The sequence below is a fragment of the Erwinia aeris genome, from assembly GCF_041224955.1.
GTDB classification, from domain to species: domain Bacteria; phylum Pseudomonadota; class Gammaproteobacteria; order Enterobacterales; family Enterobacteriaceae; genus Erwinia; species Erwinia aeris.
The window spans coordinates 168,932-213,706 of record NZ_JBGFFX010000009.1 but is presented as its reverse complement, the minus strand read 5'-3'; the positions used below and the strand labels follow the sequence as shown (position 1 = coordinate 213,706).

General features: G+C 54.7%; 48 protein-coding genes and 2 pseudogenes (1 of these 50 running past the window's edge). 30 read left to right on the top strand and 20 right to left on the bottom strand.

Annotation, left to right across the window (positions count from 1 at the left end; all coding sequences use genetic code 11):
- The 8 genes and pseudogenes from AB6T85_RS15930 to AB6T85_RS15895 form a co-directional block, all read left to right on the top strand.
- A partial coding sequence (locus AB6T85_RS15930) for a DNA/RNA non-specific endonuclease (RefSeq protein ID WP_369896103.1) occupies positions 1–1,315 on the top strand: 1,315 nt, incomplete at its 5' end.
- The gene (locus AB6T85_RS15925) at positions 1,312–1,644 is read left to right on the top strand and encodes a hypothetical protein (RefSeq protein WP_369896101.1); all 333 of its coding nucleotides are present in this window, start codon (positions 1,312–1,314) and stop codon (positions 1,642–1,644) included. The genes AB6T85_RS15930 and AB6T85_RS15925, both read left to right, overlap by 4 nt.
- Before the next feature lie 178 nt (positions 1,645–1,822).
- Positions 1,823–2,920: pseudogene (locus tag AB6T85_RS15920) on the top strand (VENN motif pre-toxin domain-containing protein); the annotation flags it as partial.
- Positions 2,907–3,164: a hypothetical protein gene (locus AB6T85_RS15915; RefSeq protein WP_369896098.1), complete on the top strand. Its 258-nt coding sequence runs from the start codon at positions 2,907–2,909 to the stop codon at positions 3,162–3,164. The pseudogene AB6T85_RS15920 and the gene AB6T85_RS15915, both read left to right, overlap by 14 nt.
- Before the next feature lie 430 nt (positions 3,165–3,594).
- Positions 3,595–3,996 (top strand): annotated as a pseudogene (locus tag AB6T85_RS15910) (hypothetical protein); the annotation flags it as partial.
- Between the two features lie 5 nt (positions 3,997–4,001).
- Complete coding sequence (locus AB6T85_RS15905; protein WP_369896097.1) at positions 4,002–4,379, top strand: CDI toxin immunity protein; 378 nt, start codon at positions 4,002–4,004, stop codon at positions 4,377–4,379.
- Between the two features lie 144 nt (positions 4,380–4,523).
- Positions 4,524–5,087 (top strand): Ail/Lom family outer membrane beta-barrel protein, encoded by a 564-nt coding sequence (locus AB6T85_RS15900; RefSeq protein WP_369896096.1) that lies wholly within the window; start codon positions 4,524–4,526, stop codon positions 5,085–5,087.
- Positions 5,088–5,181: 94 nt separating this feature from the next.
- The gene (locus AB6T85_RS15895; protein ID WP_369896095.1) at positions 5,182–5,742 is read left to right on the top strand and encodes an immunity 42 family protein; all 561 of its coding nucleotides are present in this window, start codon (positions 5,182–5,184) and stop codon (positions 5,740–5,742) included.
- Positions 5,743–5,767: 25 nt separating this feature from the next.
- Here AB6T85_RS15895 and AB6T85_RS15890 read toward each other — a convergent pair whose 3' ends face one another.
- Positions 5,768–6,115, bottom strand: a complete 348-nt coding sequence (locus AB6T85_RS15890; RefSeq protein ID WP_301251724.1) for a SymE family type I addiction module toxin — start codon at positions 6,113–6,115, stop codon at positions 5,768–5,770.
- Between the two features lie 431 nt (positions 6,116–6,546).
- Between AB6T85_RS15890 and gvpU the strand changes: the two genes are divergently transcribed.
- Positions 6,547–6,975: a gas vesicle accessory protein GvpU gene (gvpU, locus tag AB6T85_RS15885; RefSeq protein ID WP_369896093.1), complete on the top strand. Its 429-nt coding sequence runs from the start codon at positions 6,547–6,549 to the stop codon at positions 6,973–6,975.
- A gap of 127 nt (positions 6,976–7,102) precedes the next feature.
- On the opposite strand, the gene mfd is transcribed toward gvpU, so the two are convergent.
- The gene (gene mfd / locus AB6T85_RS15880) at positions 7,103–10,546 is read right to left on the bottom strand and encodes a transcription-repair coupling factor (protein WP_253454560.1); all 3,444 of its coding nucleotides are present in this window, start codon (positions 10,544–10,546) and stop codon (positions 7,103–7,105) included.
- A 77-nt stretch (positions 10,547–10,623) separates the two neighbouring features.
- Positions 10,624–10,833 carry a hypothetical protein gene (locus AB6T85_RS15875; protein WP_125289634.1) on the bottom strand — a complete coding sequence of 70 codons (210 nt, stop codon included), beginning with the start codon at positions 10,831–10,833 and terminating at the stop codon, positions 10,624–10,626.
- Positions 10,834–11,080: 247 nt separating this feature from the next.
- On the opposite strand from AB6T85_RS15875, the gene lolC reads away from it, so the two are divergent.
- From lolC to cobB, 5 genes are read left to right on the top strand one after another with little or no spacing between them, the layout of a single operon-like run.
- Positions 11,081–12,280, top strand: a complete 1,200-nt coding sequence (gene lolC / locus AB6T85_RS15870) for a lipoprotein-releasing ABC transporter permease subunit LolC (protein WP_253454559.1) — start codon at positions 11,081–11,083, stop codon at positions 12,278–12,280.
- Positions 12,273–12,977, top strand: a complete 705-nt coding sequence (gene lolD / locus AB6T85_RS15865; protein ID WP_125289636.1) for a lipoprotein-releasing ABC transporter ATP-binding protein LolD — start codon at positions 12,273–12,275, stop codon at positions 12,975–12,977. The genes lolC and lolD overlap by 8 nt, the downstream gene beginning before the upstream one ends.
- The gene (lolE, locus tag AB6T85_RS15860) at positions 12,977–14,221 is read left to right on the top strand and encodes a lipoprotein-releasing ABC transporter permease subunit LolE (protein WP_253454558.1); all 1,245 of its coding nucleotides are present in this window, start codon (positions 12,977–12,979) and stop codon (positions 14,219–14,221) included. Before lolD ends, lolE begins: the two co-directional genes overlap by 1 nt.
- Position 14,222: 1 nt before the next feature.
- Positions 14,223–15,134 carry an N-acetylglucosamine kinase gene (gene nagK / locus AB6T85_RS15855; RefSeq protein WP_369896092.1) on the top strand — a complete coding sequence of 304 codons (912 nt, stop codon included), beginning with the start codon at positions 14,223–14,225 and terminating at the stop codon, positions 15,132–15,134.
- Between the two features lie 10 nt (positions 15,135–15,144).
- Positions 15,145–15,975 (top strand): Sir2 family NAD+-dependent deacetylase, encoded by an 831-nt coding sequence (cobB, locus tag AB6T85_RS15850; RefSeq protein ID WP_369896090.1) that lies wholly within the window; start codon positions 15,145–15,147, stop codon positions 15,973–15,975.
- Between the two features lie 134 nt (positions 15,976–16,109).
- Here the strand turns inward: cobB and AB6T85_RS15845 are convergent, their stop codons facing one another.
- A complete protein-coding gene (locus tag AB6T85_RS15845) occupies positions 16,110–16,418 on the bottom strand; it encodes an EthD family reductase (RefSeq protein ID WP_253454555.1) in 309 nt (102 codons plus the stop codon).
- Positions 16,419–16,629: 211 nt separating this feature from the next.
- Complete coding sequence (locus AB6T85_RS15840; protein WP_369896089.1) at positions 16,630–17,805, bottom strand: benzoate/H(+) symporter BenE family transporter; 1,176 nt, start codon at positions 17,803–17,805, stop codon at positions 16,630–16,632.
- A 94-nt stretch (positions 17,806–17,899) separates the two neighbouring features.
- Between AB6T85_RS15840 and AB6T85_RS15835 the strand changes: the two genes are divergently transcribed.
- On the top strand, positions 17,900–18,505 hold the full coding sequence (locus AB6T85_RS15835) for a helix-turn-helix domain-containing protein (RefSeq protein ID WP_301251731.1): 606 nt from the start codon (positions 17,900–17,902) through the stop codon (positions 18,503–18,505).
- A gap of 68 nt (positions 18,506–18,573) precedes the next feature.
- Positions 18,574–19,809, top strand: coding sequence for a peptidase T (gene pepT, locus AB6T85_RS15830; protein ID WP_253454552.1), 1,236 nt, complete (start codon positions 18,574–18,576; stop codon positions 19,807–19,809).
- A 37-nt stretch (positions 19,810–19,846) separates the two neighbouring features.
- Here the strand turns inward: pepT and AB6T85_RS15825 are convergent, their stop codons facing one another.
- The 8 genes from AB6T85_RS15825 to rluE all read right to left on the bottom strand — a co-directional run bounded on the left by AB6T85_RS15825 (position 19,847) and on the right by rluE (position 27,711).
- Positions 19,847–20,974 carry a ribosomal protein uL16 3-hydroxylase gene (locus tag AB6T85_RS15825; protein ID WP_253454551.1) on the bottom strand — a complete coding sequence of 376 codons (1,128 nt, stop codon included), beginning with the start codon at positions 20,972–20,974 and terminating at the stop codon, positions 19,847–19,849.
- A 96-nt stretch (positions 20,975–21,070) separates the two neighbouring features.
- On the bottom strand, positions 21,071–22,531 hold the full coding sequence (phoQ, locus tag AB6T85_RS15820; RefSeq protein ID WP_369896088.1) for a two-component system sensor histidine kinase PhoQ: 1,461 nt from the start codon (positions 22,529–22,531) through the stop codon (positions 21,071–21,073).
- Complete coding sequence (gene phoP / locus AB6T85_RS15815) at positions 22,531–23,199, bottom strand: two-component system response regulator PhoP (RefSeq protein ID WP_125289645.1); 669 nt, start codon at positions 23,197–23,199, stop codon at positions 22,531–22,533. The genes phoQ and phoP overlap by 1 nt, the downstream gene beginning before the upstream one ends.
- A 148-nt stretch (positions 23,200–23,347) precedes the next feature.
- The gene (gene purB, locus AB6T85_RS15810; protein WP_125289646.1) at positions 23,348–24,718 is read right to left on the bottom strand and encodes an adenylosuccinate lyase; all 1,371 of its coding nucleotides are present in this window, start codon (positions 24,716–24,718) and stop codon (positions 23,348–23,350) included.
- Positions 24,719–24,736: 18 nt separating this feature from the next.
- Entirely contained in the window at positions 24,737–25,378 is a 642-nt protein-coding gene (gene hflD, locus AB6T85_RS15805) for a high frequency lysogenization protein HflD (RefSeq protein WP_125289647.1), read from the bottom strand.
- A gap of 50 nt (positions 25,379–25,428) precedes the next feature.
- Complete coding sequence (mnmA, locus tag AB6T85_RS15800) at positions 25,429–26,526, bottom strand: tRNA 2-thiouridine(34) synthase MnmA (RefSeq protein WP_369896086.1); 1,098 nt, start codon at positions 26,524–26,526, stop codon at positions 25,429–25,431.
- Positions 26,527–26,584: 58 nt separating this feature from the next.
- On the bottom strand, positions 26,585–27,061 hold the full coding sequence (locus AB6T85_RS15795; protein WP_125289649.1) for an NUDIX domain-containing protein: 477 nt from the start codon (positions 27,059–27,061) through the stop codon (positions 26,585–26,587).
- 17 nt (positions 27,062–27,078) lie between these two features.
- The gene (gene rluE, locus AB6T85_RS15790; RefSeq protein WP_301251732.1) at positions 27,079–27,711 is read right to left on the bottom strand and encodes a 23S rRNA pseudouridine(2457) synthase RluE; all 633 of its coding nucleotides are present in this window, start codon (positions 27,709–27,711) and stop codon (positions 27,079–27,081) included.
- A 131-nt stretch (positions 27,712–27,842) separates the two neighbouring features.
- Here rluE and icd point away from each other — a divergent pair, with 131 nt between their 5' ends.
- Positions 27,843–29,093, top strand: a complete 1,251-nt coding sequence (gene icd, locus AB6T85_RS15785; protein ID WP_369896084.1) for an NADP-dependent isocitrate dehydrogenase — start codon at positions 27,843–27,845, stop codon at positions 29,091–29,093.
- Positions 29,094–29,565: 472 nt separating this feature from the next.
- Here the strand turns inward: icd and AB6T85_RS15780 are convergent, their stop codons facing one another.
- On the bottom strand, positions 29,566–30,594 hold the full coding sequence (locus AB6T85_RS15780) for a LacI family DNA-binding transcriptional regulator (protein WP_253454548.1): 1,029 nt from the start codon (positions 30,592–30,594) through the stop codon (positions 29,566–29,568).
- 287 nt (positions 30,595–30,881) lie between these two features.
- Between AB6T85_RS15780 and AB6T85_RS15775 the strand changes: the two genes are divergently transcribed.
- The 8 genes from AB6T85_RS15775 (at position 30,882) to AB6T85_RS15740 (ending at position 38,627) form a co-directional block, all read left to right on the top strand.
- The gene (locus tag AB6T85_RS15775) at positions 30,882–31,202 is read left to right on the top strand and encodes a PTS sugar transporter subunit IIB (RefSeq protein ID WP_369896083.1); all 321 of its coding nucleotides are present in this window, start codon (positions 30,882–30,884) and stop codon (positions 31,200–31,202) included.
- Positions 31,202–32,521: a PTS sugar transporter subunit IIC gene (locus tag AB6T85_RS15770; RefSeq protein ID WP_253454546.1), complete on the top strand. Its 1,320-nt coding sequence runs from the start codon at positions 31,202–31,204 to the stop codon at positions 32,519–32,521. The genes AB6T85_RS15775 and AB6T85_RS15770 overlap by 1 nt, the downstream gene beginning before the upstream one ends.
- Positions 32,521–32,862, top strand: a complete 342-nt coding sequence (locus tag AB6T85_RS15765) for a PTS lactose/cellobiose transporter subunit IIA (protein ID WP_253454545.1) — start codon at positions 32,521–32,523, stop codon at positions 32,860–32,862. Before AB6T85_RS15770 ends, AB6T85_RS15765 begins: the two co-directional genes overlap by 1 nt.
- A gap of 20 nt (positions 32,863–32,882) precedes the next feature.
- Positions 32,883–34,322: a 6-phospho-beta-glucosidase gene (locus AB6T85_RS15760; protein WP_253454544.1), complete on the top strand. Its 1,440-nt coding sequence runs from the start codon at positions 32,883–32,885 to the stop codon at positions 34,320–34,322.
- A 65-nt stretch (positions 34,323–34,387) separates the two neighbouring features.
- A complete protein-coding gene (locus tag AB6T85_RS15755) occupies positions 34,388–35,263 on the top strand; it encodes an ROK family protein (RefSeq protein ID WP_301251808.1) in 876 nt (291 codons plus the stop codon).
- 106 nt (positions 35,264–35,369) lie between these two features.
- Positions 35,370–36,779: a 6-phospho-beta-glucosidase gene (locus tag AB6T85_RS15750; RefSeq protein WP_301729698.1), complete on the top strand. Its 1,410-nt coding sequence runs from the start codon at positions 35,370–35,372 to the stop codon at positions 36,777–36,779.
- An 823-nt stretch (positions 36,780–37,602) separates the two neighbouring features.
- Positions 37,603–38,280, top strand: a complete 678-nt coding sequence (locus AB6T85_RS15745) for an SOS response-associated peptidase family protein (protein ID WP_369896080.1) — start codon at positions 37,603–37,605, stop codon at positions 38,278–38,280.
- Between the two features lie 62 nt (positions 38,281–38,342).
- Positions 38,343–38,627, top strand: coding sequence for a hypothetical protein (locus AB6T85_RS15740; RefSeq protein ID WP_369896079.1), 285 nt, complete (start codon positions 38,343–38,345; stop codon positions 38,625–38,627).
- A gap of 25 nt (positions 38,628–38,652) precedes the next feature.
- Here AB6T85_RS15740 and budC read toward each other — a convergent pair whose 3' ends face one another.
- The 4 genes from budC to AB6T85_RS15720 all read right to left on the bottom strand — a co-directional run bounded on the left by budC (position 38,653) and on the right by AB6T85_RS15720 (position 41,187).
- Entirely contained in the window at positions 38,653–39,417 is a 765-nt protein-coding gene (gene budC, locus AB6T85_RS15735) for a meso-2,3-butanediol dehydrogenase (protein ID WP_253454540.1), read from the bottom strand.
- Between the two features lie 131 nt (positions 39,418–39,548).
- The gene (locus AB6T85_RS15730; protein WP_301251739.1) at positions 39,549–40,034 is read right to left on the bottom strand and encodes a GNAT family N-acetyltransferase; all 486 of its coding nucleotides are present in this window, start codon (positions 40,032–40,034) and stop codon (positions 39,549–39,551) included.
- A gap of 10 nt (positions 40,035–40,044) precedes the next feature.
- Positions 40,045–40,554 (bottom strand): P-loop nucleotide/nucleoside kinase family protein, encoded by a 510-nt coding sequence (locus AB6T85_RS15725; protein ID WP_369896077.1) that lies wholly within the window; start codon positions 40,552–40,554, stop codon positions 40,045–40,047.
- A gap of 186 nt (positions 40,555–40,740) precedes the next feature.
- Positions 40,741–41,187 carry a PACE efflux transporter gene (locus AB6T85_RS15720; protein WP_369896076.1) on the bottom strand — a complete coding sequence of 149 codons (447 nt, stop codon included), beginning with the start codon at positions 41,185–41,187 and terminating at the stop codon, positions 40,741–40,743.
- 524 nt (positions 41,188–41,711) lie between these two features.
- Between AB6T85_RS15720 and AB6T85_RS15715 the strand changes: the two genes are divergently transcribed.
- The 3 genes from AB6T85_RS15715 to AB6T85_RS15705 all read left to right on the top strand — a co-directional run bounded on the left by AB6T85_RS15715 (position 41,712) and on the right by AB6T85_RS15705 (position 43,120).
- Positions 41,712–42,092: a putative holin gene (locus AB6T85_RS15715; RefSeq protein ID WP_125289672.1), complete on the top strand. Its 381-nt coding sequence runs from the start codon at positions 41,712–41,714 to the stop codon at positions 42,090–42,092.
- Positions 42,079–42,366, top strand: a complete 288-nt coding sequence (locus AB6T85_RS15710; protein ID WP_253454536.1) for a phage holin family protein — start codon at positions 42,079–42,081, stop codon at positions 42,364–42,366. The genes AB6T85_RS15715 and AB6T85_RS15710 overlap by 14 nt, the downstream gene beginning before the upstream one ends.
- 544 nt (positions 42,367–42,910) lie before the next feature.
- Positions 42,911–43,120, top strand: coding sequence for a hypothetical protein (locus tag AB6T85_RS15705; RefSeq protein WP_125289674.1), 210 nt, complete (start codon positions 42,911–42,913; stop codon positions 43,118–43,120).
- On the opposite strand, the gene AB6T85_RS15700 is transcribed toward AB6T85_RS15705, so the two are convergent.
- Both AB6T85_RS15700 and AB6T85_RS15695 read right to left on the bottom strand, forming a co-directional pair.
- On the bottom strand, positions 43,121–43,357 hold the full coding sequence (locus AB6T85_RS15700; protein WP_253454535.1) for a hypothetical protein: 237 nt from the start codon (positions 43,355–43,357) through the stop codon (positions 43,121–43,123).
- Between the two features lie 288 nt (positions 43,358–43,645).
- A complete protein-coding gene (locus AB6T85_RS15695; RefSeq protein WP_125289676.1) occupies positions 43,646–43,891 on the bottom strand; it encodes a DinI-like family protein in 246 nt (81 codons plus the stop codon).
- A gap of 193 nt (positions 43,892–44,084) precedes the next feature.
- Between AB6T85_RS15695 and AB6T85_RS15690 the strand changes: the two genes are divergently transcribed.
- Complete coding sequence (locus tag AB6T85_RS15690) at positions 44,085–44,300, top strand: YgdI/YgdR family lipoprotein (RefSeq protein ID WP_253454533.1); 216 nt, start codon at positions 44,085–44,087, stop codon at positions 44,298–44,300.
- A 90-nt stretch (positions 44,301–44,390) separates the two neighbouring features.
- Positions 44,391–44,775, top strand: the 5' portion of a protein-coding gene (locus AB6T85_RS15685; protein ID WP_369896073.1) for a hypothetical protein. The gene runs 20 nt beyond the window's last position; 385 of the gene's 405 nt are visible here — the first part of the coding sequence; it begins with the start codon at positions 44,391–44,393; its stop codon lies beyond the right edge, outside the window.

The window sequence follows — 44,775 nt, the reverse complement described above, 5'->3', positions numbered from 1 at the left end:
CAGCGATATCGTGAGGACGCAGGGCCAGATAGCCGGCGAGAAGGCGAAGCTGGACCCGAAACTGCTGGCGGCAGCCGTTGCGGGCGGTGCGGCGCCGTATCTGGCGGAGCTGATACATAAAGCGACCACCACCACGGATGCAAACGGCAAAGAGGTGGTGAACGTCGAGGCAAACCTGATAGCGCACGCGGTGCTGGGCGCGGCGGGCGAGTATATCGCGCAGCAGCTCTATCCGGGCGTGGACCGTGCAGACCTGAGCGAGGAGGAGCGTCAGACCATCAGCGCGCTGGGGACGCTGGCGGCGGGGCTGGCGGGCGGGCTTGCCGGGGGCAGTGCGGGCGGTGCGGTGACGGGCGCGCAGGCCGGGAAGAATGCGGTTGAGAATAACTGGCTGAGCAGCAAACAGATAGATGCCTGGTCCGCTGAAATGAAGTCCTGTCAGGCTGGAGGCGCTGACTGTGGCGGCATTATCAAAAAATACGAAGAGCTAAGTACCACACAGCAGAAGCAACTAATAAGCGACTGTGCAACCAACCCGACAACCTGTCAGCAGAAATACGGCGACGTGCTGGCCGACAGCATGGCGGTGAAGCATGCAATAGATCGGGCAATGGGCGAAGACATCCCGATCAAGATGGTCTACGATCTGACGGCGACCTGGGCGCACCAGATGGACGCGGACGGGATCGTTGCCAGCAATAAAATGTCTGAGCAGGTCATGGCGAAATATGGCCTCGATCAAGCTCAGGCTGATATTATTGCGGGCGTAGCGTTAAGTGCGCTGGGAGGCGTGAGTAAAGGAAGTAAACTTCCTACAGCTGCCGCAAAAAATATCGTTATTGTTGACCCCGGTAAGAAAGGTGCGTGGAATAAGACACTGAATAAACCAGAACCCAATACGGTCTATCAGGTTGATGGAAATAAAACCTATCATACTGATGATTTGAGCCGCACAACAAAGGTGAATGCCTCACTAAGCCTGTCCAAAAATGACCGAAACACCTATCAGCAATGCAAGGCTGGTAAATGTGGTAATAATGGTGATGAAGGTGGTCATTTAATTGCCAGCATATTCAATGGACCTGGTGAAAAGCTTAATATTTTTCCTATGGATGGAAATCTTAATAAAAGTCAATGGAAAAAAATGGAGAACTCATGGGGTACCGCATTGAAAGAAGGCAAAACGGTTGATGTCAATATTCAACCAATATATTCAGGTAACAATATAAGGCCAGATAGGGTAATTGTTCAGTACTCAGTTGATGGAGGTAGACCTGTTAACGTTGATTTCAAAAATTCCCCAGGAGGCAAATGATGCAGGATAAAAATTTTGAGCAAAAAATAGGTCAAATTTTGTATGAGTGTGGACCTGGAAATGCAAAAAAAATCATAGCAAGAGCTAAAATCTTTAATGAAAATGATGGTGGGGAATATGAATTCGATTATTTAGATGAAAATGGAGAACTGGGCTGGTTTTCCCCTGATGGAAGGGCTGTTGCTGATTTGACAGATGCTTTACTTGCTTATAAGTCTTTCTTTTTAGATAACAATTTGACTAATGGTAAACCTGTTTGGACAGGCTGCGAAATAACGGTCGATATACAAGCCGGAAAAATAAACATAAATCTTCAATATGATGACTAATAAAGATCCCGGCCAGGCCGGGATTTTACCTTATAACCAGTCAGTTACCTCAGACAGGCCGCCACTCAACCATCCCATCCGGGATCTTCCGTGGCCGCTTCTGCGGTGTGGCGATCGAGCTGATACATAAAGCGACCACCACCACGGATGCAAACGGCAAAGAGGTGATTAACGTTGAGGCAACCTGACAGCGCACGCGGTGCTGGGCGCGGCGGTGGCGCAGGCGTCGGGCGGTTCGGCGCTGGCGGGAGCGTCAGGCGGCGTGGCGGGCGAGTATATCGCACAGCAGCTCTATCCGGGCGTTGACTGTGCAGACCTGAGTGAGGAGCAGCGTCAGACCATCAGCGCGCTGGGGACGCTCGCGGCGGGGCTGGCGGGCGGGCTTGCCGGGGACAGTGCCGGCAGTGCGGTAACAGGCGCGCAGGCCGGGAAGAATGCGGTTGAGAATAACTTCCTCAGCGCCACATCCTCAGACAGGCTTGATAAGGCTATTGAGAAAATCAAACAGGGTGATAAATCACTGGCGGCGGCTAATGAGCTGATAAAGCTTGAAAATGCCGACAAACGCAGCGATGCGCTGGTATCCAAATTCACTAAAGACCCTGCCCAGATGAACAGCACAGAGCGGGCTGAGCTGGCAGGTTATCTGCGAGTTTACGCGGCTGAGATGGAGAAGGAATACGGTCCGGCCGTGTCGCAGGAACTGGTTAAAGGACTGCTGTCGGAACAGAACTATGTGAAACGAAATCCTGACTCTGAAGCGATGAGCAAGGCTCAGTCGATAATGAATACCTGGGGTTACCATAAATCGAACGCCAGTATTAGTGATGCGCCACTGATATTTGGTGGAAGCGTGCTGGGAATGACTGTGAAAGGTATGGCAGCAAATGCAGCAATCGGTGTGGGAGTGAATGCTGGCGTTCAGCTTGCCGGAAAAGATCCGTTCAGTTACGTCGATGTCATTATGGCGGGAGTCACAGCAGCCGCGACAACAGGAAAAGGCATCATTGCTTCAGCTCCTATCAATGTGGGCGGTGCAGCGATAGGAAGCGGGATTAAGGGAGAAGAACCGCTTAACTCTATGGCTGGTGCGGCTGCGGGTACTGTCATTGGTGGCGTAGGCGGTAAAATAATAAAAGGGGTCGGCTCAAAGCTTGGAAAAGATGCAGTGTCTGATTTAACAGGTACGGTTCTTGGTGGTTACATAGGTGAGAAAACAGGGAATGCTGTAAAAGATGAACTCGATAAAAAGGATAAAACCGATGCTAAAAAATAATCTATTTAGTTTGGTCAAACTGATATTGTGTTGCCTGACTTTATTTTTCATTGGCGATGTTATAGCTGAACTACTTGCATCTGTAATTTTTTATTTTAAAAAGGGCTTTTTCCCCTTTAGTTGGAGTGATTTTTTTTCATCTTTCTTTGAGTCTGGATATGTCGGTGGCCTCATTTTGGGTTTTGGGATCTGGATAAAAATCTGGTTAAAGGAGAGAAAAAGCCAGAAAGCTCCACCTGAATGAATGCTCGATTCCAATCCCAGTAGCCAGGCTTGTAGTTGAGAATAATGCATTAAACGTTAAGCAGAATCAGTCCCGTGTTCAGGAAATGATACAGTGTCAGGGTGACAAGTCTTGTGAGGGAACCGTCACTGAAAAATATAAGCAGATTTCAGCCGCACAACAGAAGCGAGTTGTTGAGTGTACGGGCGCTAAGGACTGCGTTGATAAGGCAAACGAAGTCAGCAGATTGCAGACCGAATATGCTAACCGCACCAGTGAGCTGCTGGAAAAAGCGCGAGCTAATAGCGGACTGAGCGCGGCAGATCAGAACGAGCTTTCAATCCTTCAGGTGACAACTATCCAGCTTGAAGCAGACAGAAATGCGGCGATTCATAATGCATTGATGTCTGGTGATTCACCTGAAGCGAAGCAGCTTGCGATGAATTCGCTGGCTCAGGCTGTGGGGATGAGTGCTGCAGGGATCGCTGCTGGGCTCGGGAAAATTAATACTGGTACACAACCAGGAAATCGAATAGAACAAACACTTTCCCCTGAGAAAAATTGGGAGAACGCCCGAAATAAAGCATTGGATATTGTCGGTAATCTGGGTGCTGATTCTAAACCTGTGATTGGGCGGTTGGAAGTAAGTGCTGGAAATGGGAAAGTTATTGGGCGGCAATCCAGCGACGGTAAAATTGGTTGGCGTGTTGATTATGATCCAGACAAAGGCACTCATATTAATATATGGAATTATTCTCAAGGTAAGGGGCCAGGAAAAGCGGTTAAGCAGGTCATACCATTTGAGGGTAACGAAAAAGTTTTTGAAACGATATTGAAGCAGCTAAACAGGTAGAGAACATGACGTTATTTGAAGAGTGTCAAAAAGCGCTTAGTGCTGATTTCGAAATTATTGAAGGCCAGAAAAAGAAAGAAGTTGTTGATATCCTTAATAAATATCCTTTTGCAAGTGGATCCATTTCCTGGTCGGAAATTGACCATTCCGATCATGAAAATATTGATGATTTACTGAATAGAAGTCCTATGAGAAATGCTGATGTATTCGTTCTTGTAGATGACGCAAATATTCCTGTTTTCAGGACAAATTTGAGTTTAATTGCTGAAAATATCTACGATGTTACAGCTTTATCACCAAGGTTATTCATTTTCAATGATGAAATAATATTGCAGCCTTTATTTCCAACTGAAATGTTTCGTTTGGGAATAATGCTTAAATAAAAGGCAGTCTGCAGATCATGGCGGGAAATACCCGCCTGGCGAGTAAAAAAAACTATTTTTTTAATGACGTATCGGCAAGAAATTTAGTACAATCCCATCTCAAATACAGGGATTTAATCAACTCAGTAAAAAAGGGAATGAGTAATGAAAGTAAAAATTACCGCATTGGCATTAGTTTGTAGTGGCCTGTTGGTCAGCACCGGCGTATTGGCTGACAGCCATACTTTGTCGGTTGGCTATGCACAGAGCAAGGTCGAAGATTTTAAAAATATTCGCGGCGTCAACGTTCAGTACCGCTATGAATGGGATTCACCCGTCAGCATTATCGGTTCCTTTAGCTATATGAAAGGCGATGACAGCTATTCTGAAAGGGTTGAGGCTTTTGACGATATTAGCGGTTATGATGGCAAAACGGATGTGAAATATTACTCGTTTATGGCTGGCCCGGCCTGGCGTATTAACGACTACGTCAGCCTCTATGCCCTTGCCGGTATGGCGCATACAAAAGTAGAAGACAAAACGACCTATCTTTCTGCGTATTCAGAAGAGGATAATGCAAGCAAAACGTCGTTTGCTTATGGTGCTGGCGTGGCTATTAATCCGACAGACTATCTTTCCGTAAATATCGGTTATGAAGGCACGCGAGTTAAATTCAATGATGACGTAGCGATAAACGGTTTTAATATCGGTCTTGGGTATCGTTTCTGATTTCTCCCTGTATGAACCCCGGCTAAACTGTCGGGGTTTATTACCTCGAATAGCTATTGAAACGAAATGATTCAATTAACAATGAGCGTAGAAAATGTTTTTTGGTGATCCTTATCGTTTTGCCATATTTGCTGAATGTATTCCTGACTGGAATCCTCCTTCAGGCTCTTTCTACAATGGGCTTTTCTACTACAGTATTGACGGCAACTTTTTCCCGCAGGATTTAAGGACGGCAACGCTCTGTGTGGATGTTAATACACTCCTGGATCCCGCTAATGCCCTGTACACGCCGCCGATAAATGCAGAGGTGTTCGCTATGCCCGCGCCTGACGCTTTCAAATATTTATATAGTCTGACCTGGCCAGAAAGCACGGCAGAGGAGGAGTACCCGGAAGGGGATCCTGTTTACCGTGCAGATACAGAAAATATTTCCGAAAGCGGCGCCTCTGTTTTTGCTGTTTCCGATGGCAAGATGGTCAGGATCCTGGCAGCCAGAACGCAGCGCCTTGTGCAAAAAAAGGATAGCGACCGCTATGAATGGGTCGATAAAAAGGCACTGAACATTGCTGAAATCACCCTTGCCAGCAGTGAAATAGCGGCAATTCTGGATAAAATAAAAAATTATTATTCTTCCCTTACGCCATTACCTGAATAAGCTTGTCCTGACAAGCCAGGATGGCTTACACAAAGCCCCCGTTACTCCGCCTGAACACTGGTGCATCGTCGCTATCCTGCAACGCGCCGGGGAAATCCTTTATCCACTGCTTCACCTTTTTATGATTGATATGCGCTACGCTCAATCCCTCAACACAGCCCCACAGCTCGCGGCCGTTTTGCGCCGTGATCACAATACATTCCGGCATCACGCGTACTTTCAGCGGCATCCCTTCGGCAAAGCCTGCCTGCTCTATCCACTCGCCGCGTAAAAATATTGCTCGGTGCGCGGCGCGGCTGTAAAACTCGCAGCGAGTGGTCGGCTGCGGCGCTTCAGTTACGCGCGGTTCTGACTTACAATCCTTCTTAGCCATGATTAACTCCCAAACAGTTATTTGTGGTTAGCGGTGATAGCGGGCTCCACCCCGTTATTACCGCGCTAAAAACATCTCTCTTCTCCTTCTTCCTGTCTTCCCTCATTGCTTAAATATACGCCTTCTCCTGTGCAAACTCGCTGAAAACGCAACGATAAAATGCGAGGCAGTTCCACAAACTGCATTAATGTTTTTCTCTGACGTACCTCGCTTGGTTAATATCTTTTTTTACCATTGCTGAAACCGATTTCTGTGCCGGACGACAGGCTATTCAACGATAAATAACGGCAAGTCGGGGCGGACAGGCAATCCTCGCCAGACGGTCAGCGGCGGAAAATCGGCGATCGGCGTCCGACTGGTCAGCGACCCGTTCTCCACTAAACTCATTAAGGTAGTTGATAGATCCCCTTTATAACGGCAAGGAGAACGGCATGTCTGAACAAAGTGAAATGACTAACGTGTTCGCCAGTAAAATGCGCGACGCCGATCTGAACTTTATCGCTAATATCGCCAGTAAATTGGGCGTCGGCCTGGGCGTTACGCTGTTTGTAAAAGGCGCGCTGGTAACGGGCAACACCATTTCCGGTAAGGAATATTACGAGAAAATCGTCGAGTTTTTTGGCGACGCGCAGGAAGGCACGGTAGAGCAGGCGATAGCGAATTATTTTAAACGCACCGGCGAGGCGTACTACACGCCGGAAGATGACGACGCGTCAGTGCCGCTTAATTTTTTGCATCTGAAAGATGTCGCCTTCCGGTTAGGATCGGAAAAGTTCTCGCATCATAAAAACGGGCTGTTAAGGATTAAAATAGAAGAGATAGATGGCTTTATGTTGGGCATTTCGTCGAACGAAGAATAGCGCGGCGTGCAGAGTTTTAGCGGAGAATAATCGTGTTAGCCTGTTATGCTCAGGCTAACCGTGCACCTGTTCGGTAAAGCACGCCGTTGCAGCCTGCTGAGGGCAGGCGGCAACGGCAGCAGACGCATCAGGCGGCGTTTTCCAGCACCTGCGTCATAAAGTCGCGCACCCATTTCACCCGCAGCTTGCGCTCGGCGAGGTCGCGCACAAACTTCAGCTTCGTTGGGCCGTCAAGCCGCCAGTTCTGCGGCTCTTTTTGCAACAGGCCAATCAGCCAGGACGGGTCGGCTTTGTTTTTCTCCGCAAACTCGATAAAACCGCCTTTCTCGCTCGCTTCAACGCGCCGGATGCCAATTTTCTTCGCCAGCAGGCGCAGCGTGGCGATATCCAGCAGGTTGCGCGCCGGGTCCGGCAGCTGGCCGAAGCGGTCTATAAGCTCCACTTTCAAATCGTCCAGCTCGCCTTCCTGCTGCGCGCTGGCGATGCGCTTATAGAACGACAGGCGGGTATTCACATCCGGAATATAATCGTCCGGCAGCAGCGACGGCATCCGCAGTTCGATATCGGTCTGGCTGTTGGTCAGATCTTCCAGCGACGGCTCACGGCCTTCCTTCAGCGCGTCCACGGCGTTTTCCAGCAGCTCCATATACAGCGAGAAGCCAATCGTCTCCATCTGGCCGCTCTGATCCTCGCCCAGCAGCTCGCCCGCGCCGCGAATTTCCAGATCGTGCGTTGCCAGCGCAAAACCGGCGCCCAGATCCTCCAGCGAGGCGATCGCCTCCAGACGCTTGTGCGCGTCGGTGGTCATCGCTTTTGGATGCGGTGTCAGCAGCCACGCATAGGCCTGATGATGCGAACGGCCCACGCGGCCGCGTAGCTGATGCAGCTGCGCCAGGCCAAAATGGTCGGCGCGCTCGATAATAATGGTATTCGCGGTCGGGATATCGATGCCGGTTTCAATAATCGTGGTGCAGACCAGCACGTTAAAGCGCTGATGATGGAAATCGTTCATCACCCGTTCCAGATCGCGCTCGCGCATCTGGCCATGCCCCACGGCGACGCGCGCTTCCGGCACCAGCTCCGCAATGCGATGGGCGGCTTTTTCGATGTTCTCCACATCGTTGTAAAGGTAATAAACCTGGCCGCCGCGCAGCACTTCACGCAGGATAGCTTCGCGTACCACCAGATTATCGAACTCGCGGACAAAGGTTTTCACCGCCAGACGACGGGCAGGCGGCGTGGCGATAATCGACAGGTCGCGCATGCCGCTCATCGCCATATTCAGCGTGCGGGGGATAGGCGTCGCGGTCAGCGTCAGAATATCAACATCGGCCCGCATCGCCTTGATGCGCTCTTTATGGCGCACGCCGAAGCGGTGCTCTTCATCCACAATCAGCAGCCCCAGATCGCGCCATTTGATTTCGCTTTGCAGCAGCTTATGGGTGCCGATCAGAATATCAATTTTGCCTTCACGCGCTTCTTCCAGGATCTGCGCCTGCTCTTTTGCGCTGCGGAAACGGGAGAGCATTTCAATGCGCACCGGCCAGTTGGCGAAGCGATCGCGGAAGTTATCGTAATGCTGCTGGGCGAGCAGGGTGGTCGGCACCAGCACCGCAACCTGCTTGTGGTTCTCTACCGCGAGGAAAGCGGCGCGCATCGCCACTTCGGTTTTACCAAAGCCGACGTCGCCGCACACCAGGCGATCCATCGCCAGCGGCTGGCACATATCGCTGAGCACCGCGTTAATCGCCTGCGCCTGATCCGGCGTGGTTTCAAACGGGAAACTGTCGCAAAACAGCTGATACTGCTCGCGATCGTGCTTAAAGGCAAAGCCCGCTTTTGCCGCTCGCTGAGCATAGATATCCAGCAGCTCGGCCGCCACGTCGCGGACTTTTTCCGCTGCTTTCTGCCGCGCGCGCGACCAGGCATCGCTGCCGAGCTTGTGCAGCGGCGCGTTTTCGTCCGCGCCGCCGGCATAGCGGCTAATCAGATGCAGCGAGGAGACCGGCACGTAGAGTTTGGCGTCTCCGGCATAGGTCAGCATCAGGTATTCCGCCGTGATGCCGCCGGTTTCCAGCGTGGTCAGGCCAATATAGCGGCCGACGCCGTGCTCAAGATGCACCACCGGCTGGCCGGGATGCAGCTCGGCCAGGTTGCGGATCAGCACGTCCGGGTTGATAGAGCGGCGCGTGTCCTGACGGCGGCGGCTGACGCGCTCGCCCAGCAGATCGCTTTCGCAAATCAGCGCGCGATTGCGCAGGCTGTCGATAAAGCCGTGCTCGCTGGCGCCGACAATCAGGTAAGCGCCGGGCTGCTCCGCCTCATGCAGCGCGTGAATGGTCTTCGGCACCAGCTTGATGCGGGCCAGCAGCTCCTGAAGCGCCTCGCGACGGCCTTCGCTCTCTACCGAAAAAATCACCGGGCCGCTGAACGATTCCAGAAAACGACGCAGCGCATCCAGCGGCGCTTTCGCCTGCGCCTGGACGGCCAGGTCGGGCAGCGGCTGATAGCCCAGGTTAGTGTTGACGGCTTTTTCCGGCAGCGCCTCGTTTTTCAGCTGCACGCGCGGCCAGTTTTTCAGCTCGCTGAACAGTTCGTTGGTGCGCAGCCACAGCTTTTCCGGCGGCAGCAGCGGACGCATCGGATCGACGCGACGGTTTTCAAAGCGCGCCATCACTTCCTGCCAGAAGCGTTCCGCTGCGCCTTCCAGATCGCCGGTGTTAATCAGCAGCGTATTGGCTGGAAGATAGCTGAACAGCGCGGGCAGCGACTGCTCAAAAAAGAGCGGCTGCCAGTATTCGATACCGGACGGCAGCGTGCCTTTGCTGACCTGCTGGTAAATGTGCTCGGCCTCGCGTCGGACGTCAAAGTGCTCGCGCCACTGGGTGCGGAACAGCTCAATGGCCGCTTTGTCCGTAGGAAACTCGTGCGCGGGCAAAAGATTGATCGCCTCGACCTCTTCCAGCGTGCGCTGGCTGTCGACGTCGAACAGGCGCAGGCTGTCGATTTCATCATCGAAAAAGTCGATGCGGTAAGGCTGCTCGCTGCCCATCGGATAGAGGTCCAGCAGCGCGCCGCGCGTGGCGTATTCGCCGTGCTCCATCACCTGATCGACGTGACGGTAGCCTGCCTGCTCCAGCTGGGAACGCAGCGTATCCCGCGACAGGCGCTGGCCCTTGCGCATCACCAGCGCATGGCCATGCAGAAAGCTGTGCGGACAGACGCGCTGCATCAGCGTGTTAACCGGCAGGATCAGCACGCCTTTTTCCAGCGAGGGCAGATTATAAAGCGTGGAGAGACGGGAAGAGATGATTTCCTGATGCGGCGAAAAGCTGTCGAAAGGCAGCGTTTCCCAGTCGGCCAGCGTTAATACCGGCTCATCGGTAAACTGGCGGATTTCATCCTGCAGCCGCAGCGAGGTTTGCATATCCGGTGCGATAAGCATCACGGGGCCGCCGTGTCGCGCCAGGATTTCAGCACATTCCACCGCACAGGCGGCACCGGTTAATTGTCCCAGCTGGCGCTGGTCGCCTGCTTTTGCTGGCAGGGTATATCGGGCTTGTTCAGGCATAGTCAGTTAGTCGGTCTCTTCACATAAAGGGAGAGCAGAAAACGACGCGTTTCCTGTTCGGCTAACCGAGTATACCTCTATTTCGGCGATTGTTGGGTGTAGTGCATTCTGGGTCGGTCAATGTTTGCCCAAATGAGTTCTTTTTCGCCGTGATAGCTGTGATTGCCATCGTCCCACTTCACGTAATAGCCCGCCGGCGCATCGCCCTGTTCAAACACGTTGACGACCAGTCCTTTAATTTCGCCCGTTTTATGCCGGACAATACTGCCTTTTTCATACTTTGACATTATGACCACTCCCGCCTTTACTCTACGCTGCTCCCTTTAAGGGATAATTAAGTCTATGCCCTTTTTTGCGTAATAATTGAGTAATTAACGGTCGTTTTTAGTGTGATATTTCGCCAATAAAAGCGCGTGTCGCAAGAGATAACAAAACTTAGCAAAAGAGTCAGCGGCTTAGAGGTTCCATAACGCCGGGCTAACCTTTATCATCTTCGATCACTTTTTGCCTTATTACCGCCAGAAGACGGATTACATGTATCAACCTGTCGCGTTATTTATCGGCCTGCGTTATATGCGCGGGCGAGCATCAGACCGCTTCGGGCGGTTTGTATCCTGGCTTTCCGCCATCGGCATCACGCTGGGGGTGCTGGCGCTGGTCACCGTGCTGTCGGTGATGAACGGCTTTGAACACGAGCTGGAAAAAAGCACCTTAAACCTGATGCCCCAGGCGCTGATTAGCAGCGAGAAAGGCTCGATCGACCCGCAGCAGGTGCCGGCGGATTCGCTGCAGCTGAAAGGCGTCAGTCGCGTCACGCCGCTGACCACCGGCGACGTGGTGCTGCAAAGCGCCCGCAGCGTCGGCGTCGGCGTTATGCTGGGCATCAACCCTGACGAGCCGGATCCGCTGACGCCGTATCTCGCCAATGTGAAGCAGAGCGACCTACAGCCCAATCAGTACCGCATTATCGTCGGCGAACAGCTGGCGGAACAGCTTGGGCTGAAGCGCGGCGACCAGCTGCGGCTGATGGTGCCGTCCGCCAGCCAGTTTACGCCGATGGGGCGGCTGCCCAGCCAGCGCCTGTTTACCGTTATCGGCACGTTCGCCGCCAACAGCGAGGTGGACGGCTATCAGATCCTGGTCAACCAGCAGGACGCCTCGCGCCTGATGCGCTATCCGGCTGGCCATATCACCGGCTGGCGGCTGTGGCTGGACAAACCTCTCCAGGTGGATACGCTCAGCGAGCAGAAGCTGCCGGACGGCCTGGTCTGGAAAGACTGGCGCGAGCGCAAGGGCGAGCTGTTCCAGGCGGTGAAGATGGAGAAAAACATGATGGGGCTGCTGCTCAGCCTGATTGTCGCCGTCGCCGCGTTTAATATCATCACCTCGCTGGGCCTGCTGATTATGGAAAAGCAGGGCGAAGTGGCGATCCTGCAAACTCAGGGGCTGACCCGCCGGCAAATTGTGCTGGTATTTATGGTGCAGGGCGCAACCGCCGGCATCGTTGGCTCGCTGGTCGGCGCGCTGCTGGGCGTGCTGCTTGCCAGCCAGCTGAATAATCTGATGCCGCTGATCGGCATCTTCCTGGATGGCGCGGCGCTGCCCGTCGAGATTTCCGCCGTTCAGGTGGCCACCATTGTTGTTATCGCGATGGCCGTGGCGTTGCTTTCCACGCTCTATCCCTCCTGGCGCGCCGCCGCCGTTCAACCCGCTGAGGCTTTACGTTATGAGTAACCCGATTCTGTTGCAGTGCGACAACCTGTGCAAACGCTACCAGGAAGGCAGCGTCCAGACAGACGTCTTGCGTAATGTTTCTTTCAGCGTGGCGCCTGGCGAAATGATGGCGATTGTTGGCAGCTCCGGCTCCGGCAAAAGCACCCTGATGCACTTGCTGGGCGGGCTGGATACGCCAACCTCCGGCGACGTGGTGTTTAACGGCAAGTCGCTGAACGGCATGTCTTCGTCGGCAAAGGCGGAGTTGCGCAACCGCGAGCTGGGCTTTATCTATCAGTTCCACCATCTGCTGCCCGATTTCAGCGCGCTGGAAAACGTCGCCATGCCGCTGCTGATTGGCAAGGCCAGCAAGGCGCAGGCCGAGGCGAAAGCCATTGATATGCTGCGTGCGGTTGGTCTGGAAAAGCGGGCGGCGCACCGGCCTTCCGAGCTTTCGGGCGGGGAACGGCAACGCGTGGCGATTGCCCGCGCGCTGGTAAACAATCCGCGTCTGGTGCTGGCGGATGAGCCGACCGGCAACCTGGACGCGCGCAACGCCGACGCCATTTTCGATCTGCTGGGCGAACTGAACGTGCGTCAGGGCACCGCTTTTCTGGTGGTGACGCACGATCTGCATCTGGCGAAGCGGCTTAACCGCCAGATGGAAATGCGTGACGGCGTGCTCAGCGAAGAACTGACGCTGGCGGGCATGGCGTAATGGCAAGTTCTCTTTCTCTGCTCCTGGGCCTGCGCTTCAGCCGTGGGCGCCGTCGCGGCGGTATGGTATCGCTGATTTCAGCGATCTCTACGGTTGGCATTGCGCTGGGCGTGGCGGTGCTGATTATTGGCCTCAGCGCCATGAACGGCTTCGAACGCGAGCTGAATAACCGCATTCTGGCCGTGGTGCCGCACGGTGAAATCGAACCGGTCAACCAGCCCTTTACCGGCTGGCAGTCGCTGCTGCCGAAGGTGGAGCAGGTTCCGGGCATTGCGGCGGCTGCACCCTATATCAATTTCACCGGCCTGATTGAGAGCGGCGCAAAGCTTCAGGCGATCCAGGTTAAAGGCGTCGATCCGCAGCAGGAAACCAAACTGAGCGCGCTGCCTGCCTATGTGCAGAATAATGCCTGGCAAAGCTTCGGCGCGGGCAAGCAGCAGATTATTTTAGGTCAGGGCGTCGCCAACAGCCTGAAGGTAAAGCAGGGCGACTGGCTGACTATTATGATCCCCAACAGCGATCCCGAACATAAGCTGCTCCAGCCGAAACGCGTGCGCCTTCAGGTCAGCGGCATTCTGGCGCTGAGCGGGATGTTGGATCACAGCCTGGCGCTGGTGCCGTTGCAGGATGCGCAAAATTATCTGGCGATGCGTGACAGTGTCACGGGCATCGCGCTGAAGATGACCAATCCGTTTGCCGCGCAGAAGCTGGTGCGGGACGCGGGCGAAGTGACGCACGCCTATGTCTATATCCGCAGCTGGATTGGCACCTACGGCTATATGTACCGCGACATCCAGATGATCCGCGCCATTATGTATCTGGCAATGGTGCTGGTGATCGGCGTGGCCTGTTTTAACATTGTCTCCACGCTGGTCATGGCGGTGAAGGACAAGAGCGGCGATATCGCGGTGCTGCGCACGCTGGGCGCCAGGGACGGACTGATCCGCGCTATTTTTGTCTGGTACGGGCTGATGGCTGGCCTGCTGGGCAGCGTCAGCGGCGTGGTGGTCGGCGTGCTGGCGGCCTTTAACCTGACGCCGATTATCCACGGTATCGAAACCTTAACCGGCTACCACTTCCTGTCCGGCGATATCTATTTTATCGATTTTCTGCCGTCAGAAGTGCACTGGCAGGATGTGGGCATCGTGCTGCTTACCTCGCTGCTGCTGAGCCTGATCGCCAGCTGGTATCCGGCCAGACGCGCCAGCCGCATCGATCCGGCGCGCGTGCTGAGTGGGCAGTAGCATGTATTACGGCTTTGACGTCGGCGGCAGCAAAATCGCGCTTGGCGTCTATAACGAGCAGCGCCAGCTTATCTGGAGCCAGCGCGCCGCCACGCCCACGCATGATTACGCGCAGCTGCTCGACAGGCTGGCGGCGATGACGGACGAAGCCGATAAGTTCTGCGGCACGCGGGGCAGCGTCGGTATGGGCATCCCTGGGCTGCCCGTGCCGGATGACGGCACGGTCTTTACCGCCAACGTGCCGGCGGCGCAGGGACAGCGCCTGCAGGCGGATCTGAGCCAGCGGCTGGGGCGGGAAGTGCGTATTGATAATGACGCCAACTGTTTTGCGCTGTCGGAAGCCTGGGACGACGAGTTCAAAGCCTATCCGGTGGTGCTGGGGCTGATCCTGGGCACCGGCGTGGGCGGCGGGCTGATAGTGGAAGGCAAACCGCTGACCGGACGCAACTTCGTCGCAGGCGAGTTTGGCCATATGCGGCTGCCGCTGGATGCGCTGGAAGTGCTGGGCCGCGACGTGGCGCAGCCTCTCTGCGGCTGCGGCAAGCGCGGCTGTATCGAGCCGTGGCTTTCCGGGCCGGGCTTTGCCCGCCTGTGGCGGCTGCATAATCAGTCAGATCTCAGTGCGCCGGAAATCGCCAGCCGTTATTATCAACGGGACGAGCAGGCCATAGCCCATACCGCCCGCTATCAGGCGCTGTTGGCCGTTTGCCTGGCAAACTGGCTGACGCTGGTGGATCCGCATCTGGTGGTGCTGGGCGGCGGGCTGTCTGGTTTTGGCGCGCTTTACGACGGGCTGGAGCAGCAGGTGGCAACGCATCTGCTGCCGCGAGCAAAGCCGCCGCGTTTTGCCAAAGCCCGCCATGGCGATGCAGGCGGCACGCGCGGCGCCGCTTTTTTGCACATTAAGGATTAGAGGATTTAACATGCGTACACCCCGTCGCCGGCTGAGACTGGCTCGCTACAAGAAAACCCGACGCAAGGTGCAGCAGCGTTTGCGTCAGCGCATTTTCGAACGCGACCGCAATCTGGAGATCGCCATGCATCCTTTACCGCGAGTTGTTGTCCTGACCGGCGCAGGTATCTCTGCCGAGTCGGGGATCCGCACTTTCCGGGCTGCCGACGGCCTGTGGGAGGAGCACAAGGTGGAAGACGTGGCGACGCCGGAAGGCTTCGCGCGCGATCCGCAAAAAGTGCAGGCGTTTTATAACGCCCGCCGTCGCCAGCTGACCAGCGGTGATATCCAGCCCAATGCGGCGCATACAGCGTTGGCCGAGCTGGAGGCCGCGCTGGGCGACCACTTTCTGCTGGTAACGCAAAATATTGATAACCTGCACGAACGCGCGGGCAGCCGTAACGTTATCCATATGCACGGCGAGCTGCTGAAGGTACGCTGCGTCTCCAGCGGCCAGGTGCTGCACTGGCAGGAAGACGTTAAGGAAGACGATCGCTGCCACTGCTGTCAGTTCCCGTCGGTGCTGCGGCCGCACGTGGTGTGGTTTGGCGAAATGCCGCTACAGATGGATGAGATCTATCAGGCGCTGGCGCAGGCGGACTACTTTATCGCTATCGGCACCTCCGGCCACGTCTATCCGGCTGCGGGCTTTGTGCATGAGGCGAAACTGCAGGGCGCCCACACCGTCGAGCTGAACCTGGAGCCAAGCCAGGTCGGCAGCGAATTCGAAGAGAAAGAGTACGGACTGGCAAGCGAGGTGGTGCCGGAATTTGTGCAGCGTCTGCTGGCGAAGATCAAGTAACCCATGCCATATGGGACGGCAACCTGCCGTCCTTTTTCTGCATGGCTTTTGCGATTGTGTATATGATTGCCGTTACGTTTCTCAGGCAGAAATAAGGCTCAGGCGGGATTTCTCCCCGCCTTTTTTCGCTCGTGTTACGCCACGACTTCAGAAATCCACTTCACTGACGTGATATTGGTGAAGTTTGCCACATCACCCACAATCTCATCGATATGGCCTTCCATGCCTTTTTGCAGATCCTCGACAGAGCGGCAAACCAGATGGCAGGCGGCAACATAGGGTGCTGGCGTACCTTCAGGTGTGCCAATGATTTTGTCGATGGAGAAGGACACCAGATAGTCGCCCATCCTTGCCTGGATCAGCGGCAGATGCACATCGCGATAGTAGTCATGATCGAACTCACCGTTTTCAACGTTCGGGTATAACACGCTATATTTAATCAAATTTCACCTCTTTGGTTGCGCCCGGCACGCAGCGCGCCGGGTAATCCTCATTATAGCGAGGAGGCCCGCAAGGTGATTAGCGCTCTGAGTCACGACTGTATCTGTGCTTTGCCTTTGGCAGCGTGGCTGATACAGCAGGCCGTGCGCATAGTCTCTGGCGCAACGGCAGTCACGCCAGCCGGTAAAATAGCGCTCAAATCGGCAACCCGTCTTAGCGGCGTGGCAAACAAAAAACCAGATGCGCCACTATCCCACCCACCAGCCCCCAGAACGCCGCGCCAATCCCCAGTAGCGACAGGCCCGACGCCGTGATCAGAAAGGTAATCACCGCCGCGTCACGTTGTTTATCCTTCGCCAGCGCGCGCTGCAGGCTGCCCGCTATTGTTCCCAGCAGCGCCAGCCCGGCGAGGGTATGAATAAGCGCAGGCGGCAGCGCGCTGAACAGCTGACCAATCGCGCCGCCAAACAGGCCCGCCAGCAGATAGAAAAAGCCTGCGCAGACCGCGCCCCAGTAGCGACGCTGCGGATCGGGATGCACGTCCGGCCCCATACAGATTGCCGCCGTAATGGCCGCGATACAGACGGAAAAACCGCCGAAAGGAGAGAGCAGCAGCGAAGCCAGCCCGGTCCAGCTCATCAGCGGCGAAACGGGCACCGGATAGCCTGCCGCTTTCAGCGTGGCGATGCCGGGTGCATTCTGTGAGGCCATCGTCACTATAAAAAAGGGAACGCCAATGCCGAGCAGCGATGACCAGCTAAAATGCGGCGCGATAAATGCCGGCACGGCAAAGGTCAGCGGCTGCTGCGAAAGGTGGATCTCTCCTTTTATCGCCGCGACGGCCAGACCCACCAGCAGCGTCAGCACAATGGCGTAGCGCGGCAGAAAACGGCGCGCTAACAGGTAAGCCAGGCACATGCTGGCCGTCAGCGTAAAATCAGGCTGCAGCGAGGCGAAAGCATCCAGACCAAAACGCAATAAAATACCCGCCAGCATGGCGGCGGAAATCGCCTGCGGAATATGGTTCATCAGGCGTGCAAACAGGCCGGTCACGCCGCAGAGAAAAATCAGCCCGGAAGCAAAGATAAATACGCCGATGGTTTCCGGCATCGGCGTGCCGGGCAGGCTGGTGACCAGCAGCGCCGCGCCCGGCGTGGACCAGGCCGTCAGCACGGGCGCGCGATAATAGATCGACAGCCCAATTGAGGTCACGCCCATTGCCAGACCCAACATGCTTAGCCAGCCGCCAGTCTGCGCCGCCGTTGCGCCGGCGGCCCCGGCGGCCTGGAAAATAATGGCGGCAGAGCTGGTGTAGCCCACCAGCACCGCGACAAATCCCGCCACCACGGCAGGAAAAGCCAGGTGACGTAAAGAAAAGGCAGGACGCATGATCCTCTCCCGATTGACCGTTATAACGCACAAGCTAGCACTGTGCGCTATAACGCACAAGTGTTATGCTAAGGAAAAAAACGGGGGAGTTTTGATGCCACAAACACTACCGGAACCTGGTCGTATTCTGAGAGCGCTGCGCCTGGCGCGCGGCTGGAGCCTGACGGAAGCCGCCGTGCAGACAGGCGTCAGCAAAGCGATGCTTGGCCAGGTAGAACGCGGCGAATCCAGCCCAACCGTGGCGACGCTATGGAAGATAGCGACCGGTTTTAACGTGCCTTTCTCGCATTTTATTGCCGACCCAGCCCCTGAGAGCGCCTTTCTTCGCAGCGTAGGAACCGATGGCTGGCGACAGCAGCATACGACCATGCAGGCCAGCCCGCTGTTTCCCTTCGATCGCCAGTTGGGTTTTGACATGCTGGTGGTTGAGCTGGCCGCCGGCGCGCTCAGCGAGTCTTCCGCCCATGAGCGCGGCGTAATTGAACACGTTGTCGTTATTGAAGGCGAACTCCGGCTGGCGACCGGCGCGCAATGGCATACGCTTAAAGCAGGCGAAGGGCTGCGTTTTCAGGCCGATACGCCGCACAGCTACCGCAATGACGGCACAGCGCCGGTGCGTTTTTACAGTCTGATCCACTATCCGTGCGCCTTTAGCCTTCCGGGCGGGGGCGCGCCGAAGCCGCAGGATCCGAGCAGGTAACTGACCTGACGCAATAAACGTCGGGCAAAATAACAGATAATAACCGTCCGCACTCAGAGGGAAGGCAGATGACAAATTTACTCGAACGCTTCTTGCACTATGTTTCATTCGACACGCAGTCCAAAGCACATGTTCGGCAGGTTCCCAGTACGGAAGGGCAATGGCGGCTGGCTCGTGAGTTAAAACAGGAGCTGGAAGCGCTGGGGCTGAGCGACGTCACGCTGAGCGGGCACGCCATCGTTATGGCGACCCTGCCTGCAAACGTTGCCTGGCCTGTACCAACCATCGGGTTTATCGCCCATATGGACACGTCGCCGGACTTTACCGGTAAAAATGTTAATCCGCAGATCGTTGAGAACTATCGCGGCGGCGACATCGCGCTGGGCATTGGCGATGAGGTGCTGTCGCCGGTGATGTTCCCCGTGCTGCACCGCCTGACGGGCCACACGCTGATCACCACCGATGGTAAAACGCTGCTGGGCGCGGATGATAAAGCGGGCGTGGCGGAGATCATGACGGCTATCGCCCGGCTGAAAAGCGAGAACGTGCCGCATGGCGATATCCGCATCGCTTTTACCCCGGACGAAGAAATAGGCAAAGGCACCAGCTGTTTCGACGTGGCGGCTTTTGGCGCCGAGTGGGCCTATACCATCGACGGCAGCGATCTGGGCGAGTTTGAATATGAGAATTTCAATGCCGCTTCCGCTACCGTGAAGATTGTCGGCAACAACGTGCATCCCGGCAGCGCTAAAGGCGTAATGGTCAACGCGCTGGATCTGGCGATGCGTTTTCACGCCGCCATGCCGGAAAAAGAGGTGCCGGAGCAGACTGAAGGCTATGAGGGCTTTTACCATCTGCACGGTATCAAAGGCAGCGTGGATAAAGCGGAGCTGCACTACATCATCCGCGATTTCGACCGCGACAGCTTTGAAGCCAGAAAACAGGTGATGAAAGATATCGCCGCCACGCTGAGCGAGGGCAAACAGCCGGGCGTCAGCATTGAGGTGCAGACGGAAGACAGCTATTACAACATGCGCGAAAAGGTCGAAGTGCATGCGCATATTATTGAGCTGGCGCTACAGGCGATGCGGGAAAGCGGCGTGGAGCCGGTGACGAAGCCGATACGCGGCGGGACCGACGGCGCGGCGCTGTCGTTTAAGGGACTGCCTTGCCCGAACATTTTTACCGGCGGCTATAACTATCACGGCAAGCACGAGTTCGCCTCGCTGGATATTATGGAAAAAACGGTGACGGTGATTATGCGCATCGCGGCGCTGACGGCGGAAAAAGCGAAAAAATCCTGAGCAAGTAAAAACGGCCCTGAAATCAGGGCCGTTACGGTTATTCTTCTTCGCTGAAGTACCAGTAGCCGCTGTTAACCAATGCCGCCAGCTGCGCCAGGAAAGACGGATCGTCCAGCGCCTCGCCCAGATCCGCCGCGTGCACGGAATGCTGATTCGCTAACACCCGCAATGCGTCCGGCCGCTGCGATTCAAGCTGCTCGCCGTTAACGAACACGGCATCGCCAATAGACAGCACGCGCAGGCCGCCCAGACGTTGCAGGCTGTCGCCCTGTTGCAGCGCGTCGTAAATCTCATCCGGCTGGTAAGGGGGTTCCGGCGGCGCCACATCCAGTTCGTGGCGGGACTGGGAGATAAACTCGCCAAACCACTGGTTAAAGTGTTCCGGCTGGTTAATCACTTCCAGCATCATTTCGCGGATACCGTCCAGCTCCTGCGGCAGAATTTCTGCGGTATTTTCACGCGCTGGCACGTCCGGATCGGTAAAGCGACGGCTGCCCAGCTCGCGCGACAGCACATAGTCCGCAAAGCCGCTAATCAGCTCGCGGCCGCTTGGCGCGCGGAAGCCAACGGAATAGTTAATCGCGCTTTCCAGCGAGTAGCCTTCGTGTGGGAATCCTGGCGGAATATAAAGGATATCGCCCGGTTCCATTTCCTCATCAATAATCGCGTCGAACGGCTCGACCTGTAGCAGGTCCGGATGCGGACAGTGCTGCTTCATGGCCACTTTTTCGCCCACGCGCCAGCGGCGACGGCCGGTGCCCTGAATGATAAAGACATCGTACTGATCCAGATGCGGACCAACACCGCCGCCGGGCACGGAGAAGGAGATCATCAGATCGTCAGTGCGCCAGTCCGGCAGAAAGCGGAAAGGGCGCATCAGCGCGGCCGAAGGCTCGTGCCAGTGGTCGACCGCCTGCACCAGCAGCGACCAGTTGTTTTCGCCAAGGTGGTCAAAGCTTTCAAACGGCCCGTGCGCGACCTGCCACTTGTCGTTGTCATGACTGACCAGGCGGCTGTCGACCTCGTTTTCCATCGCAAGACCGGCCAGCTCGTCCGGCGAAATAGGATCGACAAAATTTTTAAAGCCGCGCTTGAGCACGACGGGACGCTTTTGCCAATAGCGCTGGATAAAATCGGGCCAGTTGAGATCGAGCTGATAATCCATAATGGGTCTTCCTGAAACGCTGAATTTCATCGATTATAACAGTCGGAAAGGATGGCAGGGAAAAGCATTTGCGGCCGTCGCCGCAAATAGCCGCCTTCAGGGTTTTTCGCCGACCACTTCCTGACGGCGGAAGATGGCTTCCATTCGGGCGCCGCCCAGTTCGCTGGTGGTGGCGATGATATCGCCGGCATACTGCTCCACGATATCGCGCGCTACGGCCAGACCAATGCCCTGGCCGGGACGCAACGTGTCGGCGCGCTGACCGCGAATAAAAATCATATCGCGTTTGCTTTCCGGAATGCCCGGCCCGTCGTCTTCCACGATCAAATGCAGCTCATCGTCGGTCTGGCGCCCGCGGATTTCCACAAATTCCAGGCAGTACTTGCAGGCATTATCCAGCACGTTACCCAGCACTTCCATAAAGTCATTTTGCTCGCCGACAAAGGTAATTTCCGGCGAGATATCCAGCGTCAGCTCCACGCCTTTCAGCTGATAAACCTTGTTCAGTGCCGAACAGAGGCTGTCCAGCAGCGCCGGCACGGAATGCAGCTCGCGCTTCAGCACGTTGTGATCGGCCTGCATGCTGGCACGGTGCAGATAGTAGCCGATCTGCTGCGAGATGCGGCTGATCTGCTCCAGCATAATAGGTTCGGCCTGCTCGACGGAAAGGTTGCGGCCGCCGCGCAGCGAACGCAGCGTGGTTTGCAGCACCGCCAGCGGCGTTTTCAGGCTGTGGGTCAGATCGCTGAGCGTGGTGCGATAGCGGGTGTAGCGCTGACGCTCGTTATCCAGCAGGAAATTCAGGTTGCGCACCAGGCTTCGCAGCTCCTGCGGCGTTTCGTCGGCCAGGGTTTCGCGCGTGCCGTGCTCCAGCTCGCGCAGCTGTGCGGCCAGCAGGCCTATCGGCCGCAGGCTCCAGTGCGCGGCCAGCCACAGCAAAGGAATGACCAGCAGCAGGTTGACCAGCAGCACATAGCTGAACCACGACCATACCACGTCGGAATGCTGCAGCTCCTGAGGAATAGAATCCACCACGACCACGGTCAACGCCGGAAGGGTCGGCGTCGCCGCGTAGCGGTTTACCGCTACCGAGTGGGTAAAAGTGTCGTTGTTATCGTCGTCATAGGCGGTCAGCTTATTTTGCGCTTCCTTATTATCGCCCAGCGCCTGGCGACTGATGTTGTTATCGGCATCAATTTCATAGAAATCAGCGCGCTTAAGCCATTCTCGCTTGATGCGAGAACGGATCTCCGGCACGTCGCGCAGCTGCCACAGCAGCTTGCCGTCCTCGTTATAGATAAAAACCAGGGTAGGGAAGTTAAGCGATACCCGCTCGGGCTGGGCAATGGTTAACTGGTTATTCTGCCACTGCGCCAGCGTAAAAAAGAGATTGCTCTCCGCGCGCATTACCCGGTAGGTGTTTTTATCAAAACTGACCACGTAGCCGACAACGGCCACCATGCCATAAGAGAGCGACAGGATCAGCACGACCGCCGCCGTAGCTAACAGAAAGCGGGCGCGCAGTGAAAAAGGCGTATCAGGACGAAGTAACGTCATTAAAGATCGAACCGATAACCCTGCCCGCGGACGGTGGTGATCACATCCTGCGGCCAGACGGCCTGAATTTTTTTACGCAGGCGCCCCATCAATACGTCGATGGTGTGGCTCTCACGCAGTTCAGCGTCGGGATAAAGCTGGAGCATTAGCGAATCTTTGCTGACGACCTTACCGGCATTGCGGATCAGCGTTTCGATAATGGTGTATTCAAAAGCGGTCAGCTTAATTTGTTGCTCGTTGACGCTCAGCTCGCGCCGCGACAGATCGACCTGAAAAGGCGCCAGCGAGATGATTTGTGAAGCCAGGCCGCTGTTGCGCCGCATCAGCGCCTGCATACGGGCCACCACTTCTTCAATATGAAAAGGCTTGGTCACGTAGTCATCGGCACCGGCTTCCAGCGCTTCTACCTTAGCCTGCCAGCCTTCGCGAGCCGTCAGCACCAGGATCGGCTGTTTGACTTCCAGACCGCGCCAGCGGCGGATCATCGTCATGCCGTCTTCATCCGGCAGGCCTAAATCGACCAGGGTAATATCGGGGGTATGTTCGGTAAGAAAATAGTCAGCTTCTTTGGCATCTTCCGCCGCATCTACCTGATGGCCCATTTCGCGCAGCTGCACGGCCAGATGATGACGCAGTAAGGGATTATCTTCCACAATCAATACGCGCATAACATTATCCTTTCAGTAGATTCGGTCAAAGACCGGGGCCGATTACGATCTGAGGAAAGTATAGGTTAAAGCAGCTAAACAATAGATTAACACAGGCCGACTTGCGTCGGCCTTCTGATGTAGCGCGAACCAGACGGCGCGCGGAAAATTACGGCAGCTCGTCGACCATCTGCACCGCGCGGCCCAGATAGTTGGCCGGCGTCATCAGCTTCAGGCGGGTTTTCTCTTCTTCCGGCAGCGCCAGCCCGTCAATAAAGGCTTTCATCCCCGCGGCATCCACGCGCTTGCCGCGCGTCAGCTCTTTCAGTTTTTCATAAGGTTTTTCAATACCGTAACGGCGCATCACGGTCTGGATCGGCTCCGCCAGCACCTCCCAGTTGTGATCCAGTTCGTCCAGCAGACGATCGCGGTTCACTTCCAGTTTGGACACGCCTTTCAGCGTCGCCTGATAGGCGATCAGCGCATAGCCCATGCCGACGCCCAGATTACGCAGCACCGTGGAGTCGGTCAGATCGCGCTGCCAGCGGGAAACTGGCAGCTTGCTTGCCAGGTGCTGCATCACGGCGTTAGCCAGACCCAGGTTGCCCTCGGAGTTTTCAAAGTCGATCGGGTTGACCTTGTGCGGCATGGTGGAGGAACCAATTTCGCCCGCAATGGTTTTCTGTTTGAAATGATTCAGCGCGATATAGCCCCACACGTCGCGATCGAAGTCGATCAGAATGGTATTGAAGCGCGCGATGCAGTCAAACATTTCGGCAATGTAGTCGTGCGGCTCGATCTGGGTGGTGTAGGGGTTCCAGGTAATGCCCAGCGAGGTGACGAAGCTTTCGCTCATCTGGTGCCAGTCCACTTCCGGGTAGGCGGCGATGTGGGCGTTGTAGTTGCCGACCGCGCCGTTGAGTTTACCCAGCACCTCGATGCGCTCCAGCTGACGCAGCTGGCGCTCAAAGCGGTAGGCGACGTTCGCCATCTCCTTGCCGAGCGTGGAAGGCGTGGCGGGCTGGCCGTGCGTACGGGAAAGCAGCGGAATATCGCGATACTGTACCGCCAGGTCTTTAACCGCCGCGATAATTTTGTTCCAGTAGGGCACGATGACTTCACGACGCGCAGTGTTAAGCATCAGCGCATGCGAGAGGTTGTTGATATCTTCAGAAGTACAAGCGAAGTGAATAAATTCAGATACGGCGTGCAGCGCGGCAACCGGCTCTACTTTCTCTTTCAGGAAATACTCAACCGCTTTGACATCATGGTTGGTGGTACGCTCGATGGTTTTAATACGCGCGGCGTCTTCTTCGTTGAAATTAGCGACAATGGCATCAAGGTAAGCGTTTGCGTCAGCGTCAAATGCAGGAACTTCCTTGATCTCTGCGCAGGCGGCCAGTTTCTGTAACCAGCGTACTTCAACCTCAACGCGGAATTTCAGCAGGCCAAATTCGCTGAAAATAGCGCGCAGCGGGCTGACTTTGTCGCCATAACGGCCATCAATAGGGGAGACGGCAGTCAGAGAGGATAATTCCATCAGTGTAACTCCTGAAGATTAAAGAGGTTGGGGACAACGGGATAAAATTTGTTTCGCCTCTTTCACAAGGCGATTGCGTGAAAACATCAGCTGCAGGCGGCCGCCGCCTACCTGATGCCAGAGTACGGCGGAGCGAATACCGGCCAGCAGCGCGGCGCGGACTTTGCTCTGAATTTGCGAGTTTTGCAGCACGGCGGGCGAGCCGGTGACCTGGATACGCGGGCCAAGCGGGCTAATCACATCCACATAGATGGCGGCCATAGCGCTCAGCAGCGTATCGGATTCCAGGTCGTAATGCGCCAGCTGGCGATCCAGCTGCGCAATGCGTTTTGAGAGTTCGTCCAGCGCGGTTTTACTGGCGCTCAGCTTGCGCTCCAGCACCATCATGCTCAGGGTGTAGCGCGTCAGCTCCGCGCCCGCGCCGTGACGGCTGCTGCTGTTCAGCACGGCAATCAGCGTCTCCAGCCCGAAGCGCAGGTTCTCTTCTTTGCCACCGTAAACGGCGAGCGTCGAGGAGGGGTTGAGATCGACCACGCTCGACAGCGACACCTTTAGCGACTCGGGCGGGCAGTGTCCCTGATGCGCCAGCTGCTGCACCAGGTGCGCGCCCTGGCAGATGCCCGCGAGGGCCAGCGTAATGTCGTAATAATTTTTCGCCACGGTAACTCCTGTATGCGCCGCCGGACAGAGGCCCGCCCGGCATAACCTTTTTAAAGCGGCAGACGCTCTTCGATAATGCCGCCGCCCAGACAGATTTCACCCTGATAGAACACGGCGGACTGGCCCGGCGTGACCGCCGCGACCGGCTCGTCAAAACGCACTTCCAGCCGATCGGCACCCAGCGGCGTTACCGTACAGGGAATATCGCTCTGGCGATAGCGGGTTTTCACCGTGCAGCGCATTGGCGCGGCGATAATTTCGCGGTCGACCAGATGCAGCTGCTGGGCGATCAGCCCGACCGACATCAGGCGCGGATGGTCGTGACCCTGCGCAACCACCAGCAGATTGTTCGCCACGTCTTTATCCACCACGTACCACGGCTCTTCGCTGCCTTCTTTGGTGCCGCCGATCCCCAGTCCTTTGCGCTGGCCCAGCGTGTGATACATCAGCCCCTGATGCTCGCCCACCACGTCGCCTTCCGTACTGACGATAGCGCCGGGCTGAGCAGGCAGATAGCGCCCCAGGAAATCGCGGAACTTGCGTTCGCCGATAAAGCAGATGCCGGTAGAGTCTTTCTTCTTCGCCGTCACCAGTTCCAGATCTTCGGCAATGCGGCGCACTTCTGGCTTGGTCAGTTCACCAACCGGAAAGAGGCTCTGCGCAATTTGCTCATGGCCCAGCGTGTAGAGGAAGTAGCTTTGGTCTTTGTTGTCGTCCAGACCGCGCAAAAGCTGGCTCTTGCCGTCAACGTCGCGGCGACGCACGTAGTGACCGGTAGCGATAAAATCCGCGCCCAGATCTTCGGCCGCGAACTCCAGGAAGGCTTTGAATTTGATCTCTTTGTTGCAGAGAATATCCGGGTTAGGCGTGCGGCCAGCCTTATACTCTTCGAGGAAATGCTCGAACACGTTGTCCCAGTATTCCGCCGCAAAGTTCACCGTATGCAGGTGGATGCCCAGCTTGTCGCAGACCGCCTGCGCATCCGCCAGGTCTTCCGCTGCGGTACAGTATTCCTCACCGTCGTCCTCTTCCCAGTTTTTCATAAACAGGCCTTCAACCTGATAGCCCTGCTGTTGCAGTAACCAGGCGGAAACGGAGGAGTCCACGCCGCCGGACATACCGACGATCACTTTTTTACCGAATGACATGAGAAATACCCGACTTTGAGTTGCAGTTAAAGGCTGCACTTTAAAATTGCGGCATATTCTACCACGCGTCGGCGGCGGGCGCATCCTCGCTAAAGGGCCACTGGAACGCGCTCAGCACCTCAAGCGGATAGCGTACGCCCTGCTGATAAATCCGCAAACTTTCGGCAACCAGCGGCGAACGGAGCTTTTTCGCACCGATAATCGCCTCCGGCGGCAACCATAATGCGCGATCGATATCGCGATCCTGAGGGCTGGTCGGCAGCATTTTCGGTAAATCCAGCGCGAACAAAAAACGCAGAAACGGCGTATTGTCGGGCGCGATCCATTGATGAAGCCGCAGAAAAACCTGAGGAACGGCCTCCAGGCCCGTCTCCTCGTACAGCTCGCGCGCGGCGGCCTGCAGCAGGGTCTCGTTGGCTTCCAGGTGGCCTGCGGGCTGGTTCCAGGTGGCGCGGCCGCGCACCATTTCCTCAACCACCAAAAACTGGCCTTCCGCCTGAACGACGGTGGCTACGGTAACGTGCGGTTTAAACATGCTGACTCCTTGCAGGCTTAGAGGGGAAAGTCGCCGGTGACGTCGCGCCATTCGCCGGGCGATAAGTTTTGCAGCTCCGTATTGCCCATAGCAAAGCGGATCAGACGCAGGGTAGGGAAGCCGATATGGGCGGTCATGCGCCGCACCTGACGGTTCCGACCCTCGAATAAAGTGATTTTCAGCCAGCTGGTGGGAATAGCCTTGCGCTCGCGTACCGGCGGGTTGCGCGGCCAAATCCACTCCGGCTCCTCGACGATTTCTACGCCAGCGGGCAGCGTAGGGCCATCTTTCAGATTAACGCCATCGCGCAGCGGCTGAATATCACGCTCGCCCGGTGCGCCTTCCACCTGAACATAATAGATTTTTCCGGTGCGTTTGCCCGGCTGCGTCAGCTTAGCCTGCAGCGCGCCGTCGTTGGTCAGCACCATCAGGCCTTCGCTGTCGCGGTCCAGACGGCCGGCAGCATAAACGCCGCTAACGGGAATAAAATCTTTTAACGTGCTGCGGCCTGCCTCGTCGCTGAACTGCGGCAGGACGTCAAAGGGTTTGTTAAAAACGATAACACGCCTTGGCCCCTTGTCGGCGGCTTTCGCGCTGCGGGCCGGGCTGAATCGTTTAAGGCGGTGATTATTAACGGAAGATTTACGCATAGTCTTTGCACTTGTTCACAATGGGCGCATTATAACGCAAAGCGGTGAAGATTGGCGCGGCGTGAATATTCGAGTAGTATTGACGCGCATCTTACAAATCATTAACAAAAAAGCGCTCGAAGGAGAGGTTAATGGAAAGCAAAGTAGTTGTTCCGGCGGAAGGTCAGAAAATCACCCTGGATCAGGGCAAGCTGAACGTCCCAAACAATCCAATCATCCCTTTTATTGAAGGTGACGGTATTGGGGTCGACGTTTCTCCCGTGATGATCAAGGTGGTCGATGCCGCCGTGCAGAAAGCTTATAACGGTGAGCGTAAAATTTCCTGGATGGAAATTTATACCGGTGAGAAATCAGTAGAGCTGTACGGCCAGGACGTCTGGCTACCGCAGGAAACCCTCGATTTAATCAAAGAGTACCGTGTGGCGATTAAAGGCCCACTGACCACGCCAGTTGGCGGCGGTATTCGTTCCCTGAACGTGGCCCTGCGCCAGCAGCTGGATCTCTATATCTGCCTGCGCCCGGTCCGTTACTACACCGGCACGCCAAGCCCGGTTAAACGTCCTGAAGAGACCGATATGGTGATCTTCCGCGAAAACTCCGAAGATATCTATGCCGGTATCGAGTGGAAAGCCGGTACGCCGGAAGCGGATAAGGTGATCAAATTCCTGCGCGACGAAATGGGCGTGAAGAAAATTCGCTTCCCTGAGCAGTGCGGCATCGGCGTGAAGCCATGTTCAGAAGCAGGCACCAAGCGCCTGGTACGCGCGGCGATTGAATACGCCATCACCAACAATCGCGATTCTGTGACCCTGGTGCACAAAGGCAACATCATGAAGTTCACCGAAGGCGCATTCAAAGACTGGGGTTACCAGCTGGCGAAAGACGAGTTCGGCGGCGAGCTGATTGACGGCGGCCCGTGGATGAAGATCAAAAACCCGAACACCGGCAAAGAGATCGTTATCAAAGACGTGATCGCCGATGCGTTCCTGCAGCAGATCCTGCTGCGTCCGGCAGAATATGACGTTATCGCCTGTATGAACCTGAACGGCGATTACATCTCCGACGCCCTGGCGGCGCAGGTTGGCGGTATCGGTATCGCACCTGGCGCAAACATCGGCGACGAATGCGCGCTGTTTGAAGCCACCCACGGTACGGCGCCTAAATATGCAGGTCAGGATAAAGTGAACCCGGGTTCCGTTATTCTGTCCGCAGAAATGATGCTGCGTCACATGGGCTGGTTCGAAGCCGCAGACCTGATTGTTAAAGGTATGGAAGGCGCCATCGCGGCCAAAACCGTTACCTATGACTTCGAACGTCTGATGGACGGCGCTAAACTGCTGAAATCTTCAGAGTTTGGCGATGCAATGATCCAGCATATGTAAGCTGAGTTTTGCAATATGTAGCCAACATAAGATGTAAATTTTATGTTGGCTTTTTATATTCCAGGCCTTTATCCAAATCCTTTTAAAACGGTACATAATAAGCGCAGTTTAAATAGTGCTAACGCCCCGTCTCGCAATGGAAACAGGTTATAACCCACTCTTAAAAGGGGCATCCCTGAACCGTTTCCACACCTGATTATTAAGATGTCCGGATCTCTTCACCACACAATATCCTGGGCTACATGATGTGCCTAGTGATTGCTCTAAGCGTGGCAATGCCATCGCCTTTGAAAAATTTGCAGATAATATAAATAATTCTACTGTTTCATGCAAAAGTGGTGTGATCGCTACAGAGTTATAACAGCACATCTGACGGGAGAGAGAATCCCCAGGCTATACCTCAGGAAACCGTGAGATCGCCGGGTTTGTAACGGGAAAAGTAAGATAACGGCTTGCCGATCCCTGGCAGGCTTCATCTCTCCTGTGCCTTACCATAAGGCCCGATCCCCACCGACTGTCGGCGGATCAGTTCGCCCGGCATCAGCGCCAGCGGCTCGACCTGCCCGCCATCCAGCATTTTCGCCAGCTGCATCATCGCGCTGGACACCATCTTTGCAACCGGCACGCGTACGGTAGTTAGCGCTGGCGTCACATAGGCGGCGACGGGGATATCATCAAAGCTGAGCAGGGAGACATCGTCCGGCACTTTCAGCCCCACGGCGCTCAGCGCGCAGGCGGCGCCGATCGCCATATCGTCATTACTGGCGACAATAGCGGAAAACCTGACGTTGCGCCGCAGCAGCTCGCAGGCCGCCAGCCTGCCGCTCTCGTTAGTCCAGCCGCCTTCCAGCATCAGCGCCGGATGTGGCGTAATCTCATGCCGTTTTAGCGCGGATAAATAGCCGTTCAGTCGACTGAGACCGGTGTGGGATCCCGCCATGCCTTTGATAAACGCGATTTCCCGATGTCCCTGGCCAATCAGATAATCTACCGCCTGGAACGTATCGTTTTCATGATCGGCGCAGACGGCATAGTGTGGGAACGTTTTTAAACTGCGGTTCAGGATCAGCATTGGCTTACTGATCGTCGGGATCAGCGCGTCGATCTCTTCTACGCTCAACGATCTTGGATAAATGATCAGGGCATCGCAGCGGCTGTCGATCAAAAAATTGATGGCCTGCCGCTCCTGGTCCGCCGTGTGTTTGCCGTCGGCCAGCACCAGCTGCGACCCCAGCTGTTCGGTCAGCGTCGCTACCTGATAGAGCAGCTCGCTAAAAAAGGGGCCGTTATAAAGGGTATTGGGCACCATCAGGCCAATGCTCTGGCTGCGGTTGGTCGCCAGATTACGCGCCAGTAAGTTAGGCCGGTAGCCCATCTCCTCCACGGCGCTCATGACCTTGTCCCGCACCGTTTTCGACACGTAGCCATGCCCGGCCAGCACGCGAGAAACGGTCGCTTTTGAGACGCCAGCACGCCTGGCCACATCCAGCATCGTAATCATGGAGAGTTTCCTTTCTGTATCGGCCGCTTATTGTAACCAAAAACGCAGCGGTTAAAACCCGCATTTTTTTCTCGCCACGCCAGAAAAGATTAAATGATGCACGGTAAATATATTCAGGTGCGTCATAAATAAATAATCTGTAACCGGTCTCACATTATTTTATGTTTAGCGATAAATAAATTACTGAATGAGTGGGTGATGGATCACAAAAAGAAAAAAGAGGATCTGTAACCGGTTGCAGGCTGATCGAATGGCGCGTAAAAATTCAGGAAACAAAGGGGGATGTTATGATCAAGATATTATTATGTTGCTCTGCAGGCATGTCCACAAGCATGGTGGTGCAGCGGATGGAAAAGGCCGCCATAAAGCTCGGGATTGATACGAAAATTCAGGCAGTTGGCATGGAAGAGTTCAGCGAAAAGATCGCTGATTTTGACTGCTGCCTGCTGGGCCCGCAAATCAAATACAAGCTCAATGATTTTCAGAAATGCGCGGCCGAATACCATAAACCGGTTGCCGTTATTAACACCATGGATTATGGGATGCTTAACGGCGAAAAAATTCTGCAATCCGCCCTGTCGCTTATTGAATCTCATCAGGGGGCATAATGAGCACACTGGCCGATTCGCTGTTTGGGGTGATTGAAAATCGTATCAGTCCGGTAGCCGCGCGCTTATCTTCACAAAGACATGTTGTCGCTATTAAAGATGGCTTTATTGCTTCCATGCCATTTTTAATTGTAGGTTCCTTTATGCTGTTGTTTTCTCATCCGCCGTTCAGTGAAAACAGCCAGTGGGCTTTTGCAAAATGGTGGCTGGGCATCGTCAGGCAATATAACGACCAGCTGATGATGCCTTACAATATGACGATGGGGATTATGGCCGTCTTCATCACCAGCGCTATCGCCTATAACCTGGCGCAGAGCTATAAGCTCAACGGCCTGATGGCCGCGCTGCTCTCGCTGATGACCTTTCTGGTGGTCGCCGCGCCGCAAAAAGATGGTGCGCTGTCGGTTGCTTCTCTGGGCGGTGAGGGCATCTTCACCGCCATTCTTATCAGCCTGTACTGTACCGAAATCATGCATCTGCTGACGAAGTACAATATCGGCTTTAAGCTTCCCGAACAGGTGCCGCCCAAAATCCGCCAGTCTTTCGATCTGCTGATTCCGATCCTGGTTATTTTCCTCACGCTTTATCCGCTGAATCTGCTTATGGAGAGCCATTTCGGGCTGATCCTGCCGCAGGCAATTATGTCTCTGTTTGCGCCAATCCTGTCCGCTGCGGACTCATTGCCCGCCGTGCTGATAGCCGTGCTGCTGTGCCATCTGCTCTGGTTTGCCGGCATCCACGGCGCGGCAATCGTCGGCGGCCTGCTCCAGGCGTTCTGGCTGGCTAATCTGGGTATTAACCAGGAAGCGCTTAACGCGGGGCAGGAGGTCACCAAAGTCTTTGTTGAGCCGTTCTGGCAGTTCTTTATTACGGTGGGTGGCTCCGGCGCGACTATGGGTCTGGTGATCCTTTATCTGCGCAGCAAGTCTGCCCATCTGCGCTCGATCGGTCGTCTGGGCCTGGTTCCCGGCATGTTCAATATCAACGAGCCCATCATTTTCGGTTCGCCGGTAGTAATGAATCCGCTGCTGTTTATTCCCTTTGTGACCACGCCGCTGATCAACGCGGTTATCGCCTGGACAGCGACGCGCACCAACCTGATTAACCATGCCATTTCCCTGGCGCCGTGGACTACGCCCGGCCCGATTGGCGCTGCCTGGTCTACGGGCTGGGACTGGCGCGCGGTGGTGCTGGTCGCGTTTCTGATTGGCCTGTCGGCGTTAATTTATTACCCGTTCTTCAAAATGTATGAACGCCAGCTGCTGCAACAGGAAGCGGAAATGGCTGACGGCATGGTTCTGGCTGAGGAGACCAAATAATGGATGCACCACAGGATATGGAAACAACGGTGATGGAGCTGATTATCCATGCCGGCGAAGCGCGCTCTGCTGCCATGCAGGCGCTCCAGGCGGCGCGAAAGCATAGCTGGGAAGAGGCAGACGCCTCGCTGCTGGAGGCGACAAAAGCCGTGCGTGAAGCGCACAGGATCCAGACTGAGCTGATCGGCGCGGACGAAGGCTGCGGCAAAATCCCGGTCAACCTGATTCTGGTGCATGCACAGGATCACCTGATGAACGCCATGCTGTGCCGTGAGCTGGTGGAAGAGATTATCTACCTGCATCGTGAAGTGCAGGAGCTGACCAAAACCCGTACGCAGTAGTTTTTAAAAAGGAACCATTTATGTCTGACAAATTACCCGCTGATTTTTTATGGGGCGGCGCCGTCGCTGCTCATCAGGTTGAGGGCGGCTGGCAGGAGGGCGGCAAAGGCCCGAGCATTGTCGACGTGCTGACGGGCGGTTCGCACGGCGTGGACAGAGAAATCACCGACGGCGTGATTGCCGGTAAAAATTATCCTAATCACCTCGCCACGGATTTTTATCATCGTTACAAGGAAGATATCGCGCTGTTTGCGGAAATGGGCTTTAAGTGTTTCCGCACCTCTGTCGCCTGGACGCGTATTTTCCCGCAGGGCGACGAGGTCGAGCCTAACGAGGCGGGCCTGAAGTTTTATGATGACGTTTTTGACGAGCTGTTAAAGCACGGCATTGAGCCAGTGATCACGCTGTCGCACTTTGAAATGCCGCTGCATCTGGTTAAACAGTATGGCGGCTGGCTTAACCGGGAGCTGATTGACCTCTTTGTGCGCTACAGCGAAGTGGTGCTAAAGCGCTATAAGCACAAAGTGAAATACTGGATGACCTTTAACGAGATCAACAATCAGCGCAACTGGCGCAAGCCGCTGTATGGCTACAGCAACTCCGGCGTCATTTTTACCGATCACGAAAACCCTGAAGAAGTGATGTACCAGGTGCTGCATCACCAGTTTGTTGCCAGCGCCAGAGTGGTAAAGCTGGGCCACGCCATCAATCCGGATTTTAAAATTGGCTGCATGCTGGCGATGGTGCCGCTCTATCCGTGGTCCTGTCATCCGGACGACGTAATGTACGCGCACAAAGCGATGCAGCAGCGCTATCTGTTTGGCGATGTGCATATGCGCGGAGCTTACCCTGCCTGGGTTCGCAAAGAGTGGGCGCAGCGCGGATTTACTATCAATATGGCGCCGGAAGACGAGCAGACGCTGCGCGAAGGCTGCACCGACTACCTTGGCTTCAGCTACTACATGAGCAACGCCGTAGAGTACGCGACCGCCCGGCAAACTGACGATACGCCGCTGGAGGCGTTCCCCGGCAGCCGCAAAAATCCGCACGTAAAAGCTTCCGACTGGGGCTGGCAGATCGATCCGGTCGGCCTGCGCTACACGCTTAACATGCTCTATGAACGCTACCAGAAACCGCTGTTTATCGTGGAAAACGGCTTCGGCGCGTTCGATAAGGTCGAGGAGAACGGCGAGATCAACGACGACTACCGTATCAGCTACCTGCGCGAGCATATTGTGCAGATGAAAAAAGCCGTGCTGGAGGATGGCGTCGATCTGATGGGCTTTACGCCCTGGGGCTGTCTGGACTGCGTCTCTTTCGGCACGGGACAGTACGATAAGCGCTACGGTTTTATTTACGTTAACCGCAGCGATGACGGCAGCGGCGATTTCTCCCGCGCGAAAAAGAAAAGCTTCGACTGGTATAAAGAGGTTATCGCCTCTGACGGTGCATCCCTTTAAATCCGGCTGACCGGAAAGGCCTGACGGGCGGTGCCATGCCGCCCGCCAACAAGCCGGAGTGAATGATGAGAATTGCAGCTTACGATATTGGCGGAACCGCCTTAAAAATGGGCGTGCTGAACGAGAAGGGCGAGATCCTGGCGCAGGAAAAAACGGCGGTCCCGAATTTTTCCGGCGAGCACATACTGGCGTCGATTCAGGCATGGCTGGCAAGCCATTCCGAATGTGAAGGAATAGCCCTGAGCGTTCCCGGCTACGTCGATCCCTGGACGGGCTTTATTACGATGGGCGGCTCCCTGCGCGATTTTGACGGCTTTGCTTTACAGGCGTGGCTACAAAATAAAACCGGCCTGCCCGTTAGCGTAGAAAACGACGCCAACTGCGCGTTGCTGGCCGAACGCTGGCTGGGTAACGCGCAGACGATGCGGGATTTTCTGATGATGACTATCGGCACGGGCATTGGCGGCGCGCTCTTTTGCAACGGTGAGCTGGTGCGCGGGCATCGTTTCAGGGCGGGCGAATTCGGCTACCTGCTCAGCGAACGGCCGGGCGCGGGACGGCTGAACAGCTACACCATGAATGAAAACTGCACGCTGGCGGTCCTGCGCAGGCGCTATTCGCTGATAAGCGACAGGCCGCTGGAAACGGTCACGGGCGAAGAGATATTCGCCGGCTATGACCAGGGAAATAAAATTTGCGTCCGGCTGGTTACGCAATTTTATCAGGATCTTTGCTCGGGCATTTATAACCTGGCGCATCTGTTCGATCCGGAATGTGTCTTCCTGGGGGGAGGCATAACCGAACGGCCAGGCTTTATCGACGAGATCAAAGCGCATCTGGCCTGGTATGGCCTGACGGTGTCTGTCGCCAGAGCCAGCCATGGCAACAGCGCGGGGCTGACGGGCGCGGTGTATCACTACCTGAACAGCCGGCATAAATAAAGCCCAGCGGGTTTTATTCAGTCATTCATCATCCATGCGGTGAGGGGCAGGGCTACCTGCTTTCAGCCCACTCTCTGTCTGTCCGCTCATTCAAGGAGCTTTTTGTATGCAAAACAAAATAAAGATTGTCACCATCGGCGGCGGATCCAGCTATACCCCGGAACTGATCGAAGGGCTGATCCTGCGCAAGGATCGGTTACCCATTGCGGAACTCTGGCTGGTGGATATTGCGGACGGCACCGAAAAAATGGAAATCGTCGGCAATATGGCGAAGCGTATGATTGCGGCGGCCGGACTGGACTGGCAGGTTCATCTGACGCTCGATCGTAAAGCGGCGCTGAAAGATGCCGACTACGTGACCACGCAGTTTCGCGTAGGGCTGCTGGATGCTCGCCTGAAAGATGAGGTTATCCCGCTGGCCAACGGCCTGTTGGGGCAGGAAACCAACGGTGCGGGCGGGCTGTTTAAAGCGTTCCGCACCATTCCCGTTATTCTGGAAATTATTGACGATATGCGCGTGCTTTGTCCCAACGCGTGGCTGGTCGACTTTACCAATCCGGCCGGGATGGTGACGGAAGCCGCGATAAAATATGGTCAATGGGAAAAAACGGTGGGGCTGTGCAACGTGCCTTTCAGCCATATCACCCAAGCCTGTGAGCTGCTGGAGACCCCCGAGGCGGAACTAAACTTCAAGTTCGCCGGGCTTAACCATTTTCACTGGCACCGCGTCTGGGACAACAAAGGAAATGAACGCACCGCCGAACTGATCGATAAAATCTATGCGCCGGAACAGCGCGATCGCTCTGATGAAGGCCTGAAAAATATTCACCAGATCCCTTTCCACTATGAGCAGGTCAAACACCTTGGCATCCTGCCGTGCGGCTATCATCGCTATTACTATTTACAGGAGCCGATGCTGGCGCACGCTGTTGAAGAATTCAGGCAGTATGAAACGCGCGCCGAGGTGGTGAAAAAAACCGAAAAGCGGCTGTTTGAACTCTACAAGGACGTCAACCTTAACTACAAACCGGAAGAGCTGAGCCAGCGCGGCGGCGCACACTACAGCGATGCGGCCTGCGATCTGATCGCCGCTATCCAGAACAACACCGGTAAACAGATGGTGGTGTCAACGCGCAATAACGGCGCCATTGCCGATCTGCCTTTCGACTGTATTGTGGAAGTGACGGCAGCTATTACCGCGCATGGCCCGGAGCCGCTGCGTTGGGGAGCGCTGCCGCCTGCGGCGCGAGGCATGATCCAGCTGATGAAGGCGATGGAGGAAACCACTATCGAAGCGGCCGTGACCGGCGATTATGGCGCGGCGCTGCATGCGTTTACCATCAATCCGCTGATCCCGGCTGGCGATACGGCCATCAAAGTGCTGGATGCGCTACTGTATGCCCATAAGGCGTATCTGCCGAAATTTGCCGAAAAAATAGCGCAAATAGAGCGGGATAAGCCGGAAATCGTCGCGTTTGTCGACCAGCTGTTGGCGGACCGCGAAGCGCATGCCTGACGGCCAGCACCTGCCGTCCGTGTCGGGCGGCAGCCTGTATACCTGATATCTTCCTGATGCCATCGCTATCCTTTTTTAAAAAATAAGGTGATGCCATACCTGCTCAAAGGCGTAAAGAAACCTTCTTGTCGGAGGCTGATAAACACTTTATTCAGCGCCGTTACAGGTTTTTAGCGCGCTATCCGTTCATTGCCCTCTGATTTCTGACGGCCAGCATGCTGTTCTTTTTTAAGTTTACTGCTGACAGGGGGAGCCTGGCGATCTGTGGTGGGGGGAGTGCTGTTTGCGGTCGGCGATGATGAGCGCTGAACCTGTTCATCTAAAGCCGTTATAAAAGGCGCAATGTTGCTGTGTCAGGTCTTTGCCATGCTGATAAATGCTTGCGCCTTGATAAAAAATCACTCGGGGGCGGTGCTCTGAAAATAAGACTCAGTAAGAGCAATAGCCGCCTTTATGATGGGAACCGGTACCGCCATGGGGATGTTGTCCCTTAGGACAGGCGAATGCTGAAGCAGACAGCACAGCCATCAGGGACGCCAGCAAAAGCAAGGTCGTTTTTTTCATCTCTGTTCTCTGTAAGTGACGAAGCAAAGATAATATACGCTTATAAATCTCAATAAGGATCCTGATAAAAAAACAGTACTATCACGCTGTTTCCGCCAGGCTGTCCAGCTCAGCCTGCGGCGGTAAGGTAAGCGACAGTAACTAATAAACTTTCGTTACAAAAGGGCGAGTTATGCCTGCTACGAGCGCGTGAAAAAAAGGGAACGGCATGGGCGGCCTGCCGTTTTTCGCTGCTACGCTTATCGAAAAGGAGGAGATTATGTGCGGACGTTTTACTCAATACCGATCCCGTGAGGCTTATCTGGAAGCCTTGAGCAACAGTATCGAGCGGGATATCGCTTACGATCCAGAGCCGCTTGGCCGCTATAACGTGGCGCCAGGTACGCGCGTACTGTTGCTCAATGAACGTGACGCGACGCTTTATCTCGATCCTGTCCATTGGGGATACAGCCCGGAATGGTGGCACAAGCAGCCGCTGATTAACGCTAAATCGGAAACGGCGGCGACGGGCAAAATGTTTAAGCCGCTCTGGCGCAGCGGGCGGGCGATAGTCATGGCCGACGGCTGGTACGAATGGAAACGCGACGGCAGTAACAAGCAGCCTTACTTTATTTATCATCAGAGCGGCGGGCCGCTTTTTTTTGCGGCCATCGGTAAAGCGCCTTTTAACAAAGAGGACGACCATGAGGGCTTCTTGATCGTAACGGCCGCCAGCGATAAAGGACTCCTGGATATTCACGATCGTCGGCCGCTGGTGCTGACGCCCGAGGCCGCGCTTGCCTGGATAAGTGAAAAAACCACCCCGGAGCAGGCGAGCGAAATAGTAAAAGAGGGGGCCGTCCCGATTGATGAATTTGCCTGGCATCCGGTTAGTAAGGCCGTGGGCAATGTCAAAAATCAGCGTCCCGATCTGATTGATGAGGTTGAAACGGCCTGAGGTCGCACACAAAAACATCCCTTTCCGCTGCAAACAGCAAGAAGATCGTAAGGACAGGCGCTATGAGATTAAAATGGGTATTAAGCCTGGCGATAATATTTTTTTATGCAGACCCGGCGCTGTCTGCCCGGTTGTCGGACGAGGAAGTGCAGCAGCGGATTGTAGCCGAGTCCATCGCAGACTATTCGGGTAGCTGCGCCTGCCCGTTTAATTCAGCCAGAAACGGCAGTCGCTGCGGTGGACGAAGCGCATGGAGCAGGCAGGGCGGTGAGGCGCCGATTTGCTATGTAAAAGAAGTGACGGCGGAAATGATTGATCAATGGCGAGCGGCCAATAACGAGGATTAGGCGGCACGCCGTGCCGCCGGAAACATCAGGCCTGTTTAGGCTGACCGTTGGATGCCATGATACCGCCATCGACCGGCAGATTAACGCCGGTGATATAGCGGGCGTCATCGCTGGCAATAAAGGCAATCGCGCTGGCGATATCTTCCGGTTCACCTGCACGCGCCAGCGGAATACGCTCATAGAACTTATTCAGCAGCTGCTGGTTATCTTTCATCTCTTCCGTCAGATCGGTAAAGGTAAAGCCGGGACAGATGGCGTTTACGCGTACGCCGTCTTCGCCATAATCCAGTGCCAGCGAGCGGGTAAAATTGGTGACCGCGCCCTTGGCGGCGTTGTAAACGCTCATTCCCCAGTCGCCACCCAGCCCGGAAACGGAAGAAACGTTAACCACGTTGCCTTTGCTTTTCAGCAGCGCGGGCATAAAGTAGTGCACGCAGTAGAACACGCCGTCCAGGTCAACCTTCATCAGCTGTTTCCAGTCGTCCAGCGCGATCTCATGGATACGGCCCTGAACGATCTGCCCGGCATTATTTACCAGCACGTCCACCCGACCATATTTATCCAGTACGTTTTTGGCAAGCCGTTCTACCTGTTCCGCCTCGCCCACGTCGCAAGTTGCAACCAGATGCTCACCCTGAGCCAGTTTCGCCAGCGTCTTATCCAGCTTTTCTTTCGTGCGGCCTACCAGCACCACGGAAGCGCCTTCGCTGGCGAAGCGTTCTGCCGCAGCCTGACCAATACCGGAACCTGCACCGGTTACCACCACGACTTTTTGCTGAAAACGGGCCATATTAACCTCCTGTTGGAATAAATCTCTTGTTAAAACGCTCCGTTAACCCTGGCAGGCCTGTGACGGATCGCAAGCCCGGCAAAAAGGGGAGGCAATTAACTTATTGTTATTTAGCTGGTTTTTCAGGGGTTTCAGAATGTAACTTTTTCTGAATGTAACAGCCCGGCCTGCATCTCCATGCAGAGCAGATCGCCCGCCAGCGCAGAGTGGTAAACCGATTCTCTGAGCAGCGTAAAGCCATGACGCTGGTAAAATGTCATGGCGTCCGGCGTGGAGGAAAGGGTGAGCGTGGTGATGCCCCTGGAGAGGGCCTCATTTTTTATGGCCGTCAAAATTTGCGTGGCGTACCCTTTGCCCATATGGTCCGGCAGGGTAAAAATGGCCTCCACGCTGTGCTTTTCGCTGTCAAGAAAGCCTGTCGCTACGGGAAAACCCGGCGCGTCTGCCACAAAAAAAGGGTGCTGAACAATGGCCTGAAGATAGCCACCAGGCATTTTGTCCGGCGTCCAGGCCATGACCTTCTCTTCACCGTAGGACGCTCTACAACCGGCGCGGATAGCCAGGTTGCGTAGTTGCCATAGCGCCCGTGCTTCTTCCGGGCGTGCCCGTCTGATCATCGGCTTGACCTTAGCCAGCGTGGCTGGAATAACGTTTGATGTTAAAACCTTCTTCTTCTACCGGCGCAACAAAATAGCGGCTGATAAGCTCATATTCGGCCTCCGTAGCGGCAAAGTCATGGCTTTTGGCCTGGTTTCTTAACGCCAGCCGGGCTTTGCACAAACTGTCTGGCTCATCCAGGAAATGCAGGATGTGCATACAGCGGGCCTGATCCACAATTTGTTTCATCCACTGGCGTTGCGCAAGCGTATTTGCCGGAAAATCAAGCACTATGGAAGTGCCCGTTGTCAAAAGGGCAACAAGATGAGGCGTCAGCGTATCGCGCAGCCTTGCAGCGTATTTGACGTAATCCGTGACGTTTTTCATTTCCGGGCCATAAAGCCCGGACAGCCAGCTGTCTTCAGACAGGATAAGCGTGCGGGGAGCACTGGCAAGCTGCTGCGCCAGGGTAGATTTACCGGAAGCAATTTTACCGCACAGCAGATGCAGCAGGGGTGGAGAAGCAGCAGAATCGACCATAACATTCCTCGTTAACGACAATACCCTTTTTACAGCAAACCGTTCAGGGCGAGCGAAGGCGCATTAGAAACAGCGCCAGATGGTAAAGCAGATCCTCTACAGCGAACCTGATGGGCACCGAATAATTGATAATCAGCACGGCTAAAACCAGTAAAATCAGGCAGCTTGTTATAATACGCGGCATTATCACCTCTCTGTGCCCCTGGAGCGGCAAACCCAATGAAACCGGAAAAGGTCGTAAACATAGTTAAACACAACGGTATAAGGCAGAAAAAAGGCGACCAGCGCAATTTGCAACATAAAGGCTTTCAATAATGAGACGGTAAACCACCAGGCGGTTACCGGGATCAGGACGGCAAGCAGTCCGGCTTCAAAAAGGACGGCGTGGAGGATCCTGACAGGCAGGCTCCGCCTGAAACCCATTCTTATCTGAACAGCATCAAACAGGCGATTAAAAATAACATTCCACAGCATCGCCGTGACGGCGGACAGCGCCGCCAGCACGGCAGATTGCGTTACGGGCACGGCTAATATCGCCGCCAGCATGAGCGCAATCAGGACATTAGCCACCACCTCAAAAAGTATTGAGTGAAAAACCCTTTCTTTCAACGTTTTGTTTAACACTGTTTCCATTAAAAGTTTCCGATAATATCAACGGCTGCGCCCGGCAGGCAGGCGGTTACGGGCCGGTAGGGTAGCAATCCTGCTTACCGGAAACTTTGTCTACCATCATTTCTTGTCTTTATCGCGGGATCCTGAACGCATAAAACAGGTTAACGCACCCTGTGGCGTCATTTCTGAGACTGAAAGCGAAAAAAACTTGATAAACTGCTGGTCACAGCAGAAGCGACGCCTTTCGCCGAATAAATGCCGCGCCGTCTACCTTTCCTTTACGACCTCATGACCCTTCAGGCAGCGTCATAGCGTCGAACCGCACGGTTCCCTTATCAGGACTGACAGCTCGTCTGGTTAGCTGCGTGGCTTTTCAGAATCAGCACCAAATAAATTTACAGCGCCCTCACGCGTACGCATTTCCCGCACTAATGTAAAAATATCAACTACTCCAGCTGTGCTAAATCGAATTTTCTTATTCCTGGCGCAGGCCGGGATTTTTTTCTCGTCCATTTGAGAAGACGCTGAAGCAGAAAGGGGGCTCTATGTTCATTCATGAAATGGTAGTGAGGATTGGTGTGGTATCTTCAGCCGGAGCGAGTGTGGCGAGTCAGTTAGGTGGCATGAACTACAGCGTGTTGTTTGGCTCTTTTGCCGGAGCGGTGTTTTATGTTGCCGGCGCAGCTGACATCGCTTTGCGCGTGCGGGCTGCTTATTTTGTTGTCTCATGGATCGTGGGCGTGTTCGGCGCCGATGTTGTAGGCGCCAAACTGGCTGGCCTGTTGGGATATAGCGACAGGCCGCTGGATGGGCTTGGAGCGGTACTGCTCTCGGCGCTGGCCATTAAAACCTTAACATTCTTTAATCAGCAGGATCCGGCCGCCTGGCTGGCCCGCATCAAAGGAGGCTTTCATGGTCACAAATGATCCTATGGTGATTACCAATGTGATCACCTGCTCGGCAATTGCCCTGCGGCTGATGTTTTTCCGTAAGCCCGGCGCGCACCATCAATGGTGGGCATCATGGCTGGCCTATCTGCTGGTGCTGGCCTATGGTTCGGTTCCGTTTCGTTATTTCTTTGATGATTACAGTCATAGCAGCTGGGCTTCTATCCTCATCAATCTGGTGTTCTGCGCGGCGGTATTTCGCTCAAAAGGCAACGTAGCGGAGATCCTTGCCGTGCTGCGCCCCGGTAGATGAAATTTTCGCCTGCCGGTCGGCTTGTCTCACTGGCAGGAGTTCTTTTTTTGAACGGTACTGTTAAGGTCATACGCCGTATTAATATATTATTCTTACCTAAGCTAAATTAGCGTAATAAATACATGTTCACTCTGCCGCTTATCCATCAATCTGTTGCGCGTTCTTTTCAGACATAACCTGCTGTATTAAAAGGCAGTCAATCCCCGCTCCCGCTATTAATAAATCGCTTTCTTTCACGATGCGAATAAAGCCAAATCCGCCAGAAATGTTCTGTTACGGGAAAGTTTCATTAATAATGGTAAAACGAACGATTTCCTTACATTATTTACCAGCGGTAGTTAATCTTCATTGGGTTTACAACTTTCTTCTGCCAGGATTAGTCTGTTTTTCTCTTTAATCCCCTGTAGATTTGCCGGATAAAGAAACATTTTCCGGTAAAAGATGGGTAAAAATGGCAAAAAAGTTAAATCTGTTTAAATCAAGGGTTGAGATGCTCAGCCATTGCTCAGTAAAATAGGGCCAAAACTCAAATCAGGAGAATTTCGTGTCAGAAGCTGCGTATGTCTATCATCCGGAACGACTGGAAGAAGCGAAGAACATCGCTTTGGGGTGGCGAATTGTAGGCCAGATGGAGCCGCAAACGCTTGAGGATGCTATTCAAATGTTGCGAGACAGCTCGGCCTACGCTGCACAGGTTTACGATCTGCTTTACGCCGAAATCGCTGAGCATCAAAAAGCGCAGGAAAACCGCTGATTACCTTCGGGCCAGCGCGTCGGCCCGATAGCGTTGCCAGGTTTCCCAGCATTTTTGCGGATCGACATTAGCGTATCCGCAAAAAGGATCCAGCGTGCGGGCTATATTATCCGGTACTAAAACCTGCGTGGTGATATCCCGAATCTTTTCCACTTCTTCCTTCGTTAACGGCGAGCCTTTACGCCATTCAGCCTTCGCCAGTAGCCCTCCCAGCGCAGGAACAGATATAACCGCCATAGTTGCGTCTCAATTAATTGCCTGCTCAGATCGTCGGCTCGTCCGGAGAAAACTTTAGGTTGTTACGAAATTTAAATTTATTTAAATAAATTTTAACAACTCATTAAAGTAATAAAGAGGGGGATGTATCAGTTCGGTTTCAGTTTTCAGATAAAAAAATGCCCGCAAAGAGGATAATCACGGGCCAACACCAGGGAAACTTGATAGAAGAATAGTGGCATGAAGACGGTAAAACGCAACCGTCCACGGGCAAAAATCGTTATAATAACGCCTGAAGTGCGAGGGTTATCAAAATTCTTCTGCAATCAGCCACTGGTCCGCTTCATCGAACATTTCTTCAATAATTCTCAACATTACCGATTTGTCGCTTTTGCTGGCGTCCGTTTTCACGCCGTTTGCCTGCATAGGTTTTACTTTGACGTCGGCATCGGGGAAAACTCGCTTAATGCGCTTTTCCAGTTCATCTAAAATCAGCTGCTGCGCGTTTGGTAAGCCCGCAACGTTGCGCTTATCGTAAATCAGTTCAACAAACATGAGAGGGATCCTGGTTATCAATGCTGGATAAAAATACAGTTAAATCTGCCTGGCTTCAACTGAAATTTGTTGATGGCGGCGATAACTTTCCTTATCTGGTCGACACTTGCGGCCCCTCCCGCTGCGCAGCAATCATCAAAAATTGCTGTGCACATAGACTACACTTCCCTCGGTTAACTTAAGGAGAGAAAAGATGAAAAAATTGTTACTTTTTCCACTGATTGCCGTGGCCACTTTACTGAGCGGCTGCGCAAATGACCATATCATTCATATGCGCGACGGCAGCACAAAGGTGGTTGAAGGGAAGCCGGAAATTGATAAGGCGACCGGTATGGTTATCTACACCGATGAATCCGGCAGGCAGCAGGCGGTAAACCAGGCGGATATTAAAGAGATGAGCAGCCTGTAACGCAGACCAGGCCACTTCCGATTGCGGCCCAACCACGACGCGGGCAGGATACTGTGCCAGACCTGTCAGACACTTGCCCGGAGAATACTCATGCTTCGTTTACTTGCCCTCGGCGGCCTTTGCGCCTGTTCCTTTTTTGCTCACTCCTCTGAAGGCACTGCGCCGTTACAAAACAGCGAGTATCAGATTACCTGTCCGGGCAGGCCAACCATGACCGTGACCAACGCACAGTATGGCCTGACCACGGTATTGTGGGCGGGCGATAACTTCCAGATTGCGTCCGGCAGCCAGCAGTCCCGTACCGATAACGGCGATAAAGTGGCTATCGTGCTGTTTCGCAACGGAGACCAGATGGTGATGAACAAAAGCACCAATGAGACCTTTTTCTCGTATGACGGTAAGAAAAACCTGGTTTCCTGTAGCCGCACCGGCGAACGCGAAAACAGCACGGTAACATTGCAACGAACCGATGCGT

Bases quoted from the DNA above. Each gene is read 5' to 3' on its own strand.
- AB6T85_RS15925 (WP_369896101.1), top strand. From the start codon at position 1,312: ATGATGCAGGATAAAAATTTTGAGCAAAAAATAGGTCAAATTTTGTAT.
- AB6T85_RS15915 (WP_369896098.1), top strand. From the start codon at position 2,907: ATGCTAAAAAATAATCTATTTAGTTTGGTCAAACTGATATTGTGTTGC.
- AB6T85_RS15905 (WP_369896097.1), top strand. From the start codon at position 4,002: ATGACGTTATTTGAAGAGTGTCAAAAAGCGCTTAGTGCTGATTTCGAA.
- AB6T85_RS15900 (WP_369896096.1), top strand. From the start codon at position 4,524: ATGAAAGTAAAAATTACCGCATTGGCATTAGTTTGTAGTGGCCTGTTG.
- AB6T85_RS15895 (WP_369896095.1), top strand. From the start codon at position 5,182: ATGTTTTTTGGTGATCCTTATCGTTTTGCCATATTTGCTGAATGTATT.
- AB6T85_RS15890 (WP_301251724.1), bottom strand. From the start codon at position 6,115: ATGGCTAAGAAGGATTGTAAGTCAGAACCGCGCGTAACTGAAGCGCCG.
- gvpU (WP_369896093.1), top strand. From the start codon at position 6,547: ATGTCTGAACAAAGTGAAATGACTAACGTGTTCGCCAGTAAAATGCGC.
- mfd (WP_253454560.1), bottom strand. From the start codon at position 10,546: ATGCCTGAACAAGCCCGATATACCCTGCCAGCAAAAGCAGGCGACCAG.
- AB6T85_RS15875 (WP_125289634.1), bottom strand. From the start codon at position 10,833: ATGTCAAAGTATGAAAAAGGCAGTATTGTCCGGCATAAAACGGGCGAA.
- lolC (WP_253454559.1), top strand. From the start codon at position 11,081: ATGTATCAACCTGTCGCGTTATTTATCGGCCTGCGTTATATGCGCGGG.
- lolD (WP_125289636.1), top strand. From the start codon at position 12,273: ATGAGTAACCCGATTCTGTTGCAGTGCGACAACCTGTGCAAACGCTAC.
- lolE (WP_253454558.1), top strand. From the start codon at position 12,977: ATGGCAAGTTCTCTTTCTCTGCTCCTGGGCCTGCGCTTCAGCCGTGGG.
- nagK (WP_369896092.1), top strand. From the start codon at position 14,223: ATGTATTACGGCTTTGACGTCGGCGGCAGCAAAATCGCGCTTGGCGTC.
- cobB (WP_369896090.1), top strand. From the start codon at position 15,145: ATGCGTACACCCCGTCGCCGGCTGAGACTGGCTCGCTACAAGAAAACC.
- AB6T85_RS15840 (WP_369896089.1), bottom strand. From the start codon at position 17,805: ATGCGTCCTGCCTTTTCTTTACGTCACCTGGCTTTTCCTGCCGTGGTG.
- AB6T85_RS15835 (WP_301251731.1), top strand. From the start codon at position 17,900: ATGCCACAAACACTACCGGAACCTGGTCGTATTCTGAGAGCGCTGCGC.
- pepT (WP_253454552.1), top strand. From the start codon at position 18,574: ATGACAAATTTACTCGAACGCTTCTTGCACTATGTTTCATTCGACACG.
- AB6T85_RS15825 (WP_253454551.1), bottom strand. From the start codon at position 20,974: ATGGATTATCAGCTCGATCTCAACTGGCCCGATTTTATCCAGCGCTAT.
- phoQ (WP_369896088.1), bottom strand. From the start codon at position 22,531: ATGACGTTACTTCGTCCTGATACGCCTTTTTCACTGCGCGCCCGCTTT.
- phoP (WP_125289645.1), bottom strand. From the start codon at position 23,199: ATGCGCGTATTGATTGTGGAAGATAATCCCTTACTGCGTCATCATCTG.
- purB (WP_125289646.1), bottom strand. From the start codon at position 24,718: ATGGAATTATCCTCTCTGACTGCCGTCTCCCCTATTGATGGCCGTTAT.
- mnmA (WP_369896086.1), bottom strand. From the start codon at position 26,526: ATGTCATTCGGTAAAAAAGTGATCGTCGGTATGTCCGGCGGCGTGGAC.
- AB6T85_RS15795 (WP_125289649.1), bottom strand. From the start codon at position 27,061: ATGTTTAAACCGCACGTTACCGTAGCCACCGTCGTTCAGGCGGAAGGC.
- rluE (WP_301251732.1), bottom strand. From the start codon at position 27,711: ATGCGTAAATCTTCCGTTAATAATCACCGCCTTAAACGATTCAGCCCG.
- icd (WP_369896084.1), top strand. From the start codon at position 27,843: ATGGAAAGCAAAGTAGTTGTTCCGGCGGAAGGTCAGAAAATCACCCTG.
- AB6T85_RS15780 (WP_253454548.1), bottom strand. From the start codon at position 30,594: ATGATTACGATGCTGGATGTGGCCAGGCGTGCTGGCGTCTCAAAAGCG.
- AB6T85_RS15775 (WP_369896083.1), top strand. From the start codon at position 30,882: ATGATCAAGATATTATTATGTTGCTCTGCAGGCATGTCCACAAGCATG.
- AB6T85_RS15770 (WP_253454546.1), top strand. From the start codon at position 31,202: ATGAGCACACTGGCCGATTCGCTGTTTGGGGTGATTGAAAATCGTATC.
- AB6T85_RS15765 (WP_253454545.1), top strand. From the start codon at position 32,521: ATGGATGCACCACAGGATATGGAAACAACGGTGATGGAGCTGATTATC.
- AB6T85_RS15760 (WP_253454544.1), top strand. From the start codon at position 32,883: ATGTCTGACAAATTACCCGCTGATTTTTTATGGGGCGGCGCCGTCGCT.
- AB6T85_RS15755 (WP_301251808.1), top strand. From the start codon at position 34,388: ATGAGAATTGCAGCTTACGATATTGGCGGAACCGCCTTAAAAATGGGC.
- AB6T85_RS15750 (WP_301729698.1), top strand. From the start codon at position 35,370: ATGCAAAACAAAATAAAGATTGTCACCATCGGCGGCGGATCCAGCTAT.
- AB6T85_RS15745 (WP_369896080.1), top strand. From the start codon at position 37,603: ATGTGCGGACGTTTTACTCAATACCGATCCCGTGAGGCTTATCTGGAA.
- AB6T85_RS15740 (WP_369896079.1), top strand. From the start codon at position 38,343: ATGAGATTAAAATGGGTATTAAGCCTGGCGATAATATTTTTTTATGCA.
- budC (WP_253454540.1), bottom strand. From the start codon at position 39,417: ATGGCCCGTTTTCAGCAAAAAGTCGTGGTGGTAACCGGTGCAGGTTCC.
- AB6T85_RS15730 (WP_301251739.1), bottom strand. From the start codon at position 40,034: ATGATCAGACGGGCACGCCCGGAAGAAGCACGGGCGCTATGGCAACTA.
- AB6T85_RS15725 (WP_369896077.1), bottom strand. From the start codon at position 40,554: ATGGTCGATTCTGCTGCTTCTCCACCCCTGCTGCATCTGCTGTGCGGT.
- AB6T85_RS15720 (WP_369896076.1), bottom strand. From the start codon at position 41,187: ATGGAAACAGTGTTAAACAAAACGTTGAAAGAAAGGGTTTTTCACTCA.
- AB6T85_RS15715 (WP_125289672.1), top strand. From the start codon at position 41,712: ATGTTCATTCATGAAATGGTAGTGAGGATTGGTGTGGTATCTTCAGCC.
- AB6T85_RS15710 (WP_253454536.1), top strand. From the start codon at position 42,079: ATGGTCACAAATGATCCTATGGTGATTACCAATGTGATCACCTGCTCG.
- AB6T85_RS15700 (WP_253454535.1), bottom strand. From the start codon at position 43,357: ATGGCGGTTATATCTGTTCCTGCGCTGGGAGGGCTACTGGCGAAGGCT.
- AB6T85_RS15695 (WP_125289676.1), bottom strand. From the start codon at position 43,891: ATGTTTGTTGAACTGATTTACGATAAGCGCAACGTTGCGGGCTTACCA.
- AB6T85_RS15690 (WP_253454533.1), top strand. From the start codon at position 44,085: ATGAAAAAATTGTTACTTTTTCCACTGATTGCCGTGGCCACTTTACTG.